Genomic DNA, 56,914 nt, shown 5'->3' on the forward strand with positions numbered 1-56,914 from the left:
AGCGTCGAATCAAGGGAAGCGTGCCGGTGCAGGCAAGAGACCACCGTAAGCGTCGTTGCAACCAATTAAGCGCCGATTCCAATCAGCGCGACTACGCACTCGCTGCCTAAGCGACTGCGTGTCTGTCAGCCCGGGAGAGCCCTCGACCCGGTGTCTGGCATCAGCTAGAGGGATAAACCGGTGGGTCCGGTCGCGGGACTCATCGGGACATCAAACAGCGACTGGGATCGTCATCCTGACTTGTTCGCGTGATCAGGAGATCCGAGTAGAGACATAGCGAACTGCGCACGGAGAAGCCTTGAGGGAACGCCGTAGGACCCGGGTTCGATTCCCGGCAGCTCCACTGTGAACGGGGATGGCCAGAGCGCATTTCGCTCTGGCCTTCTTTGTTGCGGCCGCATGTGCAGCCAAGCCAAAGGCGTTTGCGTGTCAGGCCGTCCTACAGCGCCTCGACGTCGAACGGCCGGTCCAGCAGGGCGTGCAGTTTGCTCGCGATCGACTTGTCGACTGATCTCCGCCTCTGGTGGGCGAAAGTCGCCTCACGTCGGGATGAAGCCGATGCAAGATCGCGCGTTCGGCCGCGGTGCAGTAGCCGAAATGCCCGACCTCGGAGGTCAGCTCACGCGGTACAGAAAATCGAGCCGCGCCGCGACGGCGGGTCCCGTCGGCGAACAGTTCGATTTCCCCGCGTAACGCCCGCTGAGCGGCCCGCGTCAGATACCCAGCTTGAGGCTGGCGCCGGCATCCACGAACAACTGCTGCCCCGTCACATAACGCGATTCGTCCGAGGCGAGGTAGACAACGGCATGCGAGATGTCTTCGGGTTCGACATAGGGGATGGGCATCGCCTGCAGAACGGGAAAGACGAGTTCGGCATCCTCGCGCGACGGGTCCGTCAGATCCGGTCGGAACGTCCGGTACATCGGCAGGTTGTGCAGCATGTCGGTGTTCACGTTGGTCGGGTGGACCGTGTTGATGCGAACCCCGTGTGGCGCCATCGTGAGTGCGAGCGCCTTCGTGTATTCGCGGATCATCTTCTTGGCCATGCCGTACCCCGCCCCGCCGGGTCCCTGCGGTCCGCCGCCGGTGGCGAGATCCTTCTGCTCGACCAGGCCCGCGATCGATCCGGTGACGATCACGGACCCGCCCGGCCCGAGATGCTCGAGCCCGAGGTGAACCGTATTGACCACGCCCACGAAGTCCACGTCGAACGCGTCGATGAAACCACGGTACGGAATGTGGCTGCCCTGCGGGCAGATTCCGGCATTGGCGACGACGATGTGCAAGCCACCGAGTTCGGCGACGGCGTCGTCGAGCACCTTCTTCAGGGTAGGTCGGTCGCGGACATCCACCGCGGCCGTGACGACGCGTCGCCCCGCCTTATCGACCAGCGTCGCTGTCTCGTCGAGGTCGGCCGGGGTGGCCAACGGATACTCGTTGGAGGGGATGTCTGCGCATATGTCCAGGGCGATGATGTCGGCGCCCTCATCGGCCATGTGTACCGCGTGGCTGCGCCCCTGGCCTCGCGCTGCGCCGGTGATCACTGCCACCTTGCCTGTGAGACGGTTCATTCAGCTCTCCCATGCGCTAGGACGTCGGCCCACCCCGCTGGATGATAGAACACAGACTGTAAATCTGTCATACAGCTGACAGGCCTCGCCGCCGAACGGGCGTCAGGGCGCACACCGATGAGAAGGCCGGTACAACAGTTTTTTTCGCGACCATCGGCGCCTACCTCACATGGCGGTGCGTTCGTCGTGGCCCATGGCTTCCGGCCGGGTATGGAACTCACGGACCATCGCCTGGATCGTGTAGGACGCCACCAACCGCCCGCCCTCCGTGAACACGTGGCCGTCACCTTGGACCAGTCCGCGTCCGGCCCAGAACGCGCGGTTGGTATACAGCAGCCAGTCTGTGACGTCCGCATCTTCGTGGAATGCGATTGTGGCCTTCATGATCCCGGTGGACAAGGTGCGATGTGCAAGGGCCTCGCCAAACCCTCTGTGCGGCAACATGCCCGCGGCGATCGTCCAATGAGTACTGGACTGAGCCAACAAGGCGGAATGAAGGTAGGACTGGTCGGGTGCGTCCCGGAACCGAACCCACGCATTGATCTCCGGCGGTCCCACCCGATCGGGGTTCGAGTCGTACGCGCCGTCTACCACCCGGATCTCGCGACCGGGCATACCGAAGCCTTCGAACGGCTCGGCGTCCGAAGGCTTCGGGACGTCCGGCATCGCCATCGCGTGACCGATGACATCGCTGGACCCCGAATCACAAAGCAGGATGGCAGCGCCGCGAAGGGTGTCGTGCTGCGTGGCACGAACTTCGGTGGTCGAGAACGTGCGACCCTTACGCAGCAGGTCAACGGACAGCTCGACCGGCGCGGTGAAGGAAGCTGCCTTGAGGAAGGCCATCGATGCTGATGTGACCCGTTGCTCGGGAAGGGTTTTGGACACCGCGACGATGGCTTCGGCGAGCAGCTGTCCGCCTTCGACGACGTCGCGCTGCGTCGGGCCGTGCGCGGGGCCGACGAAGTGGTTGTCGCCGCGCGGTTCCACGTCGATGAGCCGCACCAGCTCGGCGGCATCACCCCACAGCGGGAATCTCGTGGGCACCAACGCCCCGTCGGGCCAGTGCTCCACGACGACGATGCGCAGCCGGTCGTCGTAAAACGAGATGTGGTCGGCGATTCCCGCAACTTCGGGCAGCGGCGTCGGATAGCTCCACGCGACGTTGTCGATCGTTTGGCCCGCGGCCGACAGGCTCCAGTAGGAAGCGCGGCCCTTGAATGGACAAACGGTCGTGTGCTCGCTGGGCTCGAGCAGCTCCCATCGCACGTCCGCCTTCGGGAAGTACAGCCGGTCGACGTGATCGCTTTCGGTGACCACAAGGCACTTTTCGCTCTCGGCGACGAGGAGGTTCCCGAGCCACACCTGCCCGGTGAAGGGACTGCGCTCGATGCCGATCCGGTAGTCGGGGTGCGCCGGCCATGCCGACTCGACTTGTTCGGTCATGACCGCATCGGCCCCGTCGGTGATTTGAGAACGAGGGACTCCAGGCCGACATCGGGATTGTCGATGGCGCTGGCGAAAGTGCCTGCGAGAACGTCTGCGACAGCGTCGGGCGTCATTCGGCTCTCTTGGACGAGTCCGCGCGCGAGCCATTCGGTGAGCGCTGTGCCGAGCAGGTCGGGGTCGAACTGTGAGGTGAAGTCCGTCGGGACGGTGCCGCTGATCTCCACGCAGCTGAACCGGTATCCCGGCTTCTCCAGACGCCACGAGACCAGGCAGCGCTCCATCGCCGCCTTGCTCGAGGAGTAGGCGCCGAGCGCCGTGTGCGGATGGCGCACCGAATCCGACGACAGCGCAGCGACGATCGCCGTCGGGTCGAGTATCGGAAGATGGGCTCGGATGAGTTCGTGTACGCCGATCACGTTGGTTTCAAACACATCTCGCCAGTCCTCTGCGCCGGTGTCGGAAAACATCTTCAGAGGTGCGTATCCCGACGAGATCAGCAGGATGTCGACTTTGCCCAGCGCCTCACCTGCCACCTCGGCGAGTCGTGCGCAATCGGCAGGGTTGCGCACGTCGACCGCCACCGTCACTCCACGGCCCGCCTCCGCAACCACCTCATCGAGCTTGTCGACGCGGCGCGCGGCGAGGACCACCTCGGCGCCGTCTTTGCCCGCCCGTACGGCGAAGGAGCGCCCGATGCCGGCGGATGCGCCCACCACGACCACCCTCTTGCCGGCTAGCGACAGCTCACCCATGCCACCTCTGCTTTCATGCTCCCGAAGCCTACGGCCCGAAATAGAACATTATTACAGAGTATGTATCACTGTTCGCGATTGAAGGATCAGCGCAGGCCGTTGACGGCGAACTTCTCGACGTAACGACGCACAGTGGTGGGCTTGGACATGTCGAAGGTCTGAGCTTTGTTCACCGTCGAGAATGAGTAGATGATCCTGGCAAGCCATTCACTGGCGGCCTTGACGTCGATGTTCGCCCCGACCTCGCCACGCTCCTGGGCCTCCCGCACGTAGGGTACGAGAAACTCGGTCGTGCGCCGTACAGCCGAATCGCCGTCGGCGATCATGTGCCGCATCAATTCGGCGTCGTCAGCCATCAGGCGGTTCCGCGTCCGATGATCGAGCAGGATTCTGGCGTGGGTTTCTGCCATGGCGCCAAGCTTCTCGGCCAGCGTGGACTTCTTCGCCATTGCCGCCGCGACTTCCTGGTAGAACTTCTGGGCGCCGTACTCGATGGCCGCCTCGATGAGAATCGTGCGGTCCTCGAAGTAGCGGTACACCGTGCCCCGCGACACGTTCGCAACCCGGGCGACATCCTGCACGCTCGTGCGTTGGATCCCCAGTTGCGAGAAGCACAAGTTCGCCGCTTCGAGGATCTGGTCTCGGCGGTCGGACTCCTGCTGCTCGTCGAGCTCGGCCGTGGCCCGCTCAGTCGCCATGTCGCTCCCTCGTCGCTGGGATCAAGCAGTTTTGAACCCTTCTATGCTACGTGACAGCTCGTGTTCAGGCGTTCCGGCGCACCGCGCTGGCGGCAGGCTGACACGCTCCGCGGATACTGATCATAGTGACACATCACGTTCAATTGTTACACTCCGTGGGCGCGGGTGTCGCGAGATGACGAGGGAGGTTTGTCGTGGACCTCGGGTTGAGGGGCCGCAACTTCGTCATCGTCGGAGGAACGACCGGCATGGGGTTTGCCGCTGCCGAACAGCTTGCCCACGACGGTGCCAACGTGGCGCTACTGGCACGCGACGGTGAGCGTGCCGTCGAGAAGGCGTCCCTGTTGTCCGGCCGACATGGCGTCCGTGCCGTGGGGATCAGCGTCGACGCCGCGGCCCCCGGCGACGGTGTTGCGCGCGCCGTCGATGAAGCCGCCGACAGGCTCGGCGATCTGCGGGGATTGGCAGTGACGGCGGGCCCGATGAAGCAGCAGGGCCCGTTCCTCGAGCACACCGACGAATCGTGGGACTGGTACTACCAGATGATCTTGATGGCGACTGTGCGCTCCTGCCGCGCGATCATTCCGCATCTGCAACGCACCGGCGGTGGCACGGTGGTGACGACGGCCGCGTATTCGGTGCGCGCACCGAAAGTCCTGATACCGCCGTACAACGCGCTCAAGGCCGCCGTCCTGACAATGTCGAAGATTCTCGCGAAAACGCATGGGCCCGACAACATCCGGGTGAACACCGTCTGTCCTGGATTGTTCGACACCGAGGTGAACGACTTCATCCGCGCCCAGCGGGCAGCGGAGTACAACGTGCCGGAGGAAGACGCGATCTACACCCACCTGTCCAGCAATCCCGCCTGGAACATGCGGGTGGCCCTCGACCGCGGAGGCCGCCCGAATGAGGCGGGGGAGTTGATCGCTTTCCTATTGAGCGATCGGGCGGCGTACATGACCGGCGCAGCGATCAACATCGACGGCGGGACCGACTTCTAGATCCCGACCCGGTCGGCGAGCAGGCCGCGATGGTAGGCGGGATCGCCCAGAAGATGCTCCGACGATTTCGCCCGCTTGAAGTACATGTGGGCGGGATGCTCCCAGGTGAAGCCGATTCCGCCGTGGATCTGGATGCTCGCCGCGGCCGCTTTCGTGTAGACGTCCGAGCAGTAGGCCTTGGCCAGCGAGGCGGCGGCGGGAAGTTCGTCCAGTCGCAGCGCTGCGGTGTGCACCGCGTATTGCGCCGCGCCTCGAGCGCACTCGATCTCGAGCATCAAATCGGCACACTTGTGCCGGACCGCCTGGAAAGACCCGATCGGCCTGCCGAATTGACGGCGCGTCTTCGCGTAGCCGACGGCGATTTCCAGGCACCGCTGTGCGCCCCCGACCTGTTCGGCCGCGAGACAGGCGGCCGCGATGTCGAGCGCGTGCGACAACGCAGGCCAGGCCTGCCCCTCAGTGCCGATCAACTCGGCCGGGGTGTCGTCGAAGTCGATTCGGGCCTGGCGCCGCGTCGCGTCAAGCGTCGAGAGCATCCGGCGCGACAGTCCCTCGGTGTCATCCACCGCGAACAGTGAGACACCGGCGGCCGTCCGGGCTACGACCAACAGCAGGTCGGCAACGTGACCGTCCAAGACGAATGTCTTGCTGCCGTTGATGAACCATCGTGGTCCGCGGCGACGCGCGCTGGTGTGGATCGTCTCCGCACTCCACCGGCCAGATTGCTCGGTCAGCGCCAGCGCGGCGATGGTCTCGCCCGTCGCGATGCGTGGAAGGTATCGAGACTGGGCGCCCTCGTCGTCGCAGCACATCAAGGCGCTGCCCGCCATCACGACGGAGCCGAAGAACGGGCCTGGCAACAGGGCGCGCCCCGACTCCTCGACGACCACGCCCAATTCGGCGTAGCCATACCCGCTTCCACCGAATTCCTCGCCAATGGCCAACCCGTGGAGCCCGAGTTGGTCGGCCATCTGGCGCCACACCTCGCGGTCGTAGCCTTCGGGAGTCTCCATGACGCGGCGAACTTCGTGCTCGGGTGACTTCAGCTCGAAGAATGCGCGGGCCGTCCGGCGCAACTCTTCCTGCTCGTCGGTCGCTGCGAAACCGTCGGTGATGCCGGACAATTCAACGGCTCCCTGCTTCGCGTCCGGTCGGGTCGACACGAGGATCGGGGCTGTCGCGGCGAAGGGCGCGCAGCCACGCGCCGACAGGTGCGGGCGCGCGAACCGGCGTACCGCGGCGACCGGGGTCGGCGTCCCAGAAGTCCCGCCACGACGGGAACGCGTCGTGCAGGTTTCCGTCGTGCCGGGGCCGGCCCGGCCACCGCATCTTCTGCGCACCCACCGGTGGGTCGGTGATATCGGACTCGTACCAGAACAGGGGTGTGCGCCTGAGGAAGTACCAGTGACCTTCCCGGCGCTCGTAGCTGTCCAAATAAGCGAGCATCTCGATCACCCACACCGACTCCGTCTCGAGGTCGTTGCGGGAGTAGACGAGTCCGGAGGCGGTGAGGGTGTCATGGATGTCGATGACGTGTCCGAGCACCCCGTGCGCACTACCCAGCAGGTTGTGGCGGAGTTCGGTGTCATACCAGTCGCGCAATGCGGCACGGCCGTGCAGCTTTCCGGGCACTTTCACGTCATCGACGAAGAGATTGACCAGCGCGTCGAGGTCCCGCATGTCCAAGGCGACCGCGTATTTCGCTGCGAGCTGGCGGATTTCATCGAGCGCTTCGAGGCGTTCGATTCGCGCCTCGAGATCGGTCAGGGACATCACGAGAGTTCTCCGGTCACCATCAACGTCGTCAACCGCGCCTTGTCGATCTTGTTCGTGGTGGTGTAGGGGAGGAGGCTCGGATCGTCAAGGATCACCCAGTTCTTCGGCACCTTGTATGCCGCAAGCCGTTTTCGGCATTCGGTCGCCAGATCGGCCGCCGACGCCGTGTACCCCTCGTTGAGCACTACCGCGGCACCGACGATCGCGCCTTTGTCGGCGTCGGGAACTCCGATGACGTAGGCGATGCGCACCGCGTCGATTCGTCCCAGTGCGGCCTCGACCTCCATGGGCGCGACGTTGGTGCCCGAGGTCTTGATCATCTCGTCGAGGCGGCCCTCGAAATACAAGTGACCGTCGTCGTCACGGTAGCCGGCGTCCTTGGTGTGCAGCCAGCCGTCGCGGTCGACCACCTCGTGCCACTGCTTGCCCACCATTCCGCGCATCATCGCCGTACCACGCACACAGATTTCGCCGGTGACGCCGTTGGGTACCTCGTTACCGGCATCGTCGACGATCTTGTGCTCAAAGCCCGGCGCGGCGACGCCCAGCGAGCCCCGTTTGGATTCGGGCAGTTGCTCGTGCGGCGGCCACCAGGTGTGAGAACTGCAGGTCTCGGTCATCCCGAGTTGTGCCACGCGCAGCGACGGGTCCGGGGTGCGTCGTCCGGGTGCCAGCAGCACCTGTTGATAGCCCTCACGCAGGGTGGACAGGTCGGTCGACGCGAAGTCGCGATGATTGCTCAGCGCCGGACCGATATGCGGGAATCCCGTTGTATAGGTTGCCTTTTCACTTTCCAGAAGACGCAGTACCATCCCCGCGTCGAACTTGTGCTCCGTGAGAATCGTGGCGCCCACCTGCATAGGGCCGAGAAATCCGAATACCAGTCCGGCGACCCAGAAGAACACCATGGGCACGTAGATGCGGTCGCTGGCGTCCCAGTCGTGGGCGGTGGCGATGAATCGGGAATGGGTGATCGCCGTGCCATGGGTGTGGATTATGCCCTTCGGATTCGACGTGCTGCCTGACGTGTAGATGACGAGCAGGTCGTCGGCGGCGCGCACCATCGCCTCGCATGTTTCGCGGAAGCTCGGTGGGACGGGGTCGGGCCATCCGGCCGGCCAGCTGCGAGTTGTCTCACCGAGGGGAAAGACGTTGCGCAACTGGGGGAGTCGCTCGGTGCGCAGTTGTCCGTTGACCACCTGCCACTCGCCGGTAGCGGTCTCGATCCGGTCGAGCACGTCTCGTCCGAGCAGCGTCTCCACCGCGAGCAGGGTGTGGATGTCGGCGTCGCGTAGCACCCAGTGCAACTCGGCGGCCTGGAAGAAGGTGTTGATCGGTACCGCGACGGCCCCGATGCGGGTGATCGCCAGGAAAGCCGTGACGAAATCGGCGCCGTTGGGTGCCAGTACGCCGACGCGGACGCCCTTGGTGACGCCGCTGGCGAGCAGTCGGGCCGCCATGTCGGCCGAACGGGTCTGCGCCTCGGCGTAGGTGATCCGTTCCACGGCGCCGTCGGCGGTGGCGGTCACCACGAGATCGTTTGAGCCGTAGGCACCGACGACGGCGGACAGCATGGCCGGTAGGACCGCGTCGTAAGGGAGCGGTTCGTATCGGAACACCGGTGTCGTCAGTGGCATCGACGTCATTCGACCACCCAGCGGGGTTCCCGCTTCTCGGCGAACGCGGCCATCCCCTCGTGATAGTCGGGGTGAGTCATCTGGTGCTGCAGGACGTAGCGGTAGGCCACGTCGTTAGCGGCGTGCAGGCCGACGTCCAGGCTGGCCCACATCGCCTTGACCGACGCCTGTACGGTCGCCGGCGACAGCTTGGCGATCGACAAGGCGATCTCGCGGGCACGTTCCTGGAGTCGCTGCGCCGGCACCACCTCGTTGATGAGGCCGATCTCATGCCCCCGCTGCGCGGTGATGCGGCCGTCTCTGCTCATCAGTCCCAGTTGCATCACCATCGACAAGGGCATGCGCCGCAGCAGCACGGCCGGCTCGAGCGCGAACACGTTGCCGACCTGTAGATGGGTGTCGATCAGTTCGGCATGCTCGGCGGCGATGATGAGGTCGGCATCGGCGACCTGATGCAACGCCCCACCGACCGCCATACCGTTGAGCGCGCAAATGACGGGCTTCCACACGTTGTGGTGCAGCCGGGATCCAGGGACCTTGTTGCGAATTCCGCCTTCGGCGGTGGCGCGGATGTCCTGTCCGGCGCAGAACGCCCGGTCGCCTGCGCCGGTGATGATCGCCACCCGGATGTCGGAGTCATCGCGTACCCGACCCCAAGCCCAACCGAGTTCCGTGCGTGCCAGATCGTCGGTGGCATTCAGCCGCTCGGGACGGTTGATGGTGATCGTCGCGACGTGGTCGCTGACGTCGAACAGAATCCTCTTCAGATCCATCGAATCCCCTGGGCTCGAACCGCATGCGGTGATGAACAGAATATCAGTGCATGTTCCATCGTTCTGTGAGTTACTACGGCATCCACTGACCACCCGAGACCGAGATGAGCTGGCCGGTGAGGTGTTTGGCCGCCGGTGAGCACAGAAACGCAACCGTGCGCGCGACGTCCTGCGGTTCGCCGAGACGTCCCATCAGTGTCGATCCGCGCATATCATCGAGCTCGTCGTCGGTCTTTCGCGACAGCAGCCACGGCGTTTCCGTGGTTCCCACCACCACCGTGTTCACCCTGACGCCGAACGGGCCCAACTGCACCGCCATCAGGCGGCTGAGACCCTCCACACCCGCTTTCGCGGCCGCGTAGGCCGGCGGGCCGGTCCGGACGCCGTGCGCCGACACCGAGCTGACGTTGACGATCGTCCCGGACTTCTCCTGAACCATCTGGCGCGCGACCACCTGCCCCATCACGAACGCGCCCTTGAGGTTGACGGCGACGATGCGGTCCCAGTCCTCGTCGGTCTGGTCCAGGAAACTGCCGGGCAGAGTCATTCCGGCGTTGTTGACCAACGCCCGGACCGGTCCGTGAGCGGCGGCCAACTCGCCCATCGCCCGCTCTACCCCCTGCCGATCGGTGATCGACAGCAGCAGAGGGATTAGTCGGCCGTCCCGCGCGGCGTCTGAGGCTTGTGCGCGCGCGATCGCCTTTTCATTCACGTCGACGACGGCCGTGCGGTACCCGGCGTCGAGCAACGTCTGCGCGATTGCTGCCCCGATGCCGCGCGCTCCTCCGGTGACCACCGCGACCGGTCGCGTCTCATCCGACACGACGGCCTCGAATGTTCTTGGAGTCCAGCTCGATTCGGTTGACGGTCGGTCGCACCAGGCTTACGGCCTCCGCCATCATCGCGACCAGATCGCCCACCCCGCCGCCAGACACCCAGAGCTCGATCGCGGCCCGGTTTGCGCCGTTGATCACCGTGGCCGCCAGACGCGGCCGCACATCGACCGTCGGATCGGCCTTCAGCCACCGCGCGACCTCTGACGTCATCTGGTCGATCCAGTCGTCGTTGATTCGCAGCATCGTGGCGCGCAGGGCAGGCAGGTCGCGGTACATTCTGGCCCGGGCCACGAAGATGTCCGGGTTTTCGGTGATGGCCGCGGCGACCGCTTCCGAGGCCTCGGCGAGTGCGTCACCCAGAGAACCCTTGTCCACGGCGCGAAATCGACGCGTGGCTTCCGCGAGGCGCTCGGCATACCCGTGAAAGAGGATGTCTTCCTTCGCGGCGAAATGGTGAAAGAACGTTCTCGGCGATACGGCTGCCAGCTCGGCGATCTGTTCGACAGTGGTCTGCTCATAACCGTTGGTGGTGAACAGTTCGATGGCGGCTGAGATGAGCGCATCGCGGTTTCGTCGGCCCCGGGCGCGGCGTTGGTCCATGGTCAGCATCCTGTCAACGTCGCGGTGCCCGAACTGAGGGAAACGACATCGCCCTGCAGGGTCTGGAACCGAACCGGACCGGCGCCGTCGCGCCAGATCTCGGTGCGCAGTTCGGACGCGAGCTTCACCGGTTTGGCGAAGCGGCAGCTGATCGAGGTGAGCGACGCCGGATCACCATTGCCGGCAACGTTGATCAGCGCCCTGGCCGCGAAGCCCAGCGTGCACAAACCGTGCAGGAACACATCGTCGAAGCCGAATCTGCGGGCAGCGGCGGGGTCGATGTGCAACGGGTTGCGGTCTCCGCTCAGCCGGTAGATCGCCGCCTGCTCGGGTCGAACCTCGTCGGCATGGACCCCGTCGGGAGCGCGGTGCGGCGCCGGGGCGGTCGAGGCCGGACGCGTCCCGCCGAAGCCGCCCTCGCCGAGCACCATCGTCTGCGAGGAGGCGTGAAAAAGGGGACCGTCGGCGTCAGTGCCCGTCGATGTCACCTCGATGACCGCGTGCTTGCCGGTATCCCACAGCGCGGTCACCTCGGCATCGACGGAAACCTCGCCGCTGGCGGCCACGGAACGCTCGAGGCTCAGGGACTGCGCCGCATGCACGATCGGAGACGCGCCGAGGTCGAGTATCGCGCGCAGATCCTTGACCGCCCACCAGTTGGCGACCAGCGCATAGGTCGGCAACACGGCGGGGCCGACGTGTTCGTCGAGCAGATGGCGCTCTGCAGGCGGGCGTGCTCCGACACCCAGGGCGTAGAGGATGGCATCGGTGGGCATCCAGCGATGTGTCGTCGGGGGCAGCCGCGTGCCGACCGCGGCGGGGGAGAGGGTCGCACGTGCGGTCACGCGGCCTCCAGTGATAGAACGGATTGACGATATTTGTTCAATCGTGCAATATAGTCGCAGTAACTGCAACTACATTCTCGGCGGAGGCAGCGGCGTGCGGTTCGGCGTATTCATCCTCGGTGACAAACCCAATCACCTCAGCCATGCGGAGGTATTCGCCAACGTGCTCGAGGAGGCGCGCTGGGCCGAGGAATTCGGCTACGACGAGGTATGGCTGGCCGAACACCACTTCTCGCCGTATGGGGCCCTGGCGGACCTTCCGCTGGTCGCGGCGGCGATCGCCGCGCAGACCGATCGGATCCGCATCGGCACGGCCTGCATGGTCGCGCCCTTCCATGACCCCATCCATCTCGCGGAACGAATCGCCATGGCGGACAACCTCAGCGGGGGTCGATTCGATGCCGGCTTCGGGCGGGGCTACCAGGCCCACGAGTTCAAGGGGTTCGGCATCCCGATGGATGAGGCCACCGCTCGATACCAGGAATGCGTCGAGATCGTCAACCGGTTGCTCACCGAGGAGAACGTCACTTACGACGGAAAGTACTGGCAACTGCAGGATGTTACCATCCATCCCCGCCCGGTGCAACAGCCGGTTCCGGTGTGGGGGACGGTGATGAAGACGCCGTCGAGTTTCGAATGGTTGGCGGACAAGGGCTTCGGCGCCATCATCGGCAACCCGTACCAGGTCGACCCAGACCTGCAGGGTGCGTTGGACATCTATCTTCAGACACAGGAGAAGAAGGGACTCACCGCGGCCACCGGCAACGTCTGGGCCCTGCTGAACGCGTTCTGCCATGAAGACGATGGGTTCGCGCGGACATACCCGCGCGAGAGCGTCGAGCTGTCCATCGTGACGCACCGCAAGTATTCGAGTCCCTTCGAGCGTGGCGGGGACATCCCGGCCGATTACAAGGCATACGCCGACTGGTTCGAGAAGCACGACAAGCAGAGTTACGAGCAGGTGCTCAACTCTCATCTCACCCTGATGGGCAACCCGGACCGAATCATCGAGAAGATGCGCACCGTCATCGACATGGGATGGCGCAACGTGATATTGCGGATGTCGCGGGGCGGGGCAATGGACCGCGCAAAAGTCCGCGATTCCATGAAGCTGTTCGCCGAAGAGGTGATTCCGGCGGCGACCGAACTCGCGGCAGCGTCGGCTTGAGCCGGCAGATCGAAGCCCGTATCCGTGCCGTGTTGGCACTGGATCCGACCGCACCGGCCATCGAGTACGAAGGCAGCTGGACCGACTGGAAAACGATCGGCGATATCGCGTCCGCAGTGGAAAACCGTTTGACGGCAGCGGGGCTGGGCAGCGGTACACCGGTCGGCCTGCTCCTTCGCAACCACCCGGCCATGGTGGCGGCGCTGCTCGGGGTCCTACTCGTCAATGGCTGCGTCGTCACGATCAATGCCGGGAGTGGGGACGCCCGGCTCGCCGCCGACATCGAGCAGCTGCGGTTGCCCGCGGTGATCGCACTCGGTGCGGACTGGCGTCGACCGGCGATCACGGCGGCGGCCTCGGGCGCGCTCGGTCTGGAAGGCGGCACCGACCCGGTTGCGTTGCGGACGGTCGCCGGGCTCGAGCGCCTTGGCCCGGGCCCGTTCCGTCCGGCGCAGGATGGTGTGGCGGTCGAGATGCTCACCAGCGGCACCACCGGACCGCCAAAGCGAATCCCTCTGTCCTATACAGCGTTTGAGCAGACTATCGACGCCGCGGGCGCTCACTACGGCAGCGGCGAACCGGGACACCTTCGGCTGCGGTCCGGGGTTGCCATCGTCAGCTCACCGCTGGTCCACATGTCCGGGCTGTTCCGCACCCTGCTGAACATCTGCGAGGGGCGCAGGATCGCGCTGCTGGAGCGATTTCGGGTGGACGATTTCGTCGATCTCGTCGTGCGGCACCGCCCGAAGGCGGTCAGCCTGGTGCCGTCGGCGCTGACGATGGTGCTCGACGCGGCCGTGCCGCCGGACGTCTTCTCCAGCGTGCAGGTCGTCACGTCCGGCACGGCGCCGCTGCCGGTCGACGTGCAGGAAGCCTTCGAGGCCCGTTACGGCGTCGCGGTGTTGCCGTCCTACGGGGCCACCGAGTTCGCCGGCGGCGTCGCCGGCTGGAACCTGGCGTTGCACCGCGAGTGGGCGAAGACCAAGCGGGGCAGCGTCGGCCGCCCGCAGGGCGGTCGCGAGGTCCGGATCGTCTCGACCGACGATGGTCGTCAGGTGCCGGCCGGAGTCCAAGGGCGCATCGAGGTGCGGACTCGCGGCGGTGAATGGGTGCGGACCACGGACCTTGGCCGCCTTGACGAGGACGGTTTCCTGTTCGTGGACGGCCGCGCCGACGACGTGATCATCCGCGGCGGATTCAAGGTTGCCCCCGCCGATGTTGTCGAAGCTCTGCGCAGCCACCCCGCCGTGCGTGACGCGGGAGTCACCGGTATCACCGACAGGCGACTGGGTGCTGTGCCGGTTGGCGCGGTGGAACTCGCCGACGGCGCCCACGTCGAGCCCGAGGAGCTGATGGATTTCGTTCGTCAGCGGCTCACCCGATATCAGGTGCCTGCGCGGCTGCTGGTCGTCGATGAGCTGCCCCGGACTCCATCGCTGAAGGTGAGCCAGCCCGCACTGCGCGAACTCTTCGAACAGGAGCTGACGTGAACGACAACCTTCGCGGCGCCGCCGCCATCGTCGGCGTGGCCGATGAGGTGTCGCCGTCCGGCGTCATCGACATGCCGCTACGTGAGCTCGAGGCCCGCGTCATCACCGCGGCACTCGCGGATGCGGGCCTGTCGCTCTCCGATGTCGACGGTCTGTGCACGTGCACCGGCGGCACTCTCATGCACTCGGTCGAACTGGCCGAATACCTCGGCATCACACCGAGATTCACCGACGCCACCCAGACCGGGGGCGCGAGCTACGGACTGTACGTCGAACACGCGGCCACCGCGATCGCCGCCGGCCTCGCCGAAACCGTCGTCATCGTTTACGCGTCGACCCCACGTGCGGCCCGCAAGCGCGGCGACAAGGGCCTCGGGGTGTTCGCCACCCCCGAACGGCTGGAATGGGAGACCCCGTTTGGCGTCATGCTTCCGCTCAGTGCGTACGCGCTTGCCGCCAACCGGCACATGGCGGTGTACGGCACCACCGCCGAACAGCTCGCGCAGATCGCGGTCGACACCCGCCGGTGGGCGGCACGCAATCCCCGCGCCAATCAACGCGATCCGATCACCGTCGACGATGTCCTGAATTCCGGCTACATCACCGAACCCATCCACAAGCTGGAATGTTGCCTGGTCACCGACGGCGCCGCCGCGATCGTTCTCACCAGCGCCGCACGGGCCCGCGACCTCGGCGACCCGGCCTACGTGCTCGGCGCGACGTCGGCGGCATCGCACGCCACGATCACGCAGATGCCCGACCTGACCGTGACTCCGGGTGCGGTGTCGGGACCCGCGGCGTTCGCCGCCGCCGGCCTGAGTCCCGGCGACATCGACGTCGTGCAGTTGTACGACTCGTTCACGATCACCGTGTTGCTGGCCTTGGAGGATCTCGGGTTCTGCAAGAAGGGCGAGGGCGGACCGTTCGTCGCCGACGGTGTGCTCGCGCCCGGCGGTGCCCTTCCCGGCCAAACCACCGGGGGAGGGCTTGCGTACACGCATCCGGGCGCGTTCGGGGCCTTCCTGCTTGTCGAAGCCGTCCGCCAGGTGCGGGGGGAATGCGGTGAGCGACAGGTTCCCGGCGCGCAAACCGCGTTGGCACACGGCACCGGCGGTGTGCTGTCGGCGACCTCCACCGTCATCATCGGAACAGAGGCAGTGCTATGAGCGAAGGGTTCCCGGTGCCGCAGCCCAGTGCGGTGTCGGCACCGTTCTGGGCGGCGACCGAAAAGCATCGGTTGGTCATGCAGCGTTGCGAGGCCTGCCGACGGCTGACGTGGTACCCGCGCCACGTGTGCCCGCACTGCGGAGGCCTCGCGCTGCAGTGGGAGCAACTGAGCGGGCAGGGCGTGGTCCACGCGGTCAGCGTGCACCACCGCGCCGCGCATCCGGCGTTCGCCGACCGGGTGCCCTATTCGGTCGTCCTGGTCGACCTGGCGGAGGGGGCGCGCATCATGTCGAACGTGTTCGGGCCGTCCCCGGCGGTGGGCGACGAAGTATTCGTCGCATGGTTACCGCTCGACGACGGGCGCAACCTCCCGACGTTCGAACCCCGATGAGTGAGGACCGGCTGCGCAGGGTCCGCGAGGAGATTGTGCTGCGCCACGTCGCAGGCGAGAACGCTCGCGATCTCGAGGCGATCATGGCCACCTTCGCTCACCCCCGGTACGAAATCGTGCCCAGTGCAACCGTTTACGATGGTGACGCGGCGGTCAGGACGATGATCCTGCGACAGTGGGACGAGTTGCCGTGGATGCATTACGCCGCTGAGGCGATCTATCACGGGGCCGACGGGCTGGTGGTGGAGACCAGAACGACCTGCGCGGGCACCGACATCGACATGCTCAGCGTCAACGTTTTCGGATTCGACGGCGAAGGATTGATTCTCGAGCGGTGCTATTTCGATCGGATGCTGTTCGCTGAACAGCTGAAAGGTGTCACCAGACAGAACGACTGAACATATTTCGTCATGTTGTAGAATCGCCGCAGCCGAAGTGCGCGGGCAAGGAGATTCAATGGCCACCCAGTTGGACACAGAGGCGCAGTCATCGACCAACGATCGCGCGATCGAGTTGTACCGCCTGATGAGCGAGGTGCAGCACGCCGATCAGCGAGTCCGAAAAGGCTTGTCTTCGGGTGAGATCGCGATGAGTTATTGGCCCGTCGACGGTCAGGAGGCGATGTCGGCCGGTGCCGCGCTGGCGCTGTCCGACACCGATCAACTCGTCAGCACGTACCGGGGCCTGGGCGACGTCGTCGCCAAGGGCATCGACCTGGCCGGCTATTTCGGCGAGATCCTCGGTCGCAGCACCGGGCTGTCTCGAGGTAAGGCCGGCGCGATGGGAATCTCCGATCCCGACCATGGCATCGCGTGGACGACGGGCATCGTGGGGGCGGGTCCGCTGATCGCGAACGGCATCGCACTGGCCGCGTCGATCCGCGGCACCGGGCAGGTGGTACTCGTCAGCTTCGGCGACGGTGCCACCAGCATCGGCTATATGCACGAGGCGATGAACATGGCAGCGCTGTGGTCCCTTCCGGTGGTGTTCTTCTGCCAGAACAACGCGTGGGCGGAGTGCACGGCGATGTCGCGGTACACCCGGACCGTTGACTTGTCCGACCGTGCGGGCGGGTACGGGATGCCCGGCGTGACGGTCGACGGCACCGACCCCCAGGCCGTCCACGACGCCGTGTCAGAGGCGGTCGGGCGCGCACGAACGGGCGACGGCCCCACGTTCGTCGAGGCGGTCGCCTACCGGCTGCAGGGCCACTACTTCGGTGACGGCATGGCCTACGCCGATCCCGACGAACTGGCTGCCAAACGTGCCGACCCGCCGTTCGATCGCTACCGGCGGCGACTGGTCGAGGAGGGGACCGCCACCGCAGACGACCTTGATCGGATCGACGCCGAAGTATCGGAAAAGGTCGAATCCGCCTTCGCCGCCGCCCGCGACGCCGAGTCACCCGAGGCCGAGGAACTCACGCGCGATGTGTTCGCGGACAACGGGTCTGAGTTGGCCGCGGCCACGGCGACGCGTGTGCCGCTGCCCGACGGGGAGACCGAGGACCTCGGGCTGGTGCAGGCCATCCATCGCACCCTCGACCGAGCGATGGCCGCTGACGAGTCGATCATCCTGCTGGGCGAGGACATCGGCGATCGCTCCGGCGGCGGCATGTTCAAGATCACGGCCGGGCTCTCGGCCAAGTACGGCGAGCAGCGGGTGCGTGACACTCCGATCGCGGAGTCGTCGATCATCGGGGCGGCGCTCGGTGCATCGCTGGCCGGATTGCGCCCCGTCGCCGAACTGATGTTCATGGACTTCCTCGGTGTGGCGATGGACCAAATCGCCAACCACGCTGCGAAGGTCCGCTACTTGTCCGGCGGCCGTCGAGGCGCGCCGTTGGTGATCCGGACAATGGTGGGAACCGGTGCCGGCCCCCAGCATTCGCAAGCCGTCGAGGCCTGGGCGATGCACACCCCGGGACTCAAGGTCGTCTGGCCCAGTACCGCAGCGGACGCCGCAGGTCTGCTCAATGCGTGCCTGCGGGAAGAGGACCCGTGCCTGTTCATCGAATCGATGAAGCTCTACTACGGCGGCGGCAAGGGACGGGTTCCGGTGGCCGACTACGTCATTCCGCTCGGACAGGCCGATGTCAAGCGCGCCGGTAGCGACGTCACCATCTGCACGTACGGCGTCATGGTGCACGCGGCCCTGGAGGCGGCGAACACACTCCAAGACGAGGGCGTCTCGGTCGAGGTCCTCGATCTGCGGACTCTCGTCCCGCTGGACCTCCACGCCGTTCTGGATTCGGTAGGAAAGACCAAACGCCTTGTCGTCGCCCACGAATCGGTCGGCTTCTGCGGGCCCGGCGGCGAAATCGCCGCCGCCGTCGGCGCCGAATTGTTCGGCGAGCTCGCGGCGCCGATCCAGCGCGTGGCGGGCACCTATACCCCGGTTCCACGGGCCGCGACCTTGGAGGCGGCCTGTCGGCCGAACTCGGCCCAGCTCGTCGACGCCGTGAGGAGGGTCGTGTGACAGAGGTTCGGATGCCCAAACCGGGAGATGCGATCACCGAAGCCGAGGTGACAGAGTTGTACGTCGCCGACGGCGAGTCCGCGGTCGAAGGTGATCCCCTGTATGCCATCGCCACCGACAAGGCCGAAATGGACGTCGAGGCACCAGCGTCCGGCGTGGTGACGTGGAAGGTGGAAGTCGGGGGCACCTACGACGTCGGCGAACTCGTTGCCGTGATCTCATGACCGGATTACCGGACGCCCTGACGGTCGACCTGGGGGCACCCGAGCTGATCGGCGAAATCGCCGGCGACACGCTCACCGTCACCATCAACCGTCCGGAGAAACGGAACGCGGTCACCGCCGACGGTTACCACGGGATCAAACGCGCCGCGATGATCGTCGCCGACGAACCAGACCTCCAGTTCCTGATCATCACCGGAACCGGCGACGTCTTCTGCGCCGGTGGCGACATGAACTCGGTGAGCAATCCGGACCGGTCGTGGGACGCGTTCACCGAGGCGTACGACGCGACACCTTTCGAAGTACTCGGCAAGATCCCGAAGATCGTGGTGTGCGCCGTGAACGGCATCGCAATGGGCGGCGGCCTGGTAATGACGCTGTTCGCCGACCTCGTGATCGCGTCGGACCGGGCCCGCCTCCGGGTTCCCGATCTGACCCGTGGGGTCTACGAAGCTTTCGTCGCCGCCCGTATCCCGCAACGCATCGGAACATTGCGCGCCAACCACATGATCTACGGAAATGACTGGCTCGACGCCGCCGACGCCGAGCGTTACGGGCTGGTCGGCAAGGTCGTGCCCCACGACAGCCTCGCCGCAGAAACACAGGCGCTACTGGACCGGGTCCGCAACACCGGCCCCGCGGCACGTGCGGCGATGAAGCGCGAAATGGCACGTGCTCTGCCCGCCGTCGACGTCAGTGGTTACTGGTCGTCGATCGGAACCTCCGAACAGATCGAGGCGTTCTCCGCCTTCCTCGAAAAGCGTTCGCCGCGTTGGTCGGTGAACTCTGATCGTGATGCGTTCGTGCAGACCCGTCGGTCGGCGTGGATGCCGTCTGACTCTTGAAAGGATTAGCTGCCGTTGACCGAACTGCCGACCGGCTCCTCAGAGCTCACCGGATGCGACGAGATCCTCGTGGCCAGTGACGGTCCCGTCCGGATCGTGACCCTCAACAACCCCGGTGATGCCAATGCGGTCAACAATGCGATGCATGGCGCGTTCGCCCGGCTGTGGACCACGCTGGGCGAGGACTCCGAGGCCCGCGCCGTGCTCATCACCGGCACGGGTGACTACTTCTCGGCGGGTGGCAACCTGGTGGAGTGGCTGGAGACGCATGTCAACAACCCGGTCACGCGGCGCGAGGGGATGCGCGACGCCCGGCGCATCGTGCGCGACATGATCGACTTCCCGCTGCCGATCGTCGCCGCCGTGAATGGTCCAGCTGTCGGATTCGGTTGCAGCATCGCCGTTTTGTGTGACATCACGCTGATGTCGGACCGCGCATTCCTGGCCGACACCCACGTCGCCAGCGGGCTGGTCGCCGGTGACGGTGGCTCGGTGCTCTGGCCACTGATGATGAGCCTGATGAAGGCGAAAGAATACCTCTTGCTGGGTGAACGCATTCCGGCGGCCAAGGCCGTCGAACTCGGGCTGGCCAATCGGGTGGTACCGCACGACGCGATCAAACAGGAAGGACTCGCGCTGGCGCACCGGCTCGCGGCCCTTCCCCCGCGTGCCGTCCAAGACACCAAGCGGACGTTGAACCTGCATGCCGAACGCGCGGTGACGGCCATCCTGGATTACGGGATATCCGCGGAGACAGAGTGTTTCACCACTGAAGAGCACCGGGCGGCGATCGACAAGTTTCTCAATCGGTGACGTGATGTCCGATGGCACGACACCGCTGGTGCTACGCGAGGACAGGGGCGCAGTCGCGCTGCTGTTGCTGAACCGCCCGGCGCAGCGCAATGCGTTGCGTTATGAGTCGTGGACCGAGTTGTCTGAGCAGTTGACTTCGGTGGCTGCCGACCCCGATGTGCGTGGCGTTGTGCTGGCCGGTGCAGCCGGATTCTTCTGTGCGGGCGGGGATTTGAAAGCCGGTCCGGCGCACGGTGCGGGCCCGCTCGCACCGGCGGGCCGGGTCGAGCATGCACAGCGAGTCATGGAGCAGCTCAAAGCGCTCCCGGTACCGACCGTCGCCGCGGTCGAGGGCGCCGCGGTGGGCCTGGGGTGGAGCCTCGCGCTGTCGTGTGATCTCGTCGTTGCCGCAACCGACGCCTTTTTCAGTGCTCCGTTCGTCGCTCGCGCGGTCGTCCCGGACGGCGGCTTGGCCTGGCGGCTGACCCAGCAGCTGGGCAGGCAGCGCGCCGCCGCACTGCTGCTGCGCGGCAAACGACTTGCGGCGTCCGACGCTGCAGACGTCGGCCTGGTCACCGACCTCGCCGAGCCCGGCGCCGCGGTCGACCGTGCGCTCGCCGTTCTCGACGAACTGGCACAGGCTGATTCCGCGGCGGTGGAGATGACCAAGCGTCTGATCAACTCGGTGGAGACCGCCCAGCTGGCGGCCTTTCACCCGCTGGAGCTGGCGATGGCGACCGTCGCCCAGCAGCGCTCGGCTAGCGCGGCAAGCCGAGACCGGTGGTAGAGATCAGGTCCCGCTGAATCTCGCTGGTGCCGCCGCCGATGGTGTGCAGCAGCGAGAGCAGCAGGCCTTCCGAGAAGTGACCGTCCAGCACGGCCTCGGGGTCGTCGGGCATCAGCGCGCCCGCGGGGCCCAGGATCCGGGCGCCCAGTGCGCGAAGCTCGGCAGTCAGTTCCGAGTGGTACAGCTTGGACAGCGACGGCAGCGCCGGATCCAACGATCCCGCCGCCTGTAGGTGTGCGATCCGGTAGGACAGGATCCGTCCCACCTCCACCCGCTCGACCGCCCGTGCCAGCGCCAGCCGGTTGGTCGGATCCGCCAGCGGGTCATGGTGTTTCCCGCGCTGCGCATGGCACCAGTCGACGAGCTCGTCGAGATAGCGCTGAGCCTGTGCGGCACGGGTCACGTTCGATCGTTCGGCGTTCAGCAGAGCCTTGGCGACCTTCCAGCCGTCACCCTCCGCGCCGACCAGGTTCGCCGCGGGCACCCGCACATCGTCGAAGAACTCTTCGGCGAATGTCGGGTAACCCGTCATCGATCTGATGGGCCGGCGGGTGATGCCCGGGCTGGAGAGGTCGACGAGGAAGAACGAGATCCCCGCCTGCCGTTTCTCGCCCACGGGCGAGGTCCTGGCGAGCACGAAGATCCAGTCGGCCAGCACGCCGTTGCTCGTCCACGTCTTCTGCCCGTTGAGCACGTAGTGATCGCCGTTGCGACGCGCGGTCATCCGCAACGCTGCCAAATCGGATCCGGCCTCGGGTTCGGAGTACCCCTGCGCCCACATCCGCTCCGAGCGCGCGATCAGCGGCAAGTGCTCGCGCTGTTGTTCGGGGGTGCCGAAGCGAAAAAGCACCGGCGCCAGCATGTTCACCCCGTTCGTGTTGACCAGCGGCGCCCCCGCGTAGGCGAGTTCCTCCCTGATGACCACCTGTTCGACGACGCCGAGGCCGCCGCCTTCGTACTCCGCGGGCCAATGCGGAACGAACCAGCCCTGGGCGTGCAGCGTGCGACAGAACGCCACCGCCCGTTCGTGGCCTTCGCGGGGCAGGTAGTCGGGGTTGGCGGCGGTGCGGCGGAACTCGTCGGGCAAGTTGTCGGCCAGCCAGCTGCGGACCGACTCGCGCAACCGCTCGACGCGTTCCCCGCCGCCGAACCGGACGATCGGCCTCAGCGGCATGCTCAGACCCGGTCAGCGGGTTTGGCTGCCCTCTTCATCAGCTCCCTCATGTAATCCTGGAACTCCTTCGACCCGGTGACGACCGCCTGCAGGTCGTTGGTGGCCTGCTGGTGGGTGCGAAAGCCCATGGTCTCCCAGGCCCGCATGATGCCCGCCTTCGTGGCCTGCAGCGTGATCAACGGCGCCTTGGCGATCCTGGTGGCCAGCTCCTCTACCGTGCTCTCCAATTCATCGGCCGGTACGACGCGGTTGACCAACCCGAACTCCAGGGCCTGCTCGGCCGAGATCTTCTGCGCGGTATAGAGGTACTCCGCGGCACGCTTGTAGTTCATGAACACCCAGGGCTCGAACATCGTCTCGGCCCCCGGCAGCCCGAACCCGGGCACAAGCGGCATCTGGAACCAGGCGTCGTCGGAACAGACCGTGATCTCGGGCAGCAACGCCCAGGTGGTGCCGCCGCCGATCGCGTATCCGTGCACCTGAGAGATGACCGGTTTCGGAAACTCCCACAGCTTCAACACCGGCCACAGGAACAGTTGTGCAGCCGAACGCCACACCTTGCCCGAGGCGTCCAATTCCGCCTTGAACTCCGGGTAACTGCCGTCGGGTACGTGACCCGAGCAGAAACCCTTTCCGTTGGCCTTGATGATGACGACCTTGATGTCATAGTCGTACTGCGCGTCGTCGAGCGCCTCGTTGACGCTGTGCACCATCTGGGAGGTCTGGGCGTTGGCACGTTCGGGATTGTTGAGAATGATCCGGGCGATCGGACCGTCCTTCTCATAGATGACATGGTCCAGGGTCCGCGTTTCCAACCTGCCCGTCCCTCCTCGACTTCAGTGTTGTACAGAATTACGCGGAGTGTACCATTGTTTAACGCCTGACCACCCAGGAAAGGACCAGCCGATGGTGACAGCGGAGTTGCGCTGGGATCCGTTCGACCGTGCCCTGCACAAGAATCCCTACGAGGTGTGGCGACGACTGCGCGATGAGGCGCCTGTCTACTACAACGAGCAGTATGACTTTTACGCGTTGAGCCGGTTCGACGACGTGCTGTCGGCCTCCCTCGACACCGAGACGTTCTCTTCCGAGCACGGCATCACGTTGGATGCGATCACGCCCGAACCGTGGCCACCCCCGAAGGCGATGATCATGATGGATCCGCCCGACCACACGGCCATGCGAAAAATGGTCAACCGCACATTCTTTCGGAGCAAGATCGCCGAGCTCGAGGACCGGGTGCGCACGTTGTGCCGCGGATATCTGGAGCCCCATGTCGGCAGCGGGGGATTCGACTACGTCCGTGACTTCTCCATGAAGCTACCGGTCATGGTGATCAGTTCGTTGCTGGGCTTCCCGGAAGAAGACCATGACAATCTGCGTGAGTGGACGGATCTGCAGCTTCACCGAGAGGAGGGCACTGCGGAGCTCAGCGAGTTGGGCCAACAGGCCAACGAGAAGCTCTTCGGGTATTACAAAGAACAAATTCAGAAGCGCCGGGTGAACAGCACCAGCGATATCGTCGGCAACCTGATGGACTCCGACCTGGTGCAGCCCGGCCGAGAAACTCGTCGTCTCGACGACGGCGAAGTACTGTTCTTCATCGCGCTCATCAACGTGGCGGGCAACGAGACCGTCGCGCGACTGCTCGGCTGGACGGCGTTGACGCTCGCGCGCTTTCCTGGCGAACGCGCGAAACTCGTCGAGAACCCCGACCTCATCGGAGGCGCGGTCGAGGAACTACTGCGATATGAGGCACCGTCGCCCGTGCAGGGCCGCTTCACGCTGCACGACACCACCTTTCACGACACCGTGATACCGGCCGACTCCAAGGTCGCGCTGTTGACGGGCTCGGCCGGGCGCGACGAACGCCAGTACCCGAACCCCGACGTCTTCGACGTCAACCGCACCGGCATCCGGCACCTCAGTTTCGGCCACGGCGCGCACTTCTGCCTGGGCGCCGCGCTCGCCCGACTGGAGGCCAGGGTGGCCATCGAGGAAACCCTGGCCCGCTTCCCGACGTGGGAGGTGGACGAGGACGCCGTCGAATACGTCCACACCAATTCGGTGCGCGGTCCGGCGAGCGTGCCGATCCTGCTGTGAGCGCCACCGGACTGACCGCGCGCACCGGGGACGGGGTGCGGTGGTTGGTACTGGACCGCCCGGACGTCGGCAACTCCGTGACCCGGGCGATGCAGCGGGACCTCATCGACAACTTGGAGCGCGCATCGAGCGATCCCGGCATCCGTGCCCTCGTGTTGACCGGCGCGGGCACCAGGCACTTCTGCACCGGCCCCAACCTGCGCGACCCCGAGATGCGGCCGAGCCAGGACCGGGTCGCCGGTGACGCCGCGCGCAGGCTTCGCACCGGATCACAGGCCGTGGTGTCGGCGATATTGGACTGTGAAAAGCCGGTCGTCTGCGCACTGAACGGCGTCGCGGCCGGTGTCGGCGCGAGCATGGTCCTGGCGTGCGACCTGATCGTCGCCGCCGAAAGCGCGCGGCTGATCGAGCTGTTCGTGCGACGCGGCCTGGCGCCCGACGGCGGTGCCGCCTACCTGCTCGCGCGGAAGGTGCCGTTCAACATCGCCAAGGAACTGCTGATGTTCGGCGAGGAGATCACCGCCCAGGAGGCGCATCGCATCGGGTTGGTGAACAAGGTCGTCGCCGACGATCAGCTCACCGCGGAAGCGACGGCGTGGGCCCAGCGCCTCGCGCGCGGCGCGACACGCGGGATCGCCGCCGCCAAGGCGATGCTCAACCAAGCCCTCGACGTGGACCGCGCCGCGGCATTCGATACCGAGGCACTTCTCGTCGAGCAGGTGGCAGCCACCGATGACGTCGCCGAGGGGATGGCGGCCTTCATGGAGAAACGCGACCCGACGTTCCGCGGACGGTAGCGGCGCCCACGCCGCCGGCCGATGTAGCGACGACCAAGGAGGCGAAGATGGCGCGCAGCACTCCCGGGGTGATCGGGCCCTTCGCCAACGCAGTCCGGATGAATGTCGTTGCCGCCGTGCAGAACCGCGCGCGTGGTTATCGGGGGTGGACGGGCGCGGTCAACACCGACTTCGATCCGATGGATCCTGCGACGGCGTCTGCGCCGTTTGAGGCCTACCGGAAACTCCATCGCAGCGGTCGGGTGCACTACAACCCCCGGCGGTCCAATTTCATTTTGAGCCGACTCTCCGATGTCAGGACCGCTCTGCGCGATACCGAACACGTGACGAGCGCCGAAGGCGTCACCCGGCTCAAATTCTCGGCGCCGCTCGCTGTACTGACCGATGGAGACGAGCATGCCCGGCTGCGCAAGCAGGTCCAGCCCGGCTTCAGTAAGGGCGCGATGGATAGCTGGAAGGGGATGACGGAGAAGCTGGCGACCGAACTCGTCACCGAGGTCATCGACGACCCCGGCTGTGATGTGGTGCGGCGACTGGCAATTCCGATGCCCATCCGGATGATCGCGCAGATCCTCGGCATACCGGAGTGCGACGCCGACGACTTTCGGCACTGGTCGGAAGCCGGTGTCGGCATCATGGACTTCTCGCCCACGCCGCGCGGTGTCGTCGGCGCGGTGAAGTCGATGGCGGCGATGGCCACCTTGCGTCGCTACTTCCTGAACCAGTTCGCCCACGGTGGTTTGAAAGGCTCCGGCACCGTGCTGGGCCGCCTGCTCGAACACAACAGCGACGGCAGCCTCACTGATGAGCAGCTGTTCCTCATCGCGATCCACCTGCTGATCGCGGGCAACGAAACAACAACAAACCTGCTGGGCGGCATGTTCGACACCTTGGCGCACAACCCCGACCAGTACGACATGATCCGAGCCGACCCCGACCTCATCCCCATGGCGGTCGAGGAGCAGTTGCGCGTGACGACACCGATCCAGAACCTCTACCGGTACACCCGTGCCGACTACGAGATCGCCGGCGTCACGATACCCCGCGGATCTCGAATCCTTCTGTTGTTCGGCGCGGCCAACCGCGACCCCATCGCGTTTGAGGACCCCGATCAGTACCGTGCGGACCGAAATCCCCGGGCGCACATCGCCTTCGGCTACGGTGCGCACATGTGCGTGGGTGCTCCGCTCGCGAGGATGGAGGCTCAAGCGGTTCTACGTGAACTCGTTTCCCGGGTGTCGCGGATCGACGCGGTTGGCGACACGACGTGGTCGCGGCACAGCTCGTTGCGTGGGCCCACGCGGCTTGCGGTCCGGCTCACCCCGGTGCGGTGAGCTCAGCGCAGCCTGGCACGTAATGCGTTGAACGTCAGATAGATCGGGTATGCGATTGGCAATGCGACATTCGCCGTGCGGGTTCTGGTCATGCTGACCGCTTAGCCGAGCAGCTCGGTCAGTGGTGTCACGTGCCCGATCCGACCGCCGGTCAGGAGCGGTTCCATGAGCAGGAGTTGGCGCATCACCCGACGGTGGAGCAGCGCAATCAATGCGGGGTCGTGATGCGGCGCCGCGGTGCGGACGAACTTTTCGAGGGCCTGGTCGCCCTCCGCGCGGTCGGCGGGTCGACTCCCGAGCAGATCCTGGATGTCATCGAGGTCGGCGGCGTCGATGGCGTGCGCGTACTCGCTCACGCGGTGACAAAATTGCGCAACCTTCGCCACGGCGGACCGCTGGTACTCGGCGATACCGGCTGGCACTGGAAGTGACTCCACCATGGATGCCAGGCCGGCGATCGCGCCGGGGTAGGCCGTGGGCATCGGGTCGGGTAACGACACAGCCGATAGCTGGACGTCGGCCTGGCGCGCGATCGATTCGATCGCGTGCAGCGATAGGAGATGGAACCACTCGATGTATTGGACGATGTCGGTCAGCGGTAAGTCCAGATGCAGAACGATCGCGACACCGAGCGGCGTGCAGAGCGCGAACTTGGCGGTGTGAAACTCGATCGCGGCCCGGTCCAACGGTGTTCCGGAGGCCGCCTCGTAACGCCGCAGTACCCGGCCGAGGTCGCCCATCGGCTCCGTGACGTTGCGCAATCGCAGGCCCGCGAGATCGTGGGAGACGTCGCCGATGTGGGCGAGTTCGACGTCGATCAGGCCGGTGATCCGGCCATCGGCGTACATGTACTGCCCGGTGTCACCAAGAACGAACGACGGGGTCGACCGGTGAGCCGGGGCGTTGCGTCGCAGCCATCCGATCGCGAACTCCAGTAACGGTTCCGGGCGCCGCTTGAAGTCCCGATAGCGGGTCACGAACGTCTCGAAATAATCGAGGGCGAGCGCACGTGGACCGTCGGGGATGCGCACGCCCGCAGCGGCGAACGCCGCCGGGTCGATGGAGTGGGCGCCCACAAGTGCATCGACATAGGAGTCCATGACCGCGTCGACGCCGTGAGCATCGTCGGTGAGGCATGGATTCGGCGCTCCCGGCAACAGGTCCATCACGATCGCCGATGCCAGAGAACCACACTCGGTGATCTCCCCGTGTATGTGGGGGACGGGGATCCGATGCGCCTCCAGCACCCGGAGGATCTCTGCCTCCGCGGCGACGGTGGCAAAGCCGAACCCCTCGCGATCTCCCCGGACGTAGAGGTCGACCTCCCGACCGCCGCGGTCTGCGGTGACGAACCACGCGGGCCGCCAACGGTGGTGGCGTTCGATGGTGCGCACCGGCCCGATATTCGCTGAGATCCAGTCCTCGACGACGGAGTCCACGCCGTGTTCAGTCACTGGACAATAGTACAGATAGTGTGCTCTCGTAATCTCTGAAAGACTCCGCCGCTGAACGGCTGCGACCACACTGGAGGCATCATGAGCCTGTTCGACGCCTTCTCCTATCGAGACAAGCGTGTCGTCGTCGTCGGTGGCGCCACCGGGATGGGCAATGCCACAGCTCGGCTCGCTCAGGACGCGGGCGCCGACGTCGTCGTCATGGACTACGCCGACTGCGACCTGCCCGGCGTCACCGCGATCCGAGCGAATCTGGCGGACCGGAACAGTATCGACACTGCGGTGGCCGAATGCGGGGGCACCGTCAACGCCCTCTTCGCGTGCGCGGGCGTGGCGGACGGTCCCGGCATCGAGCGCATCAACTTCATCGGTCACCGCCACCTCATCGAGCGGCTGCGCGCCGAGGACATGCTCCCCCGGGGCAGTGCGATCGGGTTCATCTCGTCGGCGGCCGGCCTCGCCTGGCGGTCGAACCTGCCGCAGCTCACCGAATTCCTCGACATCCTGGACTTCGACACCGCTGCCGCGTGGGCGCTCGACAACGGTTGTGCGCACTACATGTTCACCAAACAGGCGGTATGCGCTTACGTGGCGCGCGAGGCCATGGATCTCATCTCCGACGGCATCCGCATCAACGCCATCTGCCCCGGTCCCACCGACACGCCACTGGCGCGGGCCAATGCGGAACTCTGGCTCGACTTCGGTGCCGACTACCGCGCGAAGGTCGGCGTGGCCGCCGCTACGGCGATGGAACAGGCTTACCCGCTGCTGTTCCTGTGCAGTGATGCGGCGCGCGTCGTCAACGGCATCACAATGGTGACCGACTCGGGATATCTCAGCGCCGGCATCACCGAGGTGTTCCCCGCAGGCACGCCGATGGCGAAGATGCTGTTGGACGGGTAGTGGCCATGAGTGCGGACCTCGCGAACAGCGTCGTCGTCGTCACCGGCGCGAGCGGTGGAATCGGCCGTGTGATCGCGCGGCGGTACGCGCGCAGCGGCGCCACGGTCGCGTTGGTCGCGCGGCGGCCGGACCAACTGGCGGTGACCGCGGATGTGATCGCCGAGGACGGTGGCCATGCCTCGGTGCACGTCGCCGACATCCGGGACGAGACTCAGTGCGGGGACGTCATTTCCGCGATCATGTCCCGCTGGGGACGCCTCGATGTCCTGGTCAACAACGCCGCGATACCGGGCACCGATCAGCCGGTCGCGGAGGCCACCGTCGACAACTGGAACGCGGTGCTCGCAACGAACCTCGTCGCCCCCATGGTGTTGTCGCGAGAGGCGCTGCGGCAGGCAATGATTCCGGCCAGCAGTGGCAATATCCAGTTCTTGTCCTCGGCCGCTGCGCGTACGGTTCAACCGCATAAGGCCCACTACGCCGCGGCCAAGCTGGCATTGAGCGCACTGGGGCAGACGCTGGCACTGGAAGTGGGGACCGCCGGGATCCGGGTCAACACCCTGGTGGTCGGCACGGTAGAGGGTCAGTTGGTCGACAACTACCTGGCCCGGCGGGCGGCCGCCGATGGGGTGAGTCCGGACGAGGTGCGACGCACGCTGGTCGCGACGACCAAAATGGGCCGACTGATCCGCCCGGACGAGGTCGCGGACGTCTCCATCTGGCTGGCCTCCGACGCCGCGTCGGCGATCACCGGCCAGGACATCAACGTGACAGGAGGCTGATGCGGATGGCTCACCCCGGGCAGGTCGCAATATTGGTGGCACGCGACGAAATTCGCCAGCTCGCATACCGGTACGCGGCCGCGCTCGAGTCACGAGACGTCGACGCGATGGTCGACCTGTACTCGCCGGACGCCCGCTTCGGCGAATACGGCGATGGTCCCGACGGACTGCGGCGGCTGATGACACACAGCCTCGACGGATGCCTATTCGTGGTGATCCTCGTGGCCAACCATCTGATCGACTTCGATGACGACGCGCAGGCCCACGGCCAGGTGTGGGCACACTGTTTCGCCCAGACCGAGGCCGACGGCTTCGTCGAGCAGCTCATCAAATACGAGGATCGCTACGAACTGCGCGACGGCCGGTGGCTGTTCTCCCACCGCAGGCACCGCCTGTGGTACGGCATCGGGCACGCCCAGTCGCCGCTGCGCCAACCGGCAGCCAACTGGCCCGCCGGCCAAATCGGAGTCGGCGATATCCCGTTGTCCGACAGTGTGTTCCGCAGCTGGCGGGCGGGTCGATCGTGACGCGCGGCACCCACTACCTCGCCGACGGTCTGGCATTTCCGGAGAGCCCGATCGCGGAGGCGGACGGGTCGATTCTGGTCTCGGAGATCGCCGCCGGGTGCATCGCGCGGGTGCGGCCCGACGGTACCAAGGAGAAGGTCGCCGACACCGGCGGCGGGCCGAACGGGATCGCCCGGCTGCCAGATGATCGGCTCGTCGTCTGCCAGAACGGCGGCTCCACGTTCGGAATCGGGCCGTGGCCGTACGATTTCGACGGCTGCGCCATGCTGTTCCGTCCGATCGGAGCCGCGGCTGCACCGCTGACACCTGCGATCCAGATCGTCGACCCAGACGGTCGGGTTGGCACGCTGACCACCGAATTCATCGCCCGCGATGGCCAACGGTCACCGCTGGTCCGTCCAAGCGACGTGTGCGTGGACTCCTCTGGTGGCTTCTACGTCACCGATGGCGGGACGATCAGGGGTCGCACTCGCTTTGTCACCGGACTCCTGTACGGCACCGTCGACGGCGGATTGCGCGAGGTGGTTTACCCGCTGGAGATGCCGAACGGGGTTGCGCTCTCGCCGGACGAATCCAAACTGTATGTTGCCGAGACCAGAACGCGGCGGATCTGGGAGTTCGACCTCGCCGCGCCCGGCGTCATCAAGGCGGCGCGCGGATTGGCGACGGTGCCGAGCGGAGGACCGCTGAATGTCGGTGGCGCCGATGGCCTGTGCGTCGACACGGCGGGTCGGATTCTGGTGGCGACGCTCGGCACCGGCGGGGTGACGATCTTCTCGGCGGACGGGGCACTGCTCGGCGCGATTCCCGCGGACGATCCGATGACCACCAACGTCACGCTCAGCGGTAACGAGGCGACGCTCTACATGACCCTCGCCTCGTCCGGGCGGATCCTGGTCGTCGAGGACTGGTTGGCCGCCGCGGGAATTCGGTGAGTCGCGGCTATTCCTTGTTGGTCATCTGATCGGCGAGATTCTGGATGAAGGCGCCGTACCCGACGCCGCCGTGGTCGGACATCACGGCGTCGTAGTCGTACTCCGGCGGATTGCCGGCGTTCGGCCGCCAGCCGGAGTCGGCCGTGCAGGAGGCGAACCCCTCCTCTGGGAACGCGTACCACCGGCGGGTGTTCAATTCGACGATCTTGTGCGCTTCTTCGTCGGGAACACCGGCCAGCATCTCCTCGGCGCGAGCCCGGCTCTTCGGCCAGAACGAGTCGGAGTGCGGATAGTCGCATTCCCAGGTGATGTTGTCGATGCCGATCAGGTGGCGCAGCCCGACCCCGACCTCATCCTCGATGAAGCAACCGGTGATGTTGCGGCGGAACAACTCTGACGGCGCGATCGTTGGATGGATGTTCTGGTAATACTTGTGTTTACGCCACACGTAGTCGGCCCGCTCGATGATGTACGGCATCCACCCGATGCCACCTTCGGAGAACGCGACCTTCAAGTTCGGGTGTTTGTGGAACACCGGGGAGAACATCAGCTCGACCGCCGCCGACATCGACGTCGTGCCCATGAGCGTCACCATCACCGCGAACGGCGCTTCGGGCGCGGTGGCCGGTGGCATGCCGCCGGAGCCGAAGTGCATGACCGCGGTCAAGTTGGTCTCCTCCAAAGCGGACCAGACCGGATCCCAATGCGGGGTGTGGAAGCTCGGGAGACCGAGGTTCAGGGGGTTGTCGGGCAGGCCGACGGCGCGACACCCCTTGGCCGCCATGCGCTCGATCTCCTTGACCATGAGCTGGGTGTCCCACAGCGGGGTGATCATCATCGGGATGAAGCGCGCCGGATCGGTGGCGCACCACTCGTCGATCGAGAAGTCGTTCCATGCCTGCACGCACAGCAGTGCCAGGTCCTTGTCGGTGCCCTCGAGGAAGACCGTGCCGCAGAACCGCGGGAACGACGGGAAGCACAGCATCGCGTGGACTCCGTCGATGTCCATGTCCAGCAGGCGCGCCTTGGGGTCGTAGCACCCGGGGATCATGTCGTCGTAACGCACCGGGTCCACGCCGAACTCCTCGGGGCGCTTGCCGGCGACGGCGTTGAGCCCGATGTTGGGATACGCGCGCCCCTCGTAGACCCACTGGTGCATCGGCGGCTTGCCGTCCCGCGGGAACTCGACGATGCGCGGGCCGTCGTGCAGATACTTCTCGGGCAGGCGGTCGGACCAGACGTGCGGAGGTTCGATGAGGTGGTCGTCGACCGAGAGCAGCTTCATCGACGGTTGCAGTGGCATCGCTGGTTCCCCGTCCTTCCGGCTGATAGGCTTTATAGAACAATTGAACAGATTATGCTTAGTTGACTATAGCGCCCGGTGGTGTGGGAACTCAACCGTGGCAAGGAGGCGCCGATGGATCCCAGTGATCGCATTCCGCACGACGACTGGGCCGATCAGGACCTGCTGACCCGCGCCGAAGCCGCCGAACGGTTGGCTGCCGAGATCGCCGACGTCAGGGCCAGAGTGGACGGCGGCGAGACCGACGAGGTCACGCTGCGCCGCCTCGCGGCGCTTCAAGAGGCGCATGCCCAACTCGTTGATGGACGGGCGCCGAACTGAGTCACTTCGATCGCGGGAGGCCGAGCACCCGTTGCGCGACGATGTTGCGTTGAATCTGCGCGGTCCCGCCGTAGATCCCCGCGGCCCGCGACCACACGTAGATGTCCCACTCCAGCCCCTCGCGCAGCAGCGGTTCGCTGTCGGTGAGATCCATCATCGTGTGGCCGAACACCTGGTCGGCGCGGGCCATCAGCAGCTTGTCGACGGACCCCTCCGGACCCGGGAGGGCGCCACGCTGCCGCTCACTCAACGACCGCAACACCTTGACCTGCAGGGCACGCAATTCCGCGTACACGCGACCGAGCCGAACCCGGGTCATCGGGGAGTTCTCCAACTGCCCGGAGCGCACCTGCTGTTCTAAGTCGCGCAATTGCCTTGACAGCCTGCTGATCCAGTTGATGTCGCTGGGGCCGCGTTCGTAGGCGAGCAACTGGTTGGCGATCGTCCAGCCCTGTCCGCGCTCGCCGAGCAGGTTCTCCTCGGGCACCTCGACGTCGTCGAACGTCACCTCGGTGAATTCGCGGTTGCGTGCGGAGTTGACGATCGGCGTGACGGTGATCCCGGGTGTCGACATCGGCACCAGCAACACCGAGATGCCCTGATGCTTGGGGGCGTCGGGTTCGGTGCGGCACAACAGAAAACACCAGTCCGCGACCGCGGCGAAACTTGTCCAGATCTTGCGCCCGTTGACCCGAAACACGCTCCGACCGCCGGTTTCGACGAGGTCGGCCCGGGTCTTGAGGCCGGCCAGGTCCGATCCGGCCTCGGGTTCGCTGAACCCCTGACACCAGCGCACCCGGCCTGAGAGCAGGCCGGGCAGCAGTTCGGCGCGTTGGGTGTCAGAGCCGAACAGCCGCAGTGCGTTACTGAGGTGGCCGACCCCTTCGATCGGCGCCGCGCCGGCGCGGCCCAACTCGTCGTTGAGGATGGCTTCGTAGATGGGGGGCAGGCCGTGGCCGCCGTACTCGACGGGAAACGACAACCCGATGTATCCCGCTTCATACAGGGTCTGATGCCAGGCGTTCTGGGCGTCCGCGCGTGCCGCGGGGTCGTCGGGGATTGCAGCGTCGGCGCTGTGGTCGCGCAGCCACTGACGCAGGTGTGCTCGGAATTGCGCTTCCTCAGGGGTGTCGTTGAAGTCCATCGCCTACGCCAACCCCTCGTTCGCCAACCGCAGGTGTGCGATTGCCTCGTACTGGGCCGTCTCGTCGCCGAACAGACGGCGGTTCAGCAGAGTTCGGCGCACACGTAGATGCGAGACGTGCTCCCAGGTGATGGCGATCCCGCCGAACACCTGAACGGCGGTCTCCACGACGTCACGGCCGGCCGCGGCGGCGTACGCCTTGGCCGTCATGGCCGCCAGCAAGGCCTCCTCGGTGGGCAGGTGGTCGACGGCCCACGCCGCGTGCCACACGCAGCTTCGCGCGCCCTCGACGCCGATCAGCGCATCGGCGAGCATGTGCTGCACCGCCTGGAACGAGCCGATCGGGACCCCGAATTGGACTCGCTCCCCGGCGTAGCGGACCGCGTCATCGAGGGCGCCCTGCATGACCCCGAGCAGGTCGGCGGCGACGACGGTCAGTGCGAGTGCTTCGACGCGACGCCAGCGCTCCTCGGAGATCGGCTCGCCGACGGTGGCGATCGGCACCGCGCTGTCGGAGGGCAGTCGGCGCAGCGTCCGGGTGAGATCGAGGCCGTCGGCGGCCGCGCCATCCAGTGGGGCCGTGCCGAGGTGGCGCAGCCCGTCGGCCTGGTTGGCCACCAGAACGTGGGTCGCGCCTGCGGCGTCGAACGCCACCGCGCCGCCGTCTGAGGCGCCGAACCGGCGCAGGTCGACGGTCAGCGCCGGGGCGATGCGCAGTTGTCCCTCGGCCAGAAGATCCAATTCCTTCTCGGCGCGCGCGGCTTCCAACAACTCGGCGGCGAGCACAGCTTGACCGGCGACCGGCACCGCGCACAGCGTGCGGGCCAGCTGCTCGATCGCCAGGACCGTCTCGACCCCACTGGCCTCCAGCCCGCACAGGGCGGGGGAGCGCAGGGTGGGAATGCCGATCTCGACCACCTGGCTCCACTGCCGCGCCAGGGTGTCACCGCTACCGATGTCGCTCGGATCCGTGGTCGCCAACTGATCCGCCAGCGCGGATACCGTGTCCCGCAGGAGCTTTTGCTCGTCGGTCAGGCCGATGTCCATCGAGCGATCAGCCGTCTGTCAGAGGACGTGTCAGCCCACACACCGCATTGGATTCGCAGCGCTCGCGATCCACTTCGACACGCATTCGGCTTCCTTCCTGGGCGTTCGGATACCATCATGAATGATAGAACGAATATTGTTCAACTGTTCACTCGAGGAGGCTCGTCTTGTCCCGGCTGGAGAATCGAAACGCCCTCGTCACGGGTGGTGCTCAGGGGCTCGGGCGCGCGGTCGCTCGTCGACTTGCGGCCGAAGGCGCGCAGGTGACGATCGTCGACCTGAACGAGGAGAAGGGTCGCGAGTGCGTCGGGATCATCGAATCGGCAGGCGGTAGGGCGGCATTCGTCCGGGCGAACGTGGCCAAGCGGGAGGACATCGAGGCCGCCGTGCGGGCGGCCTCCGTCGACGGGCGCCTCGACGTCCTGGTCAACGCCGCCCAGTATTTCGCGATGCCCAAGGCGCTGGAACTGGTATCGGACAAGGATTGGGAACTGTCGGAAGCCACGGGCCCGAAGGCGACGTTCCGGTTCATGCAGGCGGCGTTCGGCGCGCTGAAGGAATCCGGTAAGGCGTCGGTGGTCAACTTCGTCTCGGGCTCTGCGCTCGGCGGGATGGCTTACACCGCATCGTATTCCGCGGCCAAGGGGGCGGTTCAGGCGTTGACGAAGGTCGCCGCCAACGAGTGGGCGCGCCATGGCATCCGGGTGAACGCGGTGTGCCCGTTCGCGCTGACGGACGTGCAGCGCAAGATGATCGGCACCGAATGGGACAACTACACCCGCACCGCGGACGCATCGCCCATGAAGCGCGGCGCCGATCCGGACACCGAGATCGCACCGGCCGTGACCTTCCTCGCCAGTGATGACGCGGCGTTCGTCACCGGAACCGTGCTGCACGTCGACGGCGGCATGACCGAGTTGTCGACCGTGGACTATTCGCAGTCGCCGGGTGTGTTCAGCGCTACCTGAGCGTCATCTCCACGCTGGTGTATCCCCGCACGGTGGCGGTCAGCACGCGCTCGTGCGCCCCGATCGAGTAGTTCGGGAACTTCTTGGCGATGTACTCCAAGACGAGTTGAGCCTCCCGGCGGGCCAACCACTGGCCGAGGCAGATGTGGATGCCCCAACCGAAGTACACGTCCGTGCCGCGTGGACGGTCGATGATGAACCGGTCGGGGTCGGGGTAGCGGCGTTCGTCGCGGTTGGCGCTGCCGAGCAGCAGGAGTACCCAGTCACCGGCGGCCATTGTCACACCGTGTTTTTCGACGGGTCGGGTCAGGGTGCGCGCGACCCAGTGGCTGGGGGTGTCGTATCTGAGTGCCTCGTTGACGGCGGCCGGGATCAATGTCGGATCGTTGACGATTCGGCGCCACTGGTCGGGATGCTCGTACAGCGCCACCAGTCCGTTGGAGATCAGCTTCTGGGTGGTCTCCGAGCCCGCCGCCGACAACAGGTTCGCGAACATCAGCACCTCGTGGGGGGTTAGCGAGCGCGCGCCGCCGGCCTCGGGGTCGTCGAAGGTCGCGTTGAGCACGGTGCTGATGAGATCGTCGCCGGGATGCCGGCGGCGATGGTCGATGAGATCGCCGATGTACGCGCTGATCTTGCGGTTGGCCTCGATGGCGCTGGCCGGCATCGCGACCTCGCCTTCGTGCCGGGTCAGGAACGCCTCCCACCACACTCGGAGCTGCTCGCGGTCGGCCTGCGGAACGCCGAGCAGGTCGCCGATCACATCGGTGGGAATGGAGAAGGCGAACGCCTCCATGGCGTCAACGGTGGTGTCCGGTCGCAGCTTGTCGAGGTGGTGTGCCACGACCGCGCGCAGCGCATTCTCCAAGGCCGCGACCGCCTTCGGGGTGAAGAATCCCTTGAGTACTCCACGGACCCGGTCGTGCCGTGGCGGATCCATGGAGATGATCGAGTACTTGCGCCCGTCGTTGTCCGGGTTCTCCGGCGCCGGGCCCTGCTTGGAGGAGTACGTCGACCAATCGCGCAGCGCGCCGGAGACGTCGTCGAATCGGGACAGCACCCACCATCGGTCTTCAGGATCCCGGTACACCGGCGCCTCGTCGCGCAACCGGCGGTACACGGGATAGGGATCATCGAAGATCGCCTTGGAGAACGGCGAATACGTCAGCTCGTTGATCGCTGGCACCATGATTTCGTCACCTGTCAACCGGGGGAGTTCGTTCGATGAGCTCGAGCAGGTTGCCGTCCGGGTCGGTCGCCATCAGACCGCGGTTGCCGGCGCCGAACGCGACGGTGCGGTCTGGAAGCGCTCGGCCCCCGTGCGCCACGATCGCGTCCACCGCCCGATCGGCGTCGTCGACCCGAAACGACAGGTGGGTGAAGCCGAGGGTGTTCATCGGGTGCGGCCCCGTTGCCCCCACGGTTCCCGGCCGGACGTAGCCGAGCAGTTCGAGGCGAAACCCGTCGCGCTGCAGGTAGACGAGTTCGAGCAACAGGCCGGGCACGTCGAGCAGCTGGGCGGTGGCGTCGTCGTCGACTGTCATCCGGCCGACGACTTCGAAACCCAGTGCCGAGCAGTAGAAGTGCTCGGCACGACCGATGTCACGAACGCACAGCCCGATGTGGGTGAGGCGGTGCCCGTCGCTCATCGCGGTCGTTCGGCGAGGTCGTCGAGCAGTGCGTTGTGCTCACCCAGCAGCGGCGGCCGCGTCGGTGCGGCCGGCGGGGTCGCGCTGAACAGGTACGGCGTGCCCGGGTAGGTGATGGTCCTGTCCAGGTCCGGGTGTGGCACCGGAACGTGAAAGCCCCGTGCGATCGTGTGCTCGTCGTCGAACGCCTCGTTGGGGGGAAGCACTGCGCCGCAGGGAAAGCCGCGGCGCTGACTGGTCACGAAGAACTCCTTGGCGGGCAGTCTTGACGCGATGAGGCGGATCGCGTCACGCGCGGCGCTGAGGATCGCCGTGGTTTCGTCGTCGACACCGATCATGGCCAGGTCGACTGGTTCTTCCCGGCCGGCCGCCAATTCGAGGAACACCGCTTCCGGCAGTTCCTCGGAGAGGCCGAGTTCGTCGAGCCACGCCAGCAGCCGGGCGAAGTCCTCCTGCTTGCGGGGGAGCACCCCGGTGGTGGCGTAATGCCCGTCGGCGCACCGTACTTGCACGGGAGAGCTGCGTGTCGGGTAGGCGTGTCTGCCCGTCTGGCGCAGACAGATGTCCTGGTTCACCAGCCAGTGATACGTCGTCTGCTCGCTCGTCACGTTGCACGCCGCATTGACGTTGACATCGACCAGTTGGCCCTGCCCGGTTCGATCGCGGTGCGCGAGGGCCACGAGAGCACCGATAGCGCAGTACATTCCGGCGATGTTCGCCGACTGATCGCCGGCTCCCCGGATCGGCGGCAGGGTGCGGTCGTCGTATCCGCAGTTCCACACCGGGCCGCCACCCGCGAGCATCGTCAGATCGGTCGCCGGTTGGCCGCTGCGGACGCTGCCCAACCCGAACGGGCTGACCGACACCCAGACCAACCGGGCATCACGAGACGCGCATGCGGCATAGTCGACGTCCTCACACCGGTCGCTGCCCGCGATGACCACGTCGGCAGTGGCGATCAGCGCCGCAAGATCCCGCTGTCCGGGATCGGTGCGCAGATCGACTGTGACCGAGCGCTTCCCGACGTTTCCCGCCCACCAACGCAGACTCCGATCCACCCCCGGCTGATCGTCGGCGAATGGCGGCCGGGCCCGGTCAGTCGATCCGGTCGGCGGCTCGACGACGATCACGTCGGCGCCCAACTCGGCCAGCACCCGACCGCCGACCGGAGTGAACTGGTCGGCGATCTCGACGACCCGCAGGTCGCTCAGCGCGGTCAGATCACACCTCGCTGTGCCCAGTCGTCGAGTTCTGCCTCGGAGTGGCCGAGCAGATCCACGAGCACCTCACGATTGTGTTGGCCAAGGCGGGGTGCGGCCGAGGTGATCTGCCACGGAGTGGCAGAACATCGCATCGGGATGCCCTCGACACGCACCTCGCCCATATCGGGATGGGTCACCGTGGGAAAGAGCCCCATCGCGGCCAGATCGGGGTCGTCATCGATACGTTCCGACGGGCTTTTGACCATGCTCGCCGGTAATCCGGCGGCCACGAGGTCGTCGGCGAGCGTCGCCGCGTCGCGCGTGGCGGTGACGTCGCCGATCAGCGCGTCCAGTTCATCAGCGGCGCGCACACGCTGCTCGAGGGTGGTGAACCGCTCCGACGACAGCTCGGGTTCGTTGAGGACCTTCGCGAGCACGCCGAGTTCACGCTCGTCGCGGCAGGCGATCGCGATCCAGCGGTCCGCGCCCGCACAGGGGTAGATGCCGTGTGGCGCCATCTCTGCGAAATCGGCGCGATTACCGGCGGCGGTCGCGGCGCGGCCGTTGACCGTCCAGTCGAGCACCTCCGTCGGCAACATCGCGATGCCCGCGGGCACGGTCGCCAGGTCGACGTGCTGGCCCTCCCCGGTCCTGTCGCGGTGGTGCAGCGCCGCGAGGATGGCCGTGGTCATGTACAGCGCCGACATGTGATCCATGTAGGAGAAGCCCCACCCGGCGGGTTCGGCATCGGGGAGGCCGGCGGTGAACGTCAAGCCGCTCATCGCCTGGACGATCGGCCCCCATGTCTTGAAATCCCGATACGGGCCGGTGTGGCCGAACCCGCAGTTGGACACGTAGATGATGTCGGCTTTGATCTTCTGCAGTTCCGCATAGCCGAAGCCGCGCTTGTCCAGGACGCCGGCCGCGAAGTTCTCGCAGACGACGTCGCTGATCGAGATCAGCTCGCGCAGCAGGTCTTTGCCTTCCGGCGTGCGCATGTTGATCGTGACGCCGTACTTGCCGACATTGTGGTTGTTGAACCCGGCGCCGAAGTTCACCCCGCGGCGCTCGTCGACGTACGGGCCGACGCCGCGCAAGGCGTCCCACAGTCCCTGCGTGGCAGGGTCTTCGACCCTGAGGACCTCCGCACCGAACGCAGCAAGGATCTTGGTGGCTCCGGCACCCGCCAGCTGACCACTCAAGTCGCACACTCGTACGTGGGACAACGCGCCCGTCACAGAAGCGACAATAGCAGCTGGACATAAAGTGTTCTATTGTTCAATTCGATGGTGTTGACCACAACGGAGGCTGTGCAGATGACAGCAGGTGTCCCTGCGCCGATGAAGGGTGTACGCGTGCTGGAAGTCGCGCAGTGGACGTTCGTCCCCGCTGCGGGGGCGGTGCTGGCCGACTGGGGGGCCGACGTCATCAAGGTCGAACACCCGCGCACGGGCGACTCCCAACGCGGGCTGCGCAGCCTGGGCCGCATCACCATCGAGGGCGACCGAAACCCGGTGATGGAACACGCCAACCGCGGCAAACGGTCGATGGCCATCGACATGTCGACGCCGGACGGCCACGCGCTGCTGATGGACATCGCGCGCACGGCCGATGTGTTCCTGACCAACTTCCTGCCCGAGGCCCGCAAGAAGCTCAAGATCGACGTCGATGACATGCGCGCGGTCAATCCCCGCCTCATCTATGCCCGCGGCAGTGCGTACGGGCCACTCGGCGCTGAGGCCGACACCGGTGGTTACGACATGACCGGATTCTGGAGCCGCGCCGCGGGGGCCATGGGGTCGACCCCTTCTGACCTGGAAGGTGTTGTCCCGCAGCCGGGCCCGGCCTACGGTGACTCGATCGGCGGCATGACCATCGCCGGCGGGATCGCGGCGGCGCTGTTCGAGCGTGAGCGCACCGGGCATGCTCGTGTGGTCGACATCTCGCTACTCGGCGTGGGTGTGTGGGCGTCGGGGGTGGCGATCAACGCGGCCCTCGTCAGCGGCGAACCCTGGGTGGCCAACCCCGCCGGCGCGAACGTCGCGCCGAACAATCCGCTGGTCGGCTTCTATCGGACCGCGGACGGCCGCTTCCTCGGCCTGTCGATGATGCAGGGTTTCCGCTACTTCGGCGAGTTCTGCCGTCGCGTCGGAGTGGGTGAGTTGGCCGACGACGAGCGCTTCGCGGGCCATGAGGCGTTGACCGAGAACGCCGCGGCGGCCGCCCAGATCCTACGGTCCGCGATCGCCGCGCGGCCGCTTGCGCACTGGCGGGCAGCGCTGGAGGGCTTCGACGGCCAATGGGCGGTGGTGCAGAACACCGTCGAGGTTGCCGCGGACCCGCAGCTGCGCGCCAACGGCGGCATCGTCGACGTCGAAACCGATGGCGAGCGAGCCGAACTCGTCGCCAGCCCGGTGCTGTTCGACGAGACGCCGCTGCGGCTGCGCCCGATGCCGGAGTTCGCCGCCGACACCGAACAACTGATTCTCGAACTCGGTGGTGACTGGGACCGCATCACGGCGCTGAAGGAAAGCGGTGCGATCGCGTGAGATCACCCACGCAGTAGGGCAACCACGCACGAGCCGCCACCGCCGACGGCCTGTGTGAGGCCGATTCGCGGTTGTGGTACCTGGCGCGGACCCGCCTCTCCGCGTAGCTGGCTGACGATTTCGGCGGCCTGCGCCAGCCCGGTCGCGCCGATCGGGTGGCCGCGGGCGATGCAGCCGCCGTCCGTATTGGTGGGTAGGGAGCCGTCCGACGCCAGACCCCCGGACTCGGCAAGGTTCACCGCCCCGGCCGCGTCGGTCAGGCCCATGGCGATCAATGCGGTGATCTCCTCGCTGGCGCACATGTCGTGCAGCGACACCACCCCGATGCCCTGTGGATCCACGCCCGCGTTGGCGTACGCGCGTTTGGCGGTCAGGGTGATCTGGGAGGGTGGGCCCACGACCGGGCCGACCAGGGGCCAGTCGCGGTCGGCCGGCCAGCTGGTCTGCTCGATCGACAGCACCGACACCGAACGCGGTGCCGGATCTGTCGAGACGACGATGGCCGCGCCGCCGTCGACCGAGGCGTGGCACATCATCTTGGTCAGCGGTTCGGCGACCATCCGCGAGCCGAGCACGTCGTCGACCGTCACCTCGTCCGGGTTACGGCGTGCGGCACGAGGATTGAGACGGGCCTGGTTGTAAGACTTGGCGGCGACGGCGGCGATGACGTCTGGCCCGCAGCCCGTGTCGTGCAGGAAACGGGCGGCCTCGATGGCGTAGTGCAGTTGCGGTGGGAAGCGGTCCCAGAAGCCGACCGCGGCCGGGACCACTCCGCCCGGTTCCAGTGCGGTGGTCTTCTCGTACCCGATGGCCAGCGCGGTGCGACAGCGACCGGACGCGACGGCCCAGACCGCATGCCTCAGGGCGACCATTCCGCCGGCGGACGCACTCTCGGTCGCGGTCACCGGTATTCCTGTACGGCCCAACCGGTGTGCCACACCGATGCCGGTCTGCGGTCCTGCCAACGCCGAGGAGGTGAACACCTCGCCGACGGCGTCGTACCCGACGCCCGCGTCCTCCAGCGCCTTCTCGGCCGCGGCGACGCCGAGGTCGGCCAGCGGGGTCTGGCCGTGCTTGCCGAATTCGGTGACACCGACCCCGGTGATGTGTACGCCGGTCACGACGGATCCGCCACGAACATCTCGACGGTGTCCTCGCCGAGCGTGGCGCGAATCAATCGACCGACGGCGCCCGGCGCGGGCCGGGCACCGTCGACCAGAACCTGGAACCGGCCGGTGTGGGTGTCGACCCACGCGACGCTGTAGCCGTCGCGACCGTAGTCGGGGTAGGGCGATTTCGACGGCACAAAAGTCGATGACCACACGGTCGCGATCTCGGACATCGTCAGACAGTCGTCCTCTCGTAAAGCGCACTGGAGGGTGTACTGCCCAGTGCGGGAGGTGGTGTCAGTGGCAGCGGTCCCGCGCCGGCGAACCGCCACGGCAGACTCACCAGCCGTCCGGTGCGCAAATCCGGGTCGGGGTGAGCGATTTCGGGGAAGAAGCCACGTGCGGCCAGGTGCGGGTCGCCGACCAGTTCGTCGGCGCTGCGTACGACGGCGGCGCGGACACCAGTGGCGGCGAGTTTCGTCGCGATGACCTCGGCGCGGGACGACCCGATCTGTGCGGTGAGCTCGGCCGTGTCGATGGACTCGTCGTCGGTCGACTCGACCGCCACCCACCGCTCGTCGGCGCTGCGGTACACCGCGCGGCGCACGGCCGAATCCGAGTCCACCAGTTCCGCTGATGCCGCGGCGAGGTATTCGGCGACGGTGTAGGCGACCACCTCCGACATCGACAGGTCGACGACCGCACCGGTGTCGGCGCGCGGTCCGACCGCCCACGCGGCGATGACGACCGCGGCCACCACGGACGACAACGGATCGGCCAGCACGGTGCCCAGCCGCGCGGGTTTCCCGTCGTCTCCCGTCGTCAGGCCCGCCAAGCCACCGTAGGACTGAACATTGTTCGCGTACACGCGATATCCGGCCAACGGCCCGTCCGATCCGAAGCCCGACACCCGCATCACGAGTCGCCCCGACGCGGCCAGTTGCTCCGGTGACACGTTCAGCCGATTCAGCCGGGACGACCCGACGTTCTCGATGACGACGTCGGCCTGCGACAGTGCCGCGGCGACGTCGTCGATTGCGTGATCCGGGTCGATCAGCACGCTCCGTTTGGAATGGTTGGCCACGGCGTAATAGGCGCCGCGTTCCAGCCCCGCGATCCCGTCGGCGAACGGACCGCTGCGCCGGTAGATGTCGAGGCGGTCGGGATCCTCCAGGCGTACCACGGTCGCACCCATCGCGCCGAGCAGCGAGCCGACGATCGGGCCCGCCAGGACATGGGTGAGCTCGGCGATGCGCAGCCCACGTAGGCCATCGGTCCGGCGTTGACCGCTGTCGCCGAGATCGGTACGCCACGGCGGACCCAGCACGGTGACGTCGCGGTCCCCGATTCGCGCCGTGGTCAACGACTTCCGGTGGGCCAGCTGCGGCGACATCAGCAACTCACCGGGCAGATTCACCGGTGTCGAGGGGACGCCGTTGGCCTGCAGGATGGCTGCGCATTCGGCCTTGTCGCGGTCGCGGGTCCACTCGGTGACCTTGGCATTGATCAGGCCGGCGTTTTCGATCCGGGCGGGACGGTCGTCGAGGCCGGCCGCCCATTCGGGCTGTCCGAACGCCGCCAACAGGCCCCTCCACTGATGGTTCTCCACCGCCGTGATCCGCACCAGCCCGTCGCGGCACGCAAACACCCCCGACGGTGCAAGGTACCGACCGCTGCCCGCGCGACCCGGACATCGGTACATGACATGTGCGCACTCCGGCAGAGCAGAGGTGTAAATGACCGCTTCCTGGATCGACACGTCGACGCGTACAGGTGTCGAAGAGTCGCGCCGGTCCAGTCCGTGGAGCGCGGCCAGTGCCGCGACGGCTCCCGCGGACTTGAGGGCGACGTAGCCCGGCGCTGGAACTGGCCGCCCGTCACCGTCCTCGATCGTCGCGAGGAGTCCACCGCTGGCCTGGGCGACCAGTTCGCCTCCGGGGTGCGGTGGTCCGTCGGCGCCGAACGGGGTGAGTGTCACCACCACCGTGGGCCCGTCGACGGGTGGGGCTGCTGTGCCGTCGACGATGACGATGTCTGCGTCGCGGGCGTGTTGGGCCGGGTCGGCGGCGGGGTCGAGTATCCGCTTGCGGCGGTCGAGCACGAAGTCGACCGCAGCGACCGGACCCTCGGGTGCCGCCAACTGTGGGCCCTCCCGACGCGCGTTCTCGCCGGGAATCCTGGCGACGTCGGCGCCAAGGCTCGCCAGGAGCGCGGCGGCGGCCGAGCCGGCGACGCCATCGCCGACCTGCAGAACGGCGACGCCGGCCAGGACATCCGTCGTCGTGGGACGTGCCTGGCTCACCGTGCGCGCTCCTTCCCGCGGTTGCTGAACAATTGAACATTATTCGTTCTGTTGAGTCCACAGTGACCCGATGCGCTCGTCCTGCGCCATGGGTTCACAGATTCACATGAAGTGTTCTATTGTTCATAATATGTCGACGATCGCCGGCCTGTCGGAAGCCCGCTTCGATAACCCCGCGTTCTACCAGGGCGACCCCAACGCGACATTCCGGCGGTTGCGCGAGACGGATCCGCTGCACTGGTACGACGAAGGTCAGTTCTGGGTCGTCACCAAGTACGACGACATCAAGGCGATCTCGGCGCGACCGGAGAAGTTCAAGTCGGAGCGCATTGCGATCATGATGGATTTGATCGCGCATCGCCAAGGGGTCGACCCGCAGGGATTCGGAAGTCGCGGGATCATGTTCATGGACCCGCCCGACCACCGTGCGCATCGCAAGGCGATCGGGGTCAGGTTCACCCCGGCGGCGGTCGCCAAGATGGAGGATCGCGTGCAGCAGGTCGTCGCTGAGGCGTTCGACAGTCTGCCCGACGGTGAGTTCGACTGGGTCGAGCACATCGCAGAACCGATTCCGGTGTACATCTTTTCCCACTTTCTCGGTGTGCCGGAGTCGGACTGGTCAAAGGTCGCGTCGTGGGCGACGACCATAGCGAAAGCAGGCAGCGGGCTGGCCAGCGACGAGGATTTTCAGCTGATCTTCGATCAGATCGCGCCCTACCTGTTGGCGCTGGCCGCAGAGCGAGCGAAGGATCCGCGTGACGACCTGTTGACGATGCTCACGCAGGTGAGTATCGACGGGGAACCGTTCAACGAGATCCAGATCATGGTCTACGCGATGACGCTGCTGGCTGCGGGTAGCGAAACCACCCAGAGCCTGCTGGCCGGCCTCATTCACTGTCTCGATGTGCACCCCGGGCAGGCCGAGGCGCTGTTCGCCGATCCTTCGCTGGCGGAGAACACCGTCGAGGAGACGATGCGGTGGTGGACCCCCGTGATGAGCATGGCCCGGCAGGCCGCCGCCGACGTCGAGCTGCGGGGTAAGACGGTCCGCGCGGGCGACGGCCTCCTGATGGCGTACGCCTCGGCCAATCGCGACGTCGACCACTGGGGCCCGACGGCCGACGAGTTCGACATCACCCGCCCCGATGCGTCCGGCCATCTCGGTTTCGGTGTCGGGGAACACTTCTGCATGGGGGCGGCGCTGGCCCGCCGCGAGGCGCGGTTCGTGCTCGCCGAGGTAATCAAGCGGGCGAAGCGAGTTCGCGTCACGGGGCAGCGGGTGAAGCGGGAGTCGTCCTTGGTCAACACCTTCGACCGGCTGGGCGTCACGCTCGACTACCGCTGACGAGTACTGCTTCGCGACAACGGAATCAGCCGCGTCCGGCCAGCCAGTCGGTGACGAGTCGGCGATGCTGCGCACGCGAACCCAACGCCGCGATGAGCGTGGTGGCCCGCCGCAGGTACACATGCGCGTCGTGTTCCCACGTGTAGGCGATGCCGCCGAAGACCTGCATCGCCCCCTCCGGGACGGCGCGTAGCGCATCGATGGCCCAAAAAGCCGCCAGCGACACCAGCGCTTCCGCGTCGGGCTGATCGTGGTCACAGGCATCGGCGGCCCGATTGACCAGCGCCCGACCGACTTCGATCGCCCCGCGCTGGTCGACGAGCCGATGTTTGATCGCCTGAAACGCGCCGATCGGCCGGTCGAACGCGACGCGGACCTTCGCGTACTCGGTCGCGGCCTCGTTCGCGGCGGCGACGACGCCGACGACCTCGGCCACCTCCGCCACGCGCATGCGCATGACGGCTTCGCGATGGCGGCGGACCGCTTCCCCGGCTCGGGCGATCGTCTCGAGCGGCGCCCGGTCGAGACCGATGCGCGCCGCGGGGCCGTGATCGAGGGGGGTGACCGGCGTGCGCTGCACTCCCGCGCCCGCGAGGTCGACGACACCCAGCACCTGCCCGCCATCCGCCTGGGCAAGCACGACGAGGCGGGTGGCGACGGCGCCGTACGGGACGCAGTCGAATGTGCCCGATACCGTCTGCCCGACGAGCGTGGCCGGCTCCGCAACCACGAGCGCGACGCCGTCGACCCTTCGGCCCTCGGACCAGGCCGCGGCCCCGGTCGCGGCCAGTGGCAGCGGTGCCGCGACCGATCCGGTCACCTCGGTCAACACCGCCAGCTCGCGCAGGGTGCCACCGGCGCCGCCACCGCTTTCGGGCACCAGCACGTCGGGCCAGCCCAGCCCGCGGATGGTCGCCCATAGCGCGTCGTCGAACGCGGGGGTCGGCCCTTCCAGAAGCGCGCGGCTGCGGTCGACCGACCACGCCCGGGCCACGATGTCGAGTGCGGAGCGACGCAGCTCGGCCAGTTCGGCTGCCGTGTCGGCTATCTCGGCGAGGGAGACGGTGGTATCAGGGGTCACGGGGCAGCCCCAGCAGTCGTTCGGCGATGACGTTGCGTTGGATCTCCGACGTGCCTGCACCAAAGGTGGCCGCCCGCATCAGCAGGTAGCTCGCGGCGACGTTGCCCCGCTTGGCGGCGCCGGGCGATCCGCGCTCCAAAACCCCTGACGCTCCGGACAGTTCGACACCGAAGTTGGCCATCGACTGGTCCACCTCCGAGCTGAGAAGCTTGGCGACGGAGGCCTCCGGGCCAGGAGCGACGCCCCGCACACCGGCAGCGGTGGCCTGGGCGGCGATCTGACGTAACGCCTCGACCTGGGCCGCATACCGGGCGATCCGGTCGGCGACATAGCTGTCATCGAACCCGCTGTCGGTCAGCGCATTCGGCTCCTGCGCCATCTTCACCAGGATGTCGAGGCGACGCTCGATCCGGTGCGTGCGGCTTTGGCCAACCCGCTCGTAGCCCAGCGTCGACTTCGCCACCTTCCAGCCGCCGTGCAGCGGTCCGAGCACATTGGCCAGCGGCACGCGCACTGCGTCGAAGAACACCTCGCTGAACTCGGCGGCACCGGTGATCTGCCGAATCGGCCGTACCTCGATGCCCGGCGTGGACAGCTCGGCCAGGATGTAGCTGATTCCCTCCCGCTTCGGCGCGGTAGCGTCGGTCCGGGCCAACAGGTAGATCCGGTTCGCGTAGGAGGCCTTCGACGTCCAGATCTTCTGTCCGGTGATGACGAGTTCGTCGCCGTCGATGACTGCCTTGGTCTTGAGCGCCGCGAGGTCGCTGCCGGCCTCCGGCTCCGAGAAGCCCTGACACCAGACATCTTCCGCCGACAGGATGCGGGGGAGGTAACGCGCACGCTGCTCGTCTGTGCCCCACTGGATGATGGTCGGACCCAGTTGGTTGATCGCGCTGCGGTTGATCGGTTCCGGGGCGTGCACGGCAGCCATCTCGGTGTTGAAGATGAGCTGTTGGGTGGGAGTCGCGGCGCGCCCGCCGAATTCGGTCGGCCACGAGATGGCCGCCAGCCCGGCGACGTGCAGGCGATTCTGCCATTCCCGCAGTCGGTCGAGGCGAGCCGTTTCGTCTCCGTCGCGGCCGAGCAGGTCGGAGGTCAGCGACGACGACAGGAAGGCGCGCACCTCGTCGCGGAAGGTCCGGTCGGCGTCGGTGAGCACGACGCCGTAATCACGATCGGTCACGTGCCGCCGCGGATGATCGACGCCATGCGCTGTTTCATGTCACCGTAGGTGATCGCGGTGGTGCCGGCCTTGGGGGCGCGGCCCGCATCGACCTTCGGCGCGGACAGATCGAGTTCGGCGATCTTCTCGCGCAACGCCTTCACGGTGCAGTTCTGCCGCCCGAGACGCTCGACGGCGTCATAGCCAAAGGCGCGCGCGGCATTTCGCCAGGTGATGTCTTCGACCTCATCGGGCGAACAACCCTCCAACTGGGCGGCGAGCTGCTCGGGTGCGTCCGGCCAGCTGCTGTCGGAATGCGGGTAGTCCATTTCCCAGCAGAGGGTCTTCACGCCGATGCGGTCGCGCATCTCGACACCGACCCGGTCGCGGATGAAGCACGACATGAAATTGCGGCGGAAGACATCGGTCGGGGTCAGGCCGTCACCGAGGTCGTCACCCGTCCACGCGCGCTGGCGGGCGTAGAGGTCTTCGAACCGTTCGAGCATGAACGGAATCCAGCCGATGCCGCCTTCGGAGAGGGCGAACTTTATCGTGGGGAACTTGACGACGACGGGGGAGAACAACAGGTCTGCGGTGAACCGCATGGTGTCGATGGCCAGCATCGAGTTGTACGCGAGGTAGGTCGTCTGGTCGGAGGGGACGGGAACGCCGCCGCCGGTGCCGATGTGAATGTTGACGATAGTCTCGTGCTCACAGACCGCTTCCCACAGCGGATCCCATTGCGGATCCTGCCACGGCGGCTGCCCGTAGTTTCCGATGTGTTGGGGCACCGTCACCGCGTGACAGCCGTTCGCCGCGAGCCGCGCCACCTCGCCGGCCGCGAGAACGGGGTCCCACAGCGGAAGGATGCCCAGCGGGATGAAGCGGTCCGGATGGCGGCCGCACCAATCCTCCAGATGCCAGTCGTTGTAGGCGCGGACCATCACTTCGGATACGTCGCGGTCGCCGCGGTAGGTGAACAGCGCCCCGGAGATGGTCGGAAAAGACGGGAAGCACAACGAGGCCAGCACCCCGGCCGCGTTCATGTCATCGACGCGGGCATCGACGTCAAAGCAGCCGGTGCGCATGTCCTCGAAGCGCGACGGTTCGAAGCCCCACTCGTCGTTGGGTCGGCCCGCCACGGCGTTGAGCCCGATGTTGGGCATCTGCAGACCCGCGTACTCCCAAAAGCAGACGCCGTTGTTGTCCTGCACGATCTTTGGTGCCTGGTCTGCGTAACGCGACGGCACCCTGTCCTTGAACATGTCGGGTGGTTCGACAGTGTGGTCGTCGACGCTGATCAGCACGAGGTCCAGAGGGTCGATCACCGGGAACAGTCTAGGCTATTGAACAAAGTATGTATATCTGTTCCAGCTATGCGGTGGAGTTCACCGCCGCCGCCGCCAGCCAGTCGGCCATCATCCCGTAGACCGATTCGATGCTCTCTCGCGCGCTGGCGTCGTCGCCGGATGGTTCGTAGTCCACGTCCCACTCGACCCGGCAACCGTCGGCACCGGACCCGATGACCGAGACGACGGTCTCGAAGCGGCTTACCGGCAGCGGGTTGTTGGTGATCCGGTAGGAGATCTGTCTCTGCTCGGGCCGTGCCCACAACAGCGTCTCGACCGTCGGCTCACCGTCTGCGGAGCCGCGGATCCTGCGGCTCATGCCGGGCCCGTCCCCTTCGACCTCGACGTCGTTGATCACCGGAATCCACCGGACGTCGGCGAAGTCGGCGAGTAGGCGCCAGACCGCCTCGGCGCTCGCGGCGACGTCCTTGCTGACCGTGATCGACGCCATGTGGCGACCCTACCATCTATGTAACAATAGAGCGGAATATGTTCAGATGTGCAGTGTGCTGCCGGGTGGAATCGGGGTGTCGTGAGCGCTGACGATGGGTCCGCGGGCGATTTCGAGGTCGACGAGAATTGGGTGCGCTACGAACTTGTCGAACCGCACATCGCGCAGATCGCGATCAGCAGGCCCGACCGCCGCAACGCGATCCTGTCGCCCGACATGCACGCCCTGTTCAAGGCTCACCTCGATCGCGCCGAGGCCGACGACGAGGTGAAGGTCGTCATCCTCGCGGCCGACGGCAAGGACTTCTGCAGCGGCGACGATGTCCGGCGGCTGCCCGTCGAACAGGCCGGCCTGAAGAAGGGCAGAAAACTGCCGCAGACCGCGCGGATGGGCAATGCCCGCCGGTTGCACCGCCACCTGACCAATTGGCTGGAGTTTCCGAAGACGGTCATCGCCGCGTGCCAGGGTGCGACGCTGGGAGCCGGGATGAACCTGGCGCTGGCCGCCGACATCCTCGTCGTCTCCGAGGACATGTACCTGGCGCGGCCGCAGGCGCGGATCGGGTTCGCCGGGTTCTCCACCGCGATGCCGTTGATCCTGCTCAAGCTGGGTCCGAACCGCGGCTACGAGGCGATGATCACCGGACGGAAGGTGCGCGCCGCGGAACTGCGCGACTGGGGGGTGGCCGCGTCGGTCGTGCCGGCCGACGGTCTCCGTGAGGAGGCGCTGCGCTACGCGCGTGCGATCGCCCACCACTCGGCCGACGGGCTGATGGTCGGCAAGCACGGGTTGATCACGTTCTGGCACGCGGTGGGGATGGCGCAGTTCGGGGACTGGGTTCCCATGGCGCACAGCGTTTTCAGCAACCTGTCCTGGCGGGACGACGAGTTCAACTTCATGAAGGAGCGGTCGGCCAGGGGCGGCCGTGAGGCGCTCGCCGAACTCGAGCGCCGGTACCGGGAGTGGGGCTTCGACTAGACAAAACAATTAGACAGAGACTGTGTTTGTGTTTTGTATGATGAACGTGCGGTGAGGAGAGACGAATGGGTGTGCTGGACGGACGGACGGCCTTGGTCACCGGTGCAGGTCGAGGGATCGGTGCCGCCGTAGCCGAGGGTTTGGCGGCCGAGGGGGCGACCGTCCTGGTCTCCGACGCCGGCGTTGCGGTCGACGGCACGGGACACGACGCGGGGCCGGCGGAGGCGGTGGCCGCGGCCATCAATCAGCAGGGTGGCAAGGCGTTCGCCGACGCCACCGACATCACTGACTTCGCCTCCTGCGAGGACTTGATCGGCCGCGCCGCCGATACGCTCGGCGGTCTGGACGTCGTGGTCAACGCCGCGGGCATACTGCGCGACGGCATGGTCTTCAAGATGAGCGAGCGGGACTGGGATTCCGTCGTCGCCGTCCATCTCAAGGGCACGTTCAACATCACCCGGCATGCCGCCGCATGGTGGCGGGAGAACCGTGGCGGCCAGTACCGGCTGATCAACTTCACCTCGATGTCCGGACTACAGGGCGCACCCAGCCAACCGAACTATGCGGCCGCGAAGATGGGCGTCGTCGGTCTCACCTTCTCCTGCGCCAACGCCCTGCGCAACTACGGCGTCACGTCGAACGCGATCGCGCCGATCGCCGGAACCCGAATGACGCAGGGCATCAAGGGCGGTGGAAGCATGGACTATTCCGATTCGAACGTGCGTCTGTCACCGAGAAACTGCGTGCCCCCGGTGGTGTACCTGGCGAGCGCACAGTCCGACTGGCTCAATCGGCGCGTCATCTTTGCCGGAAACGGCCGCATCAGCCTGATGTCGAACCCAGTCGTCGAGCGAGAGCTCGTCTCGGCCACCGGAACCTGGGACATCCCCACTGCCTTCGCCGAGATCGAGACGTCGTTCAAGGAGGCCGTCCTGTGGCCCAACATCTTCGACAAGCCCCCTACCAAGTGACCCGACGGGGGAGGTGACGAATGACTGAGATGACGACCCACCGTGTACCGCAGAAGTACGCCTGCGGCGAGACTTTCGTCCCCAAGAGCCGCTACATCGACCCGGAGTTCCTGCAACTCGAACTCGACCGGCTCTTCTCTTCGGTCTGGCAGCCCGCCTGCCGCGAGGAGGAGATACCCGACCCCGGCTGCTACTACGAGTACCGCATCGGCGGGCAGTCGATCGTGGTGGTGCGCCAGAAGGATCGCAGCATCAAGGCGTTCTACAACTCATGCGCACACCGCGGGATGAAGATCGTCTGCGATACCGGCACCGCTACCGAGGGCGACCTGCGGTGCGGATTTCACGGCTGGCGCTACTCGCTGGACGGCCGATCCTCCTTTGTGCCGTGCCGTGAGGAGTTCGCCCCTCGGCCGCGCGAACAGTGGGGTTTGACGCCGGTCCACGGCGGGAGCTGGGGCGGTTGGGTATTCATCAGCATGGCGTCCGATCCGCCGGACCTGCTCGACTGGCTCGACCCGCTGCCCACCGCACTGGCCCCGTTTCGCCTGCAGGACATGCGATATGGGTGGCGTAAGCGGACGACACTGCCGGCCAACTACAAAACCGTCATCGATGCGTTCATCGAGGGCTACCACACGCCCGGCACGCATCCGCAGACGTTGCGCACCGCCAACACTCCTCACCCGAGCACCGAGCCCGCACAACCCCAGGAGTACGTCTACGCGCCCTACACGCCGACAATCGCCTACAAGAACCACTCCCGGTTCATCTACACGCAGCGTCCCGAGACCACCGAACGCGACAAAGGGCGTCAGCAGCAGGCTTCCCGCCCGGAGGTGTTCGCGAACGCGATGCAGTACAACTACCTCGGCGTCAACGCGCTTGTCACAGAGCGCGATTACCGAGCCGCGCAACGGTTGGCGACGATGGAGCCCAGCGAGATTCCGCCGTTCGTCCTTTACCACCAAATGTGCGAGGAACTGGCGCTGGCCGAAGGTGTCGACTTCCCGCAAATGTCGATGGAGGAGTATTTCGCGGGCAACGGCGACTGGCACATCTTTCCCACGTTGGTCATCCTCGTCGAGAAGTCGTGTCTGCTCGGGTACCGGATGCTGCCCGACGCGACGGATCCGAACAAGTGCACCTTCGAGATGTTCACGCTCGAACACTTCGCTCCCGGTGAGGTCCCCGACACCGACTGGCAGGAGTTCGAGCGCTGGCAAGATCATGACGGCTGGGGTGAACTGCCCACGCAGGACCTGCAGAACATCGCCGCGATCCACGCGGGCATGCACTCGAACGGGTTCGAGGGGCTCTGGCTGAACACCGCCCAGGAGATGACGATCCGCAACGAGCACGCGATTGCCGATCGGTTTCTCTTCGGCGTCGACGAGCGGTGAGCGACGGGGATGAGTGCCGGGGCGAGCGAAGCGACGGGGATGAATGAGGCGATACAGCAGCGGCCGGTGCCGCTGCTCACCGAGCTGAACCGGCCCTATTGGACGGGCGGCTCCGACGGCACTTGGCGGCTGCAACGCTGCCTCGGCTGCGAGCGCCTGGTCCATCCGCCGGCCCTGCGTTGCCCGCACGATCACGGTGTTCTCGAGTACGCGACGCTCAGCGGCCGGGGACGGGTCGAAACGTGGACCGTCAACGAGCATCCGTTCTTCCCGGATTTCGCGCCGCCCTACCTGGTGGCGTTCGTGAATCCGGTTGAGGACAGCCGCGTTCGGGTGCTGACGAACATCGTGAACGTGCGGCCGGAAGACGTCACCGTCGGACTGCCGGTGCGCGTCACGTTCGAACGGCACACCGACGGAGACGACGAGGTGTTCATCCCGCTGTTCGAACCGGACCTCTGATGGGTTCACCGCTTGCCGAGAAGGTCGTCATCAGTGGGGTCGGCCAGTCCGAGATCGGTCGGCGGCTGGGCCGAGACGCCCTGCAACTCACCGCGGACGCGTGCCTGGCCGCCGTCGAAGATGCAGGACTCACCCTCGCCGACATCGACGGGTTGACGACGTATCCGGGTGCGTCCCAGGCCGGTCCGGGGTTCTCGGGGGCATCGCTGCGCGACATTCACGACGCGCTCGGCGTCAAACCGAATTGGGTAGCCGGAGGCGTGGAGTCTCCGGGCCAGCTGGGCGCCGTGGTCGATGCGATGCTCGCCGTCGCCGGTGGCATGGCCAACCATGTGCTGTGCTGGCGCAGCATCTGGGAGGGTACGGCCCAGGGCGCGGGCCGACGTCAGGGCTACGGCGCGCGGGGTGGCCGGCCGAGCGGGATGATGGCCTGGCAGCTGCCCTACGGCGCCACCGCGGCCAATCTGGCTGCAATGCAACTGCGAGCCAGGATGATTCGATACGGCCTCACGCGCGAACAGCTCGCCTCGATTGCGATTGTCGAGCGCACCAATGCGCGACGAAATCCGTCGGCGATATACACCGACCCCCTCGACGTTGAGACCTACCTGAATGCGCGGATGGTGTCGGAGCCGCTGTGCATGTACGACTGCGACATCGCCTGCGACGGAGCGACCGCGTTCGTCATCTCGCGGGCCGCGCATGCTCGAGCACTGGACCATCCCGCGGTCACGGTCGAATCGCTGGACTGCGCTCATCACGACCGCTTCACCTGGGAGGGCGGCGAGGACATCACCCGGATCAGCTCGCGTTGGTCGACCATCTGGGACCGAACGGATTTCACCGTGGCCGATGTCGATTACGCCTCGTTGTACGACGGGTTCAGCGTATTCGTGCTGTGCTGGTTGGAAGATTTCGGCTTCTGCAAGGTGGGAGAATCCGGCGACTTCATTGCCGACCCGGCACGCATCTCGCTCGGCGGTGAACTGCCGATCAACACAGCGGGCGGCCAATTGTCCGGAGGACGGCTGCACGGATTCGGTCACCTGTACGAGGCGTGTTTGCAGATCCGGGCCGAGGCAAGCGGCCGTCAGGTTGACGACGTATCACTGGCAGCGGTCGGGGTTGGGGCTGCCAACAGTGGAACGACAGCCATGCTGCTGCGACGGACGCTGTAGGTGGGCAGAAGATCCACCGTGCTTCGAACACCCTGAGGCATGTTCTCGTCAACGTAGAGGAGCCACTTTGCACATCGACCTACAGACGTGTTTCGAGCTGGAGCAGGCCAAATCGAGATACTGCCGGCTGTTGGACACCAAGGACTGGGCCGAGTTGGCTGAGCTGATGACCGACGACATCGTCTTCGATCTAGGCGGCGGCGATGAGGTGCCGCCGATCGTCGGACGCGACGCCACGCTCGAAGCAGTGCAGACGTCGGTGACAGATGCGGTCACGGTTCATCAGGTGCACAGCCCGGAGTTTCACCTCGACGAGAATGAGGCACGCGTGATCTGGGCGGCTCAAGAGCGAGTGAAGTGGAACAACGGGACGGGGTTGACTGCCTACGGTCATTACCATGACCGATGGGTGCGACGCGACGGAGTGTGGCGTATCGCCGAGCTTCGGCTCACCCACCTTCTCATCGACGTCGACTGATGGGGTCTCGCCGACGTCAACTGAGGCGGGGATAGGTCATGAGGTCCACCCAATTCTCGGCTATGGCCCTTTTAGCTGACCCACTGGCGTACAGGCTGGTTCCGGCGTACGGGTCGAGAAACTTGCCGGTCGCCGGATCGTAGGTCGTCACGGCGGCGCCCGCCTGTGGTTGGGTTGCTCCCGCCAATCCGGCTTCAGCCGGTAACGGGTCGTTCCGGGGAGCGGGCGGCGCTGTGGGGCTTGGATCTACCGGAGCGGGCGGCGCCGACGGCCGGACGTATGGCGGGATCACCTGGTCGGGCGGCGGCTGAAATGGTAGAGGCGGTGGAGGAGGTCCGGGGGTCACCGGCGGGACCTGCGTCGGATACGGCGCGGTCAGTGCCGGCCCTGGCCCGGGCGGCACACCGGGCGGAAGCTGTACGGCAGGAGGCCCGGGATCGTAGTCCGCTTGCGGCGGAATGTAGGGATACTTGTTCTGCGGCAGGGTCATCCGAGGATCGGTTACCGGTGTTCCCACGGGCACCGGCGGTCCACGCCATGGGTTGCTTCCGACCGGCACATAACCCCGCGGATCGCGGCAGAGCTGCACCGTCGGCGCCCGTTTGCCGGGGAATTCCTGGCAGGGATAGTTGCGTGCGCCGCGAACGACTGTCGGATCGTTGTGCGGGACCTTGCAGTACATGTCTTTGGGGACGTCGCGAAGCGTGGTGTCGGCGGGCGAACGTATTTCGGCCGGAGGCACGAACCCGGTGATACACGGCGGCGGATCACCGAAATTCAGCTTGAAGTCCGCCTTGGCGCCTTCGTCCGCCGGGTACTGATTGGCGATCGTGATGACTGCCGCGGCAAGGGCAGGCATGATCACCAGAACCTGTTCGATCGACTTGTGATAGATGACGCCAACACGGCCGGCGTTGGCGAGGTTAGCCGCCAGCACCGGAAACGTGGGACGGATACCTTCGAAGAGGGCAGTTGCTTCGCCGGTGGCGCCGGGAGCCGACTGCAGAACGGCGCGTATCTCTGGGTCGGCTTCCCGAAGATGAGTCGTGAGGCGTGCCAGGCCATCTGCCACCGACCTGATGTTCTGCCCGGACGCACGCTGAGCGTCGAGCAGCGGTTGAGATCGTTCGAGGAGCTCAATTGTCTCACTGGACGTGTTGTCGGCTTCTTCGA

General features: G+C 66.3%; 57 protein-coding genes and 1 other RNA gene (2 of these 58 running past the window's edge). 29 read left to right on the forward strand and 29 right to left on the reverse strand.

What is annotated here, in order from left to right; genetic code table 11:
* Window positions 1-346, forward strand: a transfer-messenger RNA (tmRNA) gene (gene ssrA / locus AU072_RS27470); it begins 23 nt to the left of the window's first position.
* A gap of 367 nt (window positions 347-713) precedes the next feature.
* On the opposite strand, the gene AU072_RS04200 is transcribed toward ssrA, so the two are convergent.
* From AU072_RS04200 to AU072_RS04215, 4 genes are all read right to left on the reverse strand, one after another.
* Window positions 714-1,571 carry a mycofactocin-coupled SDR family oxidoreductase gene (locus AU072_RS04200; protein WP_064412606.1) on the reverse strand — a complete coding sequence of 286 codons (858 nt, stop codon included), beginning with the start codon at window positions 1,569-1,571 and terminating at the stop codon, window positions 714-716.
* Between the two features lie 165 nt (window positions 1,572-1,736).
* Entirely contained in the window at window positions 1,737-3,017 is a 1,281-nt protein-coding gene (locus AU072_RS04205; RefSeq protein WP_064412607.1) for a DUF427 domain-containing protein, read from the reverse strand.
* The gene (locus AU072_RS04210; protein ID WP_064412608.1) at window positions 3,014-3,772 is read right to left on the reverse strand and encodes an SDR family oxidoreductase; all 759 of its coding nucleotides are present in this window, start codon (window positions 3,770-3,772) and stop codon (window positions 3,014-3,016) included. Before AU072_RS04210 ends, AU072_RS04205 begins: the two co-directional genes overlap by 4 nt.
* 86 nt (window positions 3,773-3,858) lie before the next feature.
* A complete protein-coding gene (locus AU072_RS04215; RefSeq protein WP_064412609.1) occupies window positions 3,859-4,470 on the reverse strand; it encodes a TetR/AcrR family transcriptional regulator in 612 nt (203 codons plus the stop codon).
* A gap of 194 nt (window positions 4,471-4,664) precedes the next feature.
* Between AU072_RS04215 and AU072_RS04220 the strand changes: the two genes are divergently transcribed.
* Window positions 4,665-5,474: an SDR family oxidoreductase gene (locus AU072_RS04220; protein WP_064412610.1), complete on the forward strand. Its 810-nt coding sequence runs from the start codon at window positions 4,665-4,667 to the stop codon at window positions 5,472-5,474.
* Here the strand turns inward: AU072_RS04220 and AU072_RS04225 are convergent.
* The 7 genes from AU072_RS04225 to AU072_RS04255 all read right to left on the reverse strand — a co-directional run bounded on the left by AU072_RS04225 (window position 5,471) and on the right by AU072_RS04255 (window position 11,941).
* Window positions 5,471-6,598, reverse strand: a complete 1,128-nt coding sequence (locus AU072_RS04225; RefSeq protein WP_235629974.1) for an acyl-CoA dehydrogenase family protein — start codon at window positions 6,596-6,598, stop codon at window positions 5,471-5,473. The genes AU072_RS04220 and AU072_RS04225 overlap by 4 nt on opposite strands.
* Window position 6,599: 1 nt before the next feature.
* Window positions 6,600-7,247 (reverse strand): nuclear transport factor 2 family protein, encoded by a 648-nt coding sequence (locus AU072_RS04230; protein ID WP_064412611.1) that lies wholly within the window; start codon window positions 7,245-7,247, stop codon window positions 6,600-6,602.
* Window positions 7,247-8,896, reverse strand: coding sequence for a class I adenylate-forming enzyme family protein (locus AU072_RS04235; protein ID WP_064412612.1), 1,650 nt, complete (start codon window positions 8,894-8,896; stop codon window positions 7,247-7,249). The genes AU072_RS04230 and AU072_RS04235 overlap by 1 nt, the downstream gene beginning before the upstream one ends.
* Window positions 8,893-9,660: an enoyl-CoA hydratase-related protein gene (locus tag AU072_RS04240; protein ID WP_064348876.1), complete on the reverse strand. Its 768-nt coding sequence runs from the start codon at window positions 9,658-9,660 to the stop codon at window positions 8,893-8,895. Before AU072_RS04240 ends, AU072_RS04235 begins: the two co-directional genes overlap by 4 nt.
* A gap of 73 nt (window positions 9,661-9,733) precedes the next feature.
* On the reverse strand, window positions 9,734-10,483 hold the full coding sequence (locus AU072_RS04245) for an SDR family NAD(P)-dependent oxidoreductase (protein ID WP_064412613.1): 750 nt from the start codon (window positions 10,481-10,483) through the stop codon (window positions 9,734-9,736).
* Window positions 10,473-11,105, reverse strand: a complete 633-nt coding sequence (locus AU072_RS04250) for a TetR/AcrR family transcriptional regulator (protein ID WP_228768961.1) — start codon at window positions 11,103-11,105, stop codon at window positions 10,473-10,475. The genes AU072_RS04245 and AU072_RS04250 overlap by 11 nt, the downstream gene beginning before the upstream one ends.
* The gene (locus AU072_RS04255) at window positions 11,099-11,941 is read right to left on the reverse strand and encodes a MaoC/PaaZ C-terminal domain-containing protein (protein ID WP_064412614.1); all 843 of its coding nucleotides are present in this window, start codon (window positions 11,939-11,941) and stop codon (window positions 11,099-11,101) included. Before AU072_RS04255 ends, AU072_RS04250 begins: the two co-directional genes overlap by 7 nt.
* A 94-nt stretch (window positions 11,942-12,035) precedes the next feature.
* Here AU072_RS04255 and AU072_RS04260 point away from each other — a divergent pair, with 94 nt between their 5' ends.
* From AU072_RS04260 to AU072_RS04305, 10 genes are read left to right on the forward strand one after another with little or no spacing between them, the layout of a single operon-like run.
* The gene (locus AU072_RS04260; RefSeq protein ID WP_064412615.1) at window positions 12,036-13,109 is read left to right on the forward strand and encodes an LLM class flavin-dependent oxidoreductase; all 1,074 of its coding nucleotides are present in this window, start codon (window positions 12,036-12,038) and stop codon (window positions 13,107-13,109) included.
* Entirely contained in the window at window positions 13,106-14,599 is a 1,494-nt protein-coding gene (locus AU072_RS04265; protein WP_235629973.1) for a class I adenylate-forming enzyme family protein, read from the forward strand. The genes AU072_RS04260 and AU072_RS04265 overlap by 4 nt, the downstream gene beginning before the upstream one ends.
* The gene (locus tag AU072_RS04270) at window positions 14,596-15,765 is read left to right on the forward strand and encodes an acetyl-CoA acetyltransferase (RefSeq protein WP_064412617.1); all 1,170 of its coding nucleotides are present in this window, start codon (window positions 14,596-14,598) and stop codon (window positions 15,763-15,765) included. The genes AU072_RS04265 and AU072_RS04270 overlap by 4 nt, the downstream gene beginning before the upstream one ends.
* Window positions 15,762-16,157: a Zn-ribbon domain-containing OB-fold protein gene (locus AU072_RS04275; RefSeq protein WP_064412618.1), complete on the forward strand. Its 396-nt coding sequence runs from the start codon at window positions 15,762-15,764 to the stop codon at window positions 16,155-16,157. Before AU072_RS04270 ends, AU072_RS04275 begins: the two co-directional genes overlap by 4 nt.
* Window positions 16,154-16,555, forward strand: a complete 402-nt coding sequence (locus tag AU072_RS04280) for a nuclear transport factor 2-like protein (protein ID WP_064412619.1) — start codon at window positions 16,154-16,156, stop codon at window positions 16,553-16,555. The genes AU072_RS04275 and AU072_RS04280 overlap by 4 nt, the downstream gene beginning before the upstream one ends.
* Window positions 16,556-16,613: 58 nt before the next feature.
* Window positions 16,614-18,635, forward strand: a complete 2,022-nt coding sequence (locus AU072_RS04285; protein ID WP_064412620.1) for an alpha-ketoacid dehydrogenase subunit alpha/beta — start codon at window positions 16,614-16,616, stop codon at window positions 18,633-18,635.
* Window positions 18,632-18,859: a biotin/lipoyl-containing protein gene (locus tag AU072_RS04290; protein ID WP_064412621.1), complete on the forward strand. Its 228-nt coding sequence runs from the start codon at window positions 18,632-18,634 to the stop codon at window positions 18,857-18,859. Before AU072_RS04285 ends, AU072_RS04290 begins: the two co-directional genes overlap by 4 nt.
* The gene (locus AU072_RS04295) at window positions 18,856-19,701 is read left to right on the forward strand and encodes an enoyl-CoA hydratase/isomerase family protein (protein WP_064412622.1); all 846 of its coding nucleotides are present in this window, start codon (window positions 18,856-18,858) and stop codon (window positions 19,699-19,701) included. The genes AU072_RS04290 and AU072_RS04295 overlap by 4 nt, the downstream gene beginning before the upstream one ends.
* Window positions 19,702-19,716: 15 nt before the next feature.
* Window positions 19,717-20,514: an enoyl-CoA hydratase/isomerase family protein gene (locus AU072_RS04300; RefSeq protein ID WP_064348864.1), complete on the forward strand. Its 798-nt coding sequence runs from the start codon at window positions 19,717-19,719 to the stop codon at window positions 20,512-20,514.
* 4 nt (window positions 20,515-20,518) lie between these two features.
* Window positions 20,519-21,280 carry an enoyl-CoA hydratase/isomerase family protein gene (locus AU072_RS04305; RefSeq protein ID WP_064412676.1) on the forward strand — a complete coding sequence of 254 codons (762 nt, stop codon included), beginning with the start codon at window positions 20,519-20,521 and terminating at the stop codon, window positions 21,278-21,280.
* Here AU072_RS04305 and AU072_RS04310 read toward each other — a convergent pair.
* Entirely contained in the window at window positions 21,252-22,454 is a 1,203-nt protein-coding gene (locus tag AU072_RS04310) for an acyl-CoA dehydrogenase family protein (protein WP_064412623.1), read from the reverse strand. The two genes, AU072_RS04305 and AU072_RS04310, sit on opposite strands and share 29 nt — an antisense overlap.
* A 2-nt stretch (window positions 22,455-22,456) precedes the next feature.
* Window positions 22,457-23,269, reverse strand: a complete 813-nt coding sequence (locus AU072_RS04315; RefSeq protein ID WP_064412624.1) for an enoyl-CoA hydratase/isomerase family protein — start codon at window positions 23,267-23,269, stop codon at window positions 22,457-22,459.
* Window positions 23,270-23,360: 91 nt separating this feature from the next.
* Between AU072_RS04315 and AU072_RS04320 the strand changes: the two genes are divergently transcribed.
* From AU072_RS04320 to AU072_RS04330, 3 genes are read left to right on the forward strand one after another with little or no spacing between them, the layout of a single operon-like run.
* Window positions 23,361-24,557: a cytochrome P450 gene (locus AU072_RS04320; RefSeq protein ID WP_064412625.1), complete on the forward strand. Its 1,197-nt coding sequence runs from the start codon at window positions 23,361-23,363 to the stop codon at window positions 24,555-24,557.
* Window positions 24,554-25,354, forward strand: coding sequence for an enoyl-CoA hydratase/isomerase family protein (locus tag AU072_RS04325; RefSeq protein WP_064412626.1), 801 nt, complete (start codon window positions 24,554-24,556; stop codon window positions 25,352-25,354). Before AU072_RS04320 ends, AU072_RS04325 begins: the two co-directional genes overlap by 4 nt.
* A 47-nt stretch (window positions 25,355-25,401) precedes the next feature.
* Window positions 25,402-26,688, forward strand: coding sequence for a cytochrome P450 (locus AU072_RS04330; RefSeq protein WP_064412627.1), 1,287 nt, complete (start codon window positions 25,402-25,404; stop codon window positions 26,686-26,688).
* A gap of 101 nt (window positions 26,689-26,789) precedes the next feature.
* On the opposite strand, the gene AU072_RS04335 is transcribed toward AU072_RS04330, so the two are convergent.
* Window positions 26,790-28,142: a phosphotransferase gene (locus AU072_RS04335; protein WP_064412628.1), complete on the reverse strand. Its 1,353-nt coding sequence runs from the start codon at window positions 28,140-28,142 to the stop codon at window positions 26,790-26,792.
* Window positions 28,143-28,223: 81 nt separating this feature from the next.
* Between AU072_RS04335 and AU072_RS04340 the strand changes: the two genes are divergently transcribed.
* From AU072_RS04340 to AU072_RS04355, 4 genes are read left to right on the forward strand one after another with little or no spacing between them, the layout of a single operon-like run.
* Window positions 28,224-29,045: an SDR family oxidoreductase gene (locus AU072_RS04340; protein ID WP_064412629.1), complete on the forward strand. Its 822-nt coding sequence runs from the start codon at window positions 28,224-28,226 to the stop codon at window positions 29,043-29,045.
* Between the two features lie 5 nt (window positions 29,046-29,050).
* Entirely contained in the window at window positions 29,051-29,827 is a 777-nt protein-coding gene (locus AU072_RS04345) for an SDR family NAD(P)-dependent oxidoreductase (RefSeq protein ID WP_082681046.1), read from the forward strand.
* Window positions 29,827-30,354, forward strand: coding sequence for a nuclear transport factor 2 family protein (locus tag AU072_RS04350; RefSeq protein WP_235629972.1), 528 nt, complete (start codon window positions 29,827-29,829; stop codon window positions 30,352-30,354). The genes AU072_RS04345 and AU072_RS04350 overlap by 1 nt, the downstream gene beginning before the upstream one ends.
* The gene (locus AU072_RS04355) at window positions 30,351-31,289 is read left to right on the forward strand and encodes an SMP-30/gluconolactonase/LRE family protein (RefSeq protein ID WP_235629971.1); all 939 of its coding nucleotides are present in this window, start codon (window positions 30,351-30,353) and stop codon (window positions 31,287-31,289) included. The genes AU072_RS04350 and AU072_RS04355 overlap by 4 nt, the downstream gene beginning before the upstream one ends.
* A gap of 7 nt (window positions 31,290-31,296) precedes the next feature.
* On the opposite strand, the gene AU072_RS04360 is transcribed toward AU072_RS04355, so the two are convergent.
* Window positions 31,297-32,592: an amidohydrolase family protein gene (locus AU072_RS04360; protein ID WP_064403227.1), complete on the reverse strand. Its 1,296-nt coding sequence runs from the start codon at window positions 32,590-32,592 to the stop codon at window positions 31,297-31,299.
* 114 nt (window positions 32,593-32,706) lie between these two features.
* Here AU072_RS04360 and AU072_RS04365 point away from each other — a divergent pair, with 114 nt between their 5' ends.
* Entirely contained in the window at window positions 32,707-32,913 is a 207-nt protein-coding gene (locus tag AU072_RS04365; protein ID WP_064403269.1) for a hypothetical protein, read from the forward strand.
* Between the two features lies 1 nt (window position 32,914).
* Here the strand turns inward: AU072_RS04365 and AU072_RS04370 are convergent, their stop codons facing one another.
* Together AU072_RS04370 and AU072_RS04375 are read right to left on the reverse strand one after the other, a co-directional pair.
* On the reverse strand, window positions 32,915-34,057 hold the full coding sequence (locus AU072_RS04370; RefSeq protein WP_064412630.1) for an acyl-CoA dehydrogenase family protein: 1,143 nt from the start codon (window positions 34,055-34,057) through the stop codon (window positions 32,915-32,917).
* Window positions 34,058-34,060: 3 nt separating this feature from the next.
* Entirely contained in the window at window positions 34,061-35,104 is a 1,044-nt protein-coding gene (locus tag AU072_RS04375; protein ID WP_064412631.1) for an acyl-CoA dehydrogenase family protein, read from the reverse strand.
* A gap of 167 nt (window positions 35,105-35,271) precedes the next feature.
* On the opposite strand from AU072_RS04375, the gene AU072_RS04380 reads away from it, so the two are divergent.
* Window positions 35,272-36,072: an SDR family NAD(P)-dependent oxidoreductase gene (locus tag AU072_RS04380; RefSeq protein WP_064412632.1), complete on the forward strand. Its 801-nt coding sequence runs from the start codon at window positions 35,272-35,274 to the stop codon at window positions 36,070-36,072.
* Here AU072_RS04380 and AU072_RS04385 read toward each other — a convergent pair.
* From AU072_RS04385 to AU072_RS04400, 4 genes are read right to left on the reverse strand one after another with little or no spacing between them, the layout of a single operon-like run.
* A complete protein-coding gene (locus tag AU072_RS04385; RefSeq protein WP_064412633.1) occupies window positions 36,065-37,261 on the reverse strand; it encodes a cytochrome P450 in 1,197 nt (398 codons plus the stop codon). The genes AU072_RS04380 and AU072_RS04385 overlap by 8 nt on opposite strands.
* A gap of 7 nt (window positions 37,262-37,268) precedes the next feature.
* The gene (locus AU072_RS04390) at window positions 37,269-37,721 is read right to left on the reverse strand and encodes a VOC family protein (RefSeq protein WP_064412634.1); all 453 of its coding nucleotides are present in this window, start codon (window positions 37,719-37,721) and stop codon (window positions 37,269-37,271) included.
* Window positions 37,718-38,962: a CoA transferase gene (locus AU072_RS04395; RefSeq protein ID WP_328587089.1), complete on the reverse strand. Its 1,245-nt coding sequence runs from the start codon at window positions 38,960-38,962 to the stop codon at window positions 37,718-37,720. The genes AU072_RS04390 and AU072_RS04395 overlap by 4 nt, the downstream gene beginning before the upstream one ends.
* Window positions 38,938-40,161 (reverse strand): CaiB/BaiF CoA transferase family protein, encoded by a 1,224-nt coding sequence (locus AU072_RS04400; protein WP_268874546.1) that lies wholly within the window; start codon window positions 40,159-40,161, stop codon window positions 38,938-38,940. The genes AU072_RS04395 and AU072_RS04400 overlap by 25 nt, the downstream gene beginning before the upstream one ends.
* Before the next feature lie 78 nt (window positions 40,162-40,239).
* Between AU072_RS04400 and AU072_RS04405 the strand changes: the two genes are divergently transcribed.
* Window positions 40,240-41,472, forward strand: a complete 1,233-nt coding sequence (locus AU072_RS04405) for a CaiB/BaiF CoA transferase family protein (protein WP_235629969.1) — start codon at window positions 40,240-40,242, stop codon at window positions 41,470-41,472.
* 2 nt (window positions 41,473-41,474) lie between these two features.
* Here the strand turns inward: AU072_RS04405 and AU072_RS04410 are convergent, their stop codons facing one another.
* From AU072_RS04410 to AU072_RS04420, 3 genes are read right to left on the reverse strand one after another with little or no spacing between them, the layout of a single operon-like run.
* A complete protein-coding gene (locus AU072_RS04410; protein ID WP_064412637.1) occupies window positions 41,475-42,593 on the reverse strand; it encodes a thiolase family protein in 1,119 nt (372 codons plus the stop codon).
* Window positions 42,590-42,814 (reverse strand): hypothetical protein, encoded by a 225-nt coding sequence (locus AU072_RS04415; protein ID WP_064412638.1) that lies wholly within the window; start codon window positions 42,812-42,814, stop codon window positions 42,590-42,592. Before AU072_RS04415 ends, AU072_RS04410 begins: the two co-directional genes overlap by 4 nt.
* A 2-nt stretch (window positions 42,815-42,816) precedes the next feature.
* Window positions 42,817-44,883: a CoA transferase gene (locus tag AU072_RS04420; RefSeq protein ID WP_235629968.1), complete on the reverse strand. Its 2,067-nt coding sequence runs from the start codon at window positions 44,881-44,883 to the stop codon at window positions 42,817-42,819.
* A gap of 130 nt (window positions 44,884-45,013) precedes the next feature.
* On the opposite strand from AU072_RS04420, the gene AU072_RS04425 reads away from it, so the two are divergent.
* Window positions 45,014-46,228, forward strand: coding sequence for a cytochrome P450 (locus AU072_RS04425; protein ID WP_064412639.1), 1,215 nt, complete (start codon window positions 45,014-45,016; stop codon window positions 46,226-46,228).
* A gap of 25 nt (window positions 46,229-46,253) precedes the next feature.
* On the opposite strand, the gene AU072_RS04430 is transcribed toward AU072_RS04425, so the two are convergent.
* Genes AU072_RS04430 through AU072_RS04445 form a run of 4 tightly spaced genes read right to left on the reverse strand, consistent with a single transcriptional unit; the run spans window position 46,254 to window position 50,271 of the window.
* Entirely contained in the window at window positions 46,254-47,309 is a 1,056-nt protein-coding gene (locus AU072_RS04430) for an acyl-CoA dehydrogenase family protein (RefSeq protein ID WP_064412640.1), read from the reverse strand.
* On the reverse strand, window positions 47,299-48,492 hold the full coding sequence (locus tag AU072_RS04435) for an acyl-CoA dehydrogenase family protein (protein ID WP_064412641.1): 1,194 nt from the start codon (window positions 48,490-48,492) through the stop codon (window positions 47,299-47,301). The genes AU072_RS04430 and AU072_RS04435 overlap by 11 nt, the downstream gene beginning before the upstream one ends.
* The gene (locus tag AU072_RS04440; protein ID WP_064412642.1) at window positions 48,489-49,799 is read right to left on the reverse strand and encodes an amidohydrolase family protein; all 1,311 of its coding nucleotides are present in this window, start codon (window positions 49,797-49,799) and stop codon (window positions 48,489-48,491) included. The genes AU072_RS04435 and AU072_RS04440 overlap by 4 nt, the downstream gene beginning before the upstream one ends.
* Before the next feature lie 46 nt (window positions 49,800-49,845).
* Complete coding sequence (locus AU072_RS04445) at window positions 49,846-50,271, reverse strand: SRPBCC family protein (RefSeq protein WP_064412643.1); 426 nt, start codon at window positions 50,269-50,271, stop codon at window positions 49,846-49,848.
* Window positions 50,272-50,352: 81 nt separating this feature from the next.
* Here AU072_RS04445 and AU072_RS04450 point away from each other — a divergent pair, with 81 nt between their 5' ends.
* The 6 genes from AU072_RS04450 to AU072_RS04475 all read left to right on the forward strand — a co-directional run bounded on the left by AU072_RS04450 (window position 50,353) and on the right by AU072_RS04475 (window position 55,741).
* Window positions 50,353-51,249, forward strand: a complete 897-nt coding sequence (locus AU072_RS04450) for an enoyl-CoA hydratase/isomerase family protein (RefSeq protein ID WP_064412644.1) — start codon at window positions 50,353-50,355, stop codon at window positions 51,247-51,249.
* Between the two features lie 65 nt (window positions 51,250-51,314).
* A complete protein-coding gene (locus AU072_RS04455) occupies window positions 51,315-52,220 on the forward strand; it encodes an SDR family NAD(P)-dependent oxidoreductase (RefSeq protein ID WP_064412645.1) in 906 nt (301 codons plus the stop codon).
* 20 nt (window positions 52,221-52,240) lie between these two features.
* On the forward strand, window positions 52,241-53,623 hold the full coding sequence (locus AU072_RS04460; protein ID WP_064412646.1) for an aromatic ring-hydroxylating oxygenase subunit alpha: 1,383 nt from the start codon (window positions 52,241-52,243) through the stop codon (window positions 53,621-53,623).
* Between the two features lie 39 nt (window positions 53,624-53,662).
* The gene (locus AU072_RS04465; RefSeq protein ID WP_064412682.1) at window positions 53,663-54,085 is read left to right on the forward strand and encodes a Zn-ribbon domain-containing OB-fold protein; all 423 of its coding nucleotides are present in this window, start codon (window positions 53,663-53,665) and stop codon (window positions 54,083-54,085) included.
* A complete protein-coding gene (locus AU072_RS04470) occupies window positions 54,085-55,263 on the forward strand; it encodes a thiolase family protein (protein ID WP_064412647.1) in 1,179 nt (392 codons plus the stop codon). The genes AU072_RS04465 and AU072_RS04470 overlap by 1 nt, the downstream gene beginning before the upstream one ends.
* Window positions 55,264-55,330: 67 nt before the next feature.
* On the forward strand, window positions 55,331-55,741 hold the full coding sequence (locus tag AU072_RS04475) for a nuclear transport factor 2 family protein (RefSeq protein WP_235629967.1): 411 nt from the start codon (window positions 55,331-55,333) through the stop codon (window positions 55,739-55,741).
* A gap of 16 nt (window positions 55,742-55,757) precedes the next feature.
* Here the strand turns inward: AU072_RS04475 and AU072_RS04480 are convergent, their stop codons facing one another.
* Window positions 55,758-56,914 carry the 3' portion of an MCE family protein gene (locus AU072_RS04480; RefSeq protein WP_064412648.1) on the reverse strand. The gene runs 562 nt beyond the window's last position, so only the last 1,157 of its 1,719 coding nucleotides appear in the window; its start codon lies beyond the right edge, outside the window; its stop codon occupies window positions 55,758-55,760.

Source organism: Mycolicibacterium novocastrense, from assembly GCF_001499835.1.
Taxonomy (GTDB): domain Bacteria; phylum Actinomycetota; class Actinomycetes; order Mycobacteriales; family Mycobacteriaceae; genus Mycobacterium; species Mycobacterium novocastrense.

Excerpts from the sequence above, each read along its gene's own strand:
- AU072_RS04470 (WP_064412647.1), top strand. The coding sequence starts at position 54,085 with ATGGGTTCACCGCTTGCCGAGAAGGTCGTCATCAGTGGGGTCGGCCAG.
- AU072_RS04205 (WP_064412607.1), bottom strand. The coding sequence starts at position 3,017 with ATGACCGAACAAGTCGAGTCGGCATGGCCGGCGCACCCCGACTACCGG.
- AU072_RS04285 (WP_064412620.1), top strand. The coding sequence starts at position 16,614 with ATGGCCACCCAGTTGGACACAGAGGCGCAGTCATCGACCAACGATCGC.
- AU072_RS04310 (WP_064412623.1), bottom strand. The coding sequence starts at position 22,454 with ATGCCGCTGAGGCCGATCGTCCGGTTCGGCGGCGGGGAACGCGTCGAG.
- AU072_RS04295 (WP_064412622.1), top strand. The coding sequence starts at position 18,856 with ATGACCGGATTACCGGACGCCCTGACGGTCGACCTGGGGGCACCCGAG.
- AU072_RS04360 (WP_064403227.1), bottom strand. The coding sequence starts at position 32,592 with ATGCCACTGCAACCGTCGATGAAGCTGCTCTCGGTCGACGACCACCTC.
- AU072_RS04330 (WP_064412627.1), top strand. The coding sequence starts at position 25,402 with ATGGCGCGCAGCACTCCCGGGGTGATCGGGCCCTTCGCCAACGCAGTC.
- AU072_RS04455 (WP_064412645.1), top strand. The coding sequence starts at position 51,315 with ATGGGTGTGCTGGACGGACGGACGGCCTTGGTCACCGGTGCAGGTCGA.
- AU072_RS04390 (WP_064412634.1), bottom strand. The coding sequence starts at position 37,721 with ATGAGCGACGGGCACCGCCTCACCCACATCGGGCTGTGCGTTCGTGAC.
- AU072_RS04405 (WP_235629969.1), top strand. The coding sequence starts at position 40,240 with ATGACAGCAGGTGTCCCTGCGCCGATGAAGGGTGTACGCGTGCTGGAA.
- AU072_RS04250 (WP_228768961.1), bottom strand. The coding sequence starts at position 11,105 with ATGCTGACCATGGACCAACGCCGCGCCCGGGGCCGACGAAACCGCGAT.
- AU072_RS04345 (WP_082681046.1), top strand. The coding sequence starts at position 29,051 with ATGAGTGCGGACCTCGCGAACAGCGTCGTCGTCGTCACCGGCGCGAGC.
- AU072_RS04320 (WP_064412625.1), top strand. The coding sequence starts at position 23,361 with ATGGTGACAGCGGAGTTGCGCTGGGATCCGTTCGACCGTGCCCTGCAC.
- AU072_RS04230 (WP_064412611.1), bottom strand. The coding sequence starts at position 7,247 with ATGTCCCTGACCGATCTCGAGGCGCGAATCGAACGCCTCGAAGCGCTC.
- AU072_RS04385 (WP_064412633.1), bottom strand. The coding sequence starts at position 37,261 with ATGGTGCCAGCGATCAACGAGCTGACGTATTCGCCGTTCTCCAAGGCG.
- AU072_RS04200 (WP_064412606.1), bottom strand. The coding sequence starts at position 1,571 with ATGAACCGTCTCACAGGCAAGGTGGCAGTGATCACCGGCGCAGCGCGA.
- AU072_RS04370 (WP_064412630.1), bottom strand. The coding sequence starts at position 34,057 with ATGGACTTCAACGACACCCCTGAGGAAGCGCAATTCCGAGCACACCTG.
- AU072_RS04280 (WP_064412619.1), top strand. The coding sequence starts at position 16,154 with ATGAGTGAGGACCGGCTGCGCAGGGTCCGCGAGGAGATTGTGCTGCGC.
- AU072_RS04375 (WP_064412631.1), bottom strand. The coding sequence starts at position 35,104 with ATGGACATCGGCCTGACCGACGAGCAAAAGCTCCTGCGGGACACGGTA.
- AU072_RS04365 (WP_064403269.1), top strand. The coding sequence starts at position 32,707 with ATGGATCCCAGTGATCGCATTCCGCACGACGACTGGGCCGATCAGGAC.
- AU072_RS04210 (WP_064412608.1), bottom strand. The coding sequence starts at position 3,772 with ATGGGTGAGCTGTCGCTAGCCGGCAAGAGGGTGGTCGTGGTGGGCGCA.
- AU072_RS04340 (WP_064412629.1), top strand. The coding sequence starts at position 28,224 with ATGAGCCTGTTCGACGCCTTCTCCTATCGAGACAAGCGTGTCGTCGTC.
- AU072_RS04415 (WP_064412638.1), bottom strand. The coding sequence starts at position 42,814 with ATGTCCGAGATCGCGACCGTGTGGTCATCGACTTTTGTGCCGTCGAAA.
- AU072_RS04275 (WP_064412618.1), top strand. The coding sequence starts at position 15,762 with ATGAGCGAAGGGTTCCCGGTGCCGCAGCCCAGTGCGGTGTCGGCACCG.
- AU072_RS04460 (WP_064412646.1), top strand. The coding sequence starts at position 52,241 with ATGACTGAGATGACGACCCACCGTGTACCGCAGAAGTACGCCTGCGGC.
- AU072_RS04305 (WP_064412676.1), top strand. The coding sequence starts at position 20,519 with ATGTCCGATGGCACGACACCGCTGGTGCTACGCGAGGACAGGGGCGCA.
- AU072_RS04425 (WP_064412639.1), top strand. The coding sequence starts at position 45,014 with ATGTCGACGATCGCCGGCCTGTCGGAAGCCCGCTTCGATAACCCCGCG.
- AU072_RS04235 (WP_064412612.1), bottom strand. The coding sequence starts at position 8,896 with ATGACGTCGATGCCACTGACGACACCGGTGTTCCGATACGAACCGCTC.
- AU072_RS04445 (WP_064412643.1), bottom strand. The coding sequence starts at position 50,271 with ATGGCGTCGATCACGGTCAGCAAGGACGTCGCCGCGAGCGCCGAGGCG.
- AU072_RS04215 (WP_064412609.1), bottom strand. The coding sequence starts at position 4,470 with ATGGCGACTGAGCGGGCCACGGCCGAGCTCGACGAGCAGCAGGAGTCC.
- AU072_RS04465 (WP_064412682.1), top strand. The coding sequence starts at position 53,663 with ATGAATGAGGCGATACAGCAGCGGCCGGTGCCGCTGCTCACCGAGCTG.
- AU072_RS04350 (WP_235629972.1), top strand. The coding sequence starts at position 29,827 with ATGCGGATGGCTCACCCCGGGCAGGTCGCAATATTGGTGGCACGCGAC.
- AU072_RS04240 (WP_064348876.1), bottom strand. The coding sequence starts at position 9,660 with ATGGATCTGAAGAGGATTCTGTTCGACGTCAGCGACCACGTCGCGACG.